Origin of the sequence: uncultured Caulobacter sp., assembly GCF_947036865.1 — a bacterium.
In the GTDB taxonomy this organism is placed as follows: Bacteria; Pseudomonadota; Alphaproteobacteria; order Caulobacterales; family Caulobacteraceae; genus Caulobacter.
This window is the reverse complement of sequence record NZ_CAMQSF010000001.1, coordinates 57,436-113,108: the sequence shown is the minus strand read 5'-3', so window position 1 is coordinate 113,108 and position 55,673 is coordinate 57,436. Positions and strand designations below refer to the sequence as shown.

Sequence of the window (55,673 nt, the reverse complement as noted above, 5' to 3'; positions counted from 1 at the left end):
TGGCGCGGCGCCTTCTGGGGCGGTCGCGGCGGCCTGACCGCGGCCTGGAACTGGAACGACACCCAGGTGACGCGGTCCAAGGCGACCGAGGTCTCGCGCCTGGCCCGGATCAACATCCAGGACGGCCTGCCCGAATACGCCGCCAATCTCAGCTTCGACTATGCGCGCGGCCCGTTCAGCGGCCTGGTCCGCGTGCGCTGGTCGGGCAAGTGGACGGATGCTCAGGCCAACGGGGCCGCCGACCTGATCCAGACCTTCGGCGCCAAGACGCTGGTCGACCTGTCGCTCAGCGCGGCGATCAGCCAGCACATGAAGCTGACCGTGGGGGCGGAGAACCTGTTCGACACCTATCCCGACCAGGCGACGTTCCAGGCCTCGCGCGGCCTGATCTATTCGCGTAACGCGCCGTACGACACCGATGGCGGGCTGTGGTACGCCCGTCTGTCGGCGAAGTTCTAAGAGCAAGACGCGGCGCGGGAGACAGAGCATGACCGACCTCACGCGCCGCGGTCTCTCGGGGCTCTCCGTCGCGGTCGCGGCGGCGACGCCGGCCTTGGCCGCGCCTCGGCCGCCCGCTCGGCCGGCCTTCGGGCCGGTCGCGCCGCTGAACATCACCGAGAACCCCTACGGGCCCGGCCCCATGGGCCTCGCCGCGATCCGGGCGGCGGCCGAGGACAGCCAGCATTATCCGTATGGTCCGGAGGTCTGGCTGATGAAGCGGATCGCCGAGGTCAACGGCGTGGCCCCCGAGCAGGTGGTGATCTGCAACGGCGCGCTGGAGCTGCTGGCGATGGCGGCGCTGTTGACCGCGCGCGACGGGGCCATGCTGCTGCCGGCCCTGACCTACGACACCCACGCCAAGTACGCGGCGCGGCACGGCGGCGTCGCCAAGCGGGCCAGGATGGCCGCCGACCTTCAGATCGATTTCGACGCGCTGACGGCGGGCCTGACTCCCGAGGTCAAGCTCGTCTATGTCTGCAATCCCAACAATCCGACCGGACTGCTGGCCGATCGCCAAGCGCTGCGCGCGTTCTGCATCCGGGCCTCGAAACAGGCGCCGGTGCTGGTCGACGAGGCCTTCATCGACATGTGCCCCGATCCGGAGGGCGAGACGGTCGTCGACCTCGTGCGGGCGGGCCACGACGTCACGGTGGTGGGCACCTTCTCGAAATCGTATGGCCTGGCGGGCCTGCCGACGGGCTATGCGATCGCCACGCCCGCTCGCGCCAAGGCGCTGCGCGAGCTGCTGATCGCCTCGCACGTCGGGGCGGGGCTCACCGCCGCCATCGCCCTCTACCGCGACCGCGCCCATCTGGACGTCGCCAACCGGGCGGTGGCCCAGGGCAGGGCGGTGGTCGAGGCCGCCTGCCATTCGGTGGGCTGGCGCACCTTGCCCTCGGTCGGCTCCTACGTCTTCGCCGAGATCGGGCCGCGCGCGGTCCCGGTGATCGAGGCGCTGGCCAAGGAGGGCGTGATGCTGCGCCAGTTCGGGACCGACCATCCGACCTGGGCCCGCATCGCGGTGCGCGAGGCCCCGGCGCTGGCGGCCTTCGTCAAGGCCCTGCCGGCCGCCGCCCGCGCCTGAGATCAGGTGACAAGCCGGCCGTGGGGCGCTAGTCCCCGCGGCATGAGCTCTCCCACCGCTGTCCAGGCCGCCCGTCGGCGCACCTTCGCCATCATCAGCCACCCCGACGCCGGCAAGACGACCCTGACGGAAAACATCCTGCTGGCCGGCGGCGCGATCCGGGCGGCCGGCGCGGTGCGCGCGCGCGGCGAGAACCGCCGTACGCGGTCGGACTGGATGAAGATCGAGCGCGAGCGCGGCATCTCGGTCAGCGCCTCGGTGATGACCTTCGACCACGACGGCAAGATGTTCAACCTGCTGGACACGCCGGGCCACGAGGACTTCTCGGAAGACACCTATCGCACCCTGACCGCCGCCGACGCGGCGATCATGGTGCTGGACGCCGCCAAGGGCATCGAGCCCCAGACCCTGAAGCTGTTCGAGGTCTGCCGCCTGCGCGACATCCCGATCATCACCTTCATCAACAAGATGGACCGCGAGGCCCAGGACCCGATCGAGCTCCTGGACGAGATCGCCTCGAAGCTGGCCCTCGATCCCGCGCCGCTCTACTGGCCGGCCGGCTCGGGCGGACGGTTCAAGGGCATGCTGGACCTACGCGAGGGCGCGTTCATCCCCTACGCCAAGCGCGTCGGCGGCGCGGCCGACGACGAGGGGCATCCCGAGCCGGTGGCCTTCGAGGGCAACTCGATCAGCCAGTTCCTGGAGGACGCCGAGAAGGCCGAGCTGGAGGAGCAGGCCGAGCTGGTGGGCGGCGGCTATCCGGAATTCGAGCTCCGGTCCTTCCTGGAAGGCCACATGACGCCGGTGTTCTTCGGCTCGGCCCTGCGCCACTTCGGGGTCAAGCAGCTCTTGGCCGGCATCGGCGCCTACGCGCCGGCGCCCAAGACCATGAAGGCGGAGAAGGCCGGCGAGACCGCCAGCGTCGAGCCCGGCGACAAGGAGGTCTCGGGCTTCGTTTTCAAGGTCCAGGCCAATATGGACCCCAACCACCGCGACCGGATCGCCATGCTGCGCCTGACCAGCGGCAAGTTCACGCGCGGCATGAAGCTGAAGGCCCAGAACACCGGCCGGCAGATGAGCGTCAACGCGCCGATCATGTTCTTCGCCTCCGACCGCGAGCTGGCCGAGGAGGCCTATGCCGGCGACGTGATCGGCATTCCCAACCACGGCGTGCTGCGGGTCGGCGACAGCCTCTCGGAGAGCGGCCTGCTGCGCTTCGCGGGCCTGCCGAACTTCGCGCCGGAAATCCTGCGCCGCGTGCGGGTCAAGGATCCGCTGAAGGCCAAGCACCTGAAGAAGGCGCTGGAGGGCCTGGCCGAGGAGGGCGTCACCCAGCTCTTCCGGCCGATGATCGGCAGCGACTTCATCGTCGGGGCCGTGGGCCAGCTGCAGTTCGAGGTCATGGCCGACCGCCTAGCCAACGAGTACCAGCTGGAAGTGATCTGCGAGAACAGCCCCTATGCCGAGGCCCGCTGGCTGGTCGGCGACCGCGCCGATGTCGAGGACTTCGTGAGCAAGCACAAGTCCGCCATGGGCCAAGACATCGACGAGGCCCCGGTCTTCCTGGGCAAGAGCGCCTGGGAGATCGGCTATGTCGCCGAGAAGTATCCGAAGGTGCGGTTCGAGCGGACGAAGGAGCGGGCGTAGGGGGCGTCGGGGAGTAAGTCTGGCGCCGGAGAGCGGACGCTCTGATGGGGCGAGATGGGTGGGTATTGGATATTCAATGCGTCCTTCGAGGCCCGCTGCGCGGGCGCCTCAGGATGAGGAATTCATTGCAACGCATCCCTCATCCTGAGGTGCGCGCTCCTGAGCGCGCCTCGAAGGACGCAGAGCGCCAGACGTCCGCAACGGGGCGAAAGCCGAAATCGCCCCCTTCTCCCCTTGCGGGAGAAGGTGTCAGCGAAGCTGACGGATGAGGGGTTGAAAGGCCCCTCGGCTAGCGCAACGCGACCCCTCACCCGGGCCCCCTCTCCCGCAAGGGGAGAGAGAAACGCCGCCCCTACAGCGTCGCGTAATATCCCAGCTCGGCGTACTGGACGTGCTCCGCGGCGGCCATCGGCTTGGCGTCCATCACCTCTTTGAACGCCACCTTGAACTTGGCCATCTCCTCGGGCGTGCCCACCGAGACGCGGACCGCGTTGGGCCAGATCGGCCAGGTGCGGCCGATCAGGACGTTCTTGGCCTTCATCGCCGCCATCACGCCCCGGCCGTCGCGGCCGGTGTCGATCATGAAGCAGTTGGTCTGCGGGTCGCCGATCACCTTGTAGCCGCTGGCCTTCAGCCAGGCGATCGTGTCGCGGCGAGTGTCGCCGATGATCTTGCGGCGAGCGGGCACGAGGGACGGGTCCTCCAGCGAGGCGCGGGCGGCGGCCGAGCCGGTGATCGGCATGGCGTTCTGGCCGAACGGCGCCAGCTTGGCCAAAAGGTCGGGGCGACCCACGGCGAAGCCGCAGCGGATGCCGGCCATGCCGTAAATCTTCGAGAAGGTCCGCAGCACGATCAGGTCCTTGCCCGCCGCCACCAGGTCCAGGGTGTCGGGCGCCTCGGTCAGGTGGATATAGGCCTCGTCGACCAGCAGGATCGCGCCGGCCGGCTTGTGCTCCAGCGCCCAGACGATGTCCTGTTTGGTGGTCAGGGTGCCGGTCGGGTTGTTCGGATTGCAGATATAGATGACGCCGGCGTTCGGATCCGCCGCCACCATCGCCTTGACGTCGTGGGCGCAGTCGGGCGTCAGGGCGACCTTGACGATCTTGGCCTGGCTGGTCTTGGCCGCGTACATGCCCGCCTCGTAGGACGGATCGGCCGTCACGAAGCTCTTGCTCGGCGAGGTGAAGGCCAGCACGCTGTAGTGCAGCGGCTCGGAGGACCCCGCATAGACGGCGACGTTCTCGGGCTTGAGGCCGTTCTGCGCGGCGAAGGTCCGCGCCAGCAGGTCGGTCTCGCCGTTCAGGTCGTAGCGGCCGCCCAGCGGCGCGATGCGGGCGATCGCCTCGCACGCGGCCTTGCTGGGACCGAGGGGATTTTCGTTGGCGTTGATCAGCACCATGCCGGGCGGCGGGACGTTGGGGCTCTGGCCGTGCAGGGCCATGCCGGACGGCGGCGCCGGGGTCTGGGCGGCCGCGTGGGCCAGCCGGGCCTCGGTCAGGATCGGCCCGGCCGCCGCCAGGAAAGCGGCGCCGCGCAGAAAGGCGCGCCGGCCCGTGGCCGACGAGGCGTTGTTGGTCTCCAGGGTCATCGATCGCTCCTCCCGTCCCGATGACGCCAGCACGAACCCGTCGCGCCGAGCGCGCAAGGGGGCGAGCGCTCGAAAACGCGCGGCGCCCACGCGGCGGGCAGCGCGGCGCTTGTCATCGGCGCGCGGGCGCGAAATGAGTGCGGTTCCCGCCGCTTCGGACTCCCCGCCATGCCCGCTCCGCTCGCCTCGTGGCTCACGACGACAAGAAGGCCGCCCTGGTCGACTGGGCGCGGGCCCATGCGGGCTTTCTGGAGGGCAAGGCCCTGTTCGCGACCGGCACGACCGGCGGCCGGATCCTGGAGGCCCTGCCGCATCTGAACCTGACACGCTTGAAGAGCGGACCGCTGGGCGGCGATCAGCAACTGGGCGCGATGATCGCCGAAGGGCGGCTGGACGTCTTGATCTTCTTCGTCGATCCGCTGTCGCCGCAGCCGCACGACGTGGACGTCAAGGCGCTGATCCGCATGGCGACGCTGGCCGATATCCCGTTGGCCTGCAACCCGGCGACGGCGGACCTGATCGTGGCGGGCGAGGGCGGCTGATCAGCCCGGAAACTTCATCAGGTTCGGCTTCGGCAGCGCGGCCTTGAAGCTGCCGCGCGACTTGCTGGTGTCCAGACCGAACTCGGCCCAGGCCAGCAGGAAGCCGCTGGCGGGATCCGCGGGCGCGGCCGGGACCAGGTCCAGCACCGGACGGGCGGCGACGGCGGCGCGGGCGGCCGCCCAGACCTCGGGCTCGGCGGTGGCATAGTCGCCGTCGGCGGCGACCAACTGGCCGGCGAGGTCGGGATCGACAAAGCGCAGGGTCACCGAAGCGTCGGCGGGCAGGTCGGACAAGCTTTCCAGCGCTTCGGTCAGCGCCGCCAGGCTCATGCGGGCGCCGCTCGCGCGCCGTTCGCCGCCGGCCGCGCCCTTGAGGGCCGCCGCGCCCGTGACCCCGTCCAGGCGCCGCACGAAGGCCCAGCCGCCGTAGCCCGGGTCGGGGCGGCAAAGGCTGGCGATCCACAGGGTGACGGCGGCCATGAACGGGCTCCTGAAGGGTCTTTTGACCGCCTTCTAGACTGCTTCGGTCGCGCGCGGGGAGGGGGCAGGCGAGGCGCCTGGCGAACGAAAAGTAAACGCCTGCCTAAAAGTTAGGGTTAACGTCACTTTAAGGTTGGTGAACGAGGTTCTAAAATTTGCCGACCCGGTCGCCGGCGGCGTGTATTCGCCAAAGCAAGAAGTGTGCCAATTCAATACGGCGTCGACCATTTTGGGTGAGATCCGGCGGACTGTGTAAAAACATCGGAAATATTTATGGTTAACGAGGCGTAAACACCTATTAACCACTTGTTAAAAATCGCTGGCTCCGGTTTTGCTCCTCGTGCGTTGAACCTTTGTCGGGCTGTCCCGGCTTGGGACGTTCCGTAGGCGGAGTGCGCGAGGCCATGTTCGAGTTCGGACGGGATCTGAAGCGGTTGTTCGGCGGCGACGCCGACTTCAAGGGCGCGTGGCGCGAGGGCCTGACCGGGGGCGACACCTCCCTGCTGGAACTGCTGGACGTGCGGCTCCTGGCCAACGAGGCGCGCTCGGCCGACGTGGTCGCCGGCCGGATCGGGGCGCGGGACCGGGGCGCGCGGCTTCTGGAGGCCGCCGTGGTCTGGCGCGAACTCGCGCGGCGCGGCGGCGACGCGACGGCGCTGCGCAAGGGCGCGGCCCAGGCGGAAGCCGCCGCCAAGGCCTTCGAGGCCGACCGCCGCCAAGACGCCCTGGCCGCCGCGCGCTGCGAGCAGGCGATGTTGGCCGTGATGGGCGCTGACCTGTTCGGCGACGAGGGACTGGTCGCCGCGGCCTCGGCGACGCTGGCGCGCACGCCGACCAACCAGCGCACGGCCCTGTGCGGCGCGCTGATGGCCGGTCTCGACGGCCGCCTGGCGCTGGCCGAGAACGATATCGAGAGAGCCCTCTCCGCGATCACGGCGTTCGAGGCGCCGCTTCGCGCTCTGGCCGCCGCCAAGCGCGTCAAGGGCGGCTCGGCTCGCCTGCAACTGGCCGACCAGCGCGCGGCGCGGATCGACCTGATCCTGGCCTGCGCCGAGCGTCTGAAGGATCGGAACCTCGCCGAGCTGGCGGTGTCCGAGGCCAAGACCGCCGCCGCCGTTCTGGATCCCGATTTCGAACCGCTCGCCTGGGCGCGGCTGGAGGGCCTGCGTGGCTCGGCGCTCGTCCTGCTCGGCGAACTGGACGGCGAGCTGTCGCGGATCACCGAGGGCGTCGAGACGCTGTTCGCGGCCGTCGAGGTGCTGACCCCCGATCACAGCCCGATGGACTGGGCGCGCGCCGGCGCGGCGCTGGGCGCGGCCTTGCAGGCCTTGGGCGAGGCCTCGACCAGCGAGCGCGCCTTCGAGCAGGCGGTCTCGGCCTATGATCGCGCCACCCAGGTGCTGAAGGCCCAGCCGGCCTTGGCGCTGCGGGCGGTGGTGGCCAACAACCGCGCGCTCTGCCTGGCGCGCTGCGCCGAGCTGACCGCCGATCTGGCGGTGCTGGACGCCGCCGAGCTGGCCTTCAAGGCCGAGCTGTCGGCCGCCCCCGGCGCGCGCGATCCGGCCAGCTGGGCGGTGGCGCAGATGAATCTGGCCCGCCTCTATGAAGCCCGGGTCGAGATCACCGGTCGCGACGACGGCCGCCTGGCGCGAGCCGGCGCGGCGCTGGCCGCCGCGTTCGACGTGTTCTCGGAGCTTGGCCTGCGCTCGCTGACCGACCTGGCGGCACAGGGCCTGCAACGGCTCAAGCAAGGCCACCCCGCCTGATCCGAAACGGAACACGCTTCCAGAACGGGCGGCGAGGGACCGCCGAAAAAGACAAAGTCAAAGGGATGAACTCGTGATCGCTTCGCTCGCTCTCGCCGCCGCCGTCGTCGCCAGCCCCGCGCCGGGCAAGACGCCTTCGGATCTGCTGACCCCGGTGTCCGAGCCGCGTTTCGCCACGGCCCTGCTGAACTGCTATGTCAAGAACGACGGCCACCTGACCGCCTGCACGGTCCAGGACGAAAGCCCCAACGACCTCGGCGTCGGCCAGGCCGCCCTGTCGATGGCCTCGCAATTCCAGGTCGACCTGCTGGGTCCGGACGGCAAGAGCCGGGCGGGATCGTACATGCAGATCCCGGTGAAGATCCGCATTCGGTAAGGCCAGGCGCGGCGGCCCTGACGACCCGGTCGCCGGCCAACCCCTAACGCCTCGTTAACCATAAATCGCCCATCCTGGGGCCTCGAAACCGAACGGCCGCGCGGCCGATTCTCAACGAGGCTTTGCATGAGTGGCGCCGAGGTTCTGGATGTCGGCCGGGACGCGCTTTGGCTGACGCTGCAGCTGTGCGCGCCGTGCCTGATCGTGGGCCTGGTGGTCGGCGTCGCCATCGGCCTGTTCCAGGCCCTGACCCAGATCCAGGAACAGACCCTGGTCTACGCGCCGAAGATCGTGGCGATCTTCATCTCGCTGATCATCTTCCTGCCGCTGATGGGCGCGCTGATGAGCGCGTTCATGCGCCAGATCGCCGCGCGCATCGCCGGGCTGTAGGCCAGGTCCGTGAACGCGTTCGCCACGGCGTTTCAGGTCTATGTCGCGGCCCTGGTCTTTTCCCGGGTCGGCGCCATGGTCATGACCATGCCGGGCATCGGCGAGCAGTCGGTGCCGCCGCGCATCCGTCTGTCGTTCGCCCTCTTGATGGCCCTGATCCTGGGACCGCTGGTCGCCAATAGCGTGCCGCCGATCCCGACGACCCTGGGCGGCCTCGTCGGGGCGGTGATCCACGAACTGTTGATCGGCCTGATGATCGGGTCGGTGCTGCGGCTGTTCATGAGCGCGCTGACCACGGCCGGCGAAATCATCTCGATGCAGACCACGCTGTCGTTCGCCCAGAGCGTCAATCCCTCGATGCAGGGCTCGAGCACGGCGGTGGCGACCTTCCTGTCGATGCTGGGCCTGACGCTGATCATGGCGACGGGGCTGCATCATCTGTTCATCGGGGCCATCGTCCGCTCCTATACGATCTTCCCGTTCACCCGCGCCGTGCCGATCGACGACGCCGTCACCCTGGCGGTGCGGACGGTGGCGCAGTCGTTCTCGCTGGGCGTCCAGCTGGCCGCGCCGGTGATCGTGTTCTCGCTGGTCTTCAACCTGGCCGTCGGCCTGGTCGGACGGGTCATGCCGGCCTTCCAGATCTTCTTCGTGGCCTCGCCGCTCAGCGTGATCCTGGGCCTGTCGCTGCTGGCCCTGTCGCTGGGCGGCGTGGCCATGGTCTGGACCGACCGCTACCGCGAACTCCTGGACATCTTCAGCTAGGGGGCGCGCGTGGCGGACGATACGGATCCCGAGTCGAAAACAGAAGAACCGTCAGCCAAGAAGCTGTCGGACGCCCGCGCCAAGGGCGACGTCGTCAAGTCGGCGGACATTCCGCAACTGGCGTCGCTGGCCGGCGCGGTGTCGGTGATCCTGATCGCCGGCGGCTGGCTGACCCGCGATCTGATGGCGGCCCTCGTGCCGTTCATCGCCCACGCCGGCACGATCGATCTCTCCAGCGGCGGCGCCATGGTGGTGATGAAGCAGGCCACGATGGCCGCGCTGCCGTCGCTGGTGCTGGTCATGATCGTCGGCTCGTTGATGGGCGTGATCGCCAATATCGGCCAGACCGGCTTCATGCTGACGCCGGACAAGCTGAAGCCTGACTTCTCCAAGCTGAACCCGCTCACCGGTCTTGGCCGCATCTTCGGCCTGGACGGCTTCATCCAGTTCGCCAAGTCGGTCGTGAAGATCGGCGTCACGGCCATCATCGCCTGGTTCGTGCTGAAGCCCCATGTCGGCGAGGTCCGCGATCTGGTGGGCATGGACCCGGCGCTGATGGTCCCCGAGGCCATGAAGCTGGCCAAGGAACTGTTCGTCGCGGTGATCATCTTCCTGGTCGCCACGGCCGCCTTCGACTGGTTCTGGCAGCGCCAGCGCTTCATGAACCGGATGCGGATGACGCTTCAGGAGGTCAAGGAAGAGTTCAAGCAGTCCGACGGCGACCCGCATATCAAGAGCAAGCGCCGGCAGATCCAGATGCAGCGCTCGCGTCAGCGGATGATGCAGCAGGTGCCCAAGGCCACCGTCGTGGTCATGAACCCGACCCACTACGCCGTCGCGCTGAAGTACGAGGCCGGCGAGACGCCCGCGCCGCTGTGCGTGGCCAAGGGCGTCGACGAATTGGCCTTGAAGATCCGCGCCATCGCCGAGGAACATGACGTGCCGGTGCTGGAGGATCCGCCCCTGGCGCGCGCCCTCTACGCCAGCGTCGAGGTCGACGAGGAGATTCCGGTCGAGCACTTCGAGGCCGTCGCCAAGGTCATCAGCTTCATTCTGAACGGCAAGAAGCCGCAATCGAGGCCGCGCGCCCGTCCACTCTGAGCCCCGGATCGTAGAAAACTGACCTAGCGTTTGGGAAAGGCTATTGTTTCCCCGATTGCGGGTGAGTCGCGGGCTCGTCGGAACAAAGGTAACACTACCGCCCATGGCCGATTTCCAGCTCCAGGACAAAGCTCCCCCCGGCGCCGCGCGCCGGCGCTTCGATCCGTGGCTGGCGGCGACGGCGGTGTTCTTCATAGGCGCGGCGGTTCTGTCGGCCGCGCCGGCGCTGAAGGCCGGACCCGCGACCTTGGCCGGCCTGCTGCTGCTGCTGGGCGTGGCCGGCGTGGCGATCCTCGGTCTGGTGGCGATTCGCGGCTCGGCGCTGGGCGGGCAGGACGCCGATCAGGCCGAAGGCTTCATCGAAGCCCTGAGCGAGCCCGCCGCCCTGGCCGCCGCTGACGGCCGGCTGCTGGCGGCCAATCCCGCCTGGCGCGCGGTGATGGGCGAGGCGCGTCGCTTGCCGCGCGGCGTGGCCGGCTCCAGCCTGTTCGCGGCGCTGGTCCAGGCGCGCCAGGGCCAGATGGCCGAAGGCGTGCTGCGGGCGGGCGGCGTCGATCACACCGCCAAGGTCTCTCGCTTGGCCGGCGGTCGACTGCTGATCCGCCTGACTCCGATCGTGGCGACCGAGGCGGCGGCCGAGCCGACCGCCCCCGCGCTCGAGGCCGAACGCGCCCCGCCGCCGCCCAAGTCGCTCGACGCCTTCGCCGGCGCCTCGCCGTTCGGCGCGGCCCTGCTGGACGGCCTGGAGCCCTTCACCTCGCGCGTGCTGGAGACCAATCCGGCCCTGACCACCATGACCGGCGGCAAGGCCGGCGTGGTGTTCGGCGACCTGATCGACGCCGGCTCGCGCGCCGAGGCCGAGACGCGGCTGAACGAGGGGCGAGCCGGCCCCTACGAGGTGCGCCTGGCGCGCGATCCCGGCCGCATCGCCCACCTCTATCTTTACCGCGCCGAGGGCCGGCTCGTCGCCTACATGATCGACGTGTCCGAGCAGAAGCAGATGGAGCTTCAGCTGGCCCAGTCGCAGAAGATGCAGGCGATCGGCCAGCTGGCCGGCGGCGTCGCCCACGACTTCAACAACCTGTTGACCGCCATCCAGCTGCGCCTGGACGAACTGCTGCACCGCCACCCGGTCGGCGATCCGTCCTACGAAGGCCTGAACGAGATCCGCCAGACCGGGGTGCGCGCCGCCGACCTCGTGCGCAAGCTGCTGGCCTTCTCGCGCAAGCAGACCGTCCAGCGCGAGGTGCTGGATCTGGGCGAACTGATCTCGGAGTTCGAGGTCCTGTTGCGCCGCCTGCTGCGCGAGGACGTCAAGCTGATCACCGATTACGGCCGCGACCTGCCGCAGGTGCGGGCCGACAAGAGCCAGCTCGAGACGGCGGTGATGAACCTGGCGGTCAACGCCCGCGACGCGGTGCGGGCGGCCAAGGGCGGCGGCGTCGTGCGCATCCGCACCGCGCGCCTGACCCGCGACGAGGCCGTCCAGCTGGGCTTCCCGGCGGCCGAGGGCGACACCGCCTTCATCGAGGTCAGCGACGACGGCCCCGGCATCCCGCCCGACGTGATGGGCAAGATCTTCGACCCGTTCTTCACCACCAAGCCGGTGGGCGAGGGGACGGGCCTGGGCCTGGCCACGGTCTACGGCATCGTCAAGCAGAGCGACGGCTGGATCCACGTCCATAGCCGTCCGGGGGAGGGCGCGGCGTTCCGGATCTTCCTGCCGGTCTACGAGGCGCCCGCCGGCGTGGTTCTGGCCGCCGAGGTCGCGGCCGAGACGCCCAAGCCGCGCGCCGCCCGCGACCTGTCGGGCGCCGGCCGCATCCTGTTCGTCGAGGACGAGGACGCCGTCCGCAGCGTCGCCGCCCGCCTGCTGCGGGCCCGGGGCTACGAGGTGCTGGAAGCCGCGGACGGCGAGGAGGCGCTGCAGATCGCCGAGGAGAACGCCGGCACGATCGACCTCTTGATTTCCGACGTGATCATGCCCGGCATCGACGGCCCGACCTTGCTGAAGAAGGCTCGCGGCTATCTCGGAACGGCGCCGGTGATGTTCATCTCGGGCTATGCCGAGGCCGAGTTCAGCGACCTGCTGGAAGGCGAGACCGGCGTGACCTTCCTGCCCAAGCCGATCGACATCAAGACCCTGGCCGAGCGGGTCAAGCAACAGCTGCAGGCGGCTTAGAGGCTTCGGCGGCGATGGCCGGCGCCGAGGGACCGGAACCTCGTCCTTCGACAAGCTCAGGATGAGGTTCCTACCCCGACGGTCGCAGTTGTCCTCACCCTGAGCCTGTCGAAGGGCGAGGACAGCCCCCTCACCCCCGCGCCGGCAGGAACTTCGCATTGCGCATCAGCGCCGCGCTGACCAGGGCGACCAGCAGGCCGACCGGGAAGATCTCGGCCATGGTCATCGGCACGCGATAGAGCGGGTTGGCGTAGTTCCGCTTCATCTGGTCCATCTCGGCGACCAGCTTGGCGTAGGCTTCGCCGCTGAGCCCGGCGGCGCGTTTCTGGGCCAGGATGCTGGCCGTGTACTCGTCCATGAAGCGGTAGTGGGTCAGGGCCAGATAGACCTCCCAGATCGCCGCGTAGGCGATGGTCGCCACCACGGCCACGCCCAGGCCGATCAGGAACGCGGGCCAGAACTTGATGACGCCGCCCAGGACCTTGTCGCGATGCTGCTTCACCGCCAGCAGGATCGTCGACAGGCCGATCAGCATGATCAGATAGCCCAGCCAGACGCCGCCGTGCTGATGGCCGCTGGGCTTCAGAAGGATGGTCGCCAGGATTCCCAGGATGATGATCACGCCCGAGATCAGGCCGTAGGTCAGAATGGTCCGTTGAGTCTGCTGCATCTCGTCTCCTCCCGCGCCGCCCCTCGCGACGCGTCCCGAAGCTGCCGCTCCCGACCCGGAAACGGTATCGCCCGAACGGGTGAATTCGACGCTCTCGCCCTTCCGACGGGCGGTCAAGCTCAGGGGATGAGGGCCAGCTCGCGCGCCTTGCCCACCGCCTGGGTGCGGCGGCTGACCTCCAGCTTGCCGTAGAGATTGGCGACGTGGGTCTTGACCGTATTGGGCGACAGGCCGAGGTCGCGGGCGATCTCCTTGTTGGAGCGGCCGGCGGCGAGGCGCTCCAGCACCTTCACCTCCTGGCCGGTCAGGCCCAGCGCGGCCAGGGCGGCCTCGTTGCGCTGGAACACGTCCGGCCGGCCGCGCGCGGCGATCTCCCAGCCGACCCAGACCCCGCCGGCCGCGAAGGCGACGCCGATCAGGCCGACATAGGTCCTCCAGGCGAAGACGCCGATCAACGCCTGCTGCTCCAGCCACTGCAGCGCGAAGGCGCCGACGGCCAGGACGAGCGCCCAGAGGAGGATGGTGCGTGCCATGGGCGAGAGGGCGCCCGATCCGCGCGGGCGCGTCAATATCAAGCCAGCCGGGCCTTGGCCTCGGGCGGCGCGACCTGGTCGAACAGGATCCGCAGGTGCTGGTCCTTGGCGTGGTCGTTGTGCAGCTCCCACGACAGCGAGACGGGCAGGCGCAGCCGGCCGCCGTCGGACAGCCGGGCGATCAGCACGCGCCAGGAAAAGCCCTCGCCCGGATCGCCCAGCGGGTCCTTGAACTCGACCGGCGCCGGGTCGCGGAGGCGGAACAGGCGCTCGGGGTGAGCCTCGAACCAGGCCCGGTCGGCCTCGGCGGTCGGGTCTTGGACGGGGACTAGCTTGGCGGTGACTTTGCGAACCATGTCGCCGTCCTAGCACCGTAAGCTCAACGATCCCATCCAGTTGACCGAGTCGCCGTTCGTCCGTCACATGGCGGCGCTTGCCGTGTCTCAAAGGGTTCCAACGCCATGCGTCGTCTCATTCTCGTCGCCGCCGCGCTGCTCAGCGTCGGTCTGGCCGCCTGCAACAAGCCGCAAGGCTCCGGCGCCATGCCCGACGACATGGATCTTGGAAACAAGGCCGCGAAGGTGACGGTGGTCGAATACGCCTCGGTCGGCTGTCCGGTCTGCGGTCGCTGGCAGAAGGAGGTCTATCCGGCCTTCAAGGCGAAATATATCGACACCGGCAAGGTCCATTACGTCTTCCGCGAGATGCTGGTGGGGCAGGGTCCCGAGATCCAGGTCGCGTCGGCCGGCTTCCTGCTGGCCCGCTGCGCCGGCAAGGACAAGTATTTCGCCGTCACCGACGCCATCTTCGCCGCCCAGCCGGGCGTCTTCGAGACCCCGCGCGAAAGCCTGCTGGACATCGCCAAGTCGCTGGGCATGAGCGAGGACAAGTTCAAGGCCTGCGTCCTGGACGAAGCCCAGCTGAAGGCGCTGAACGCGCGCGTGGAGCGGAACGCCAAGGAGCACGGCGTCGAATTCACCCCGACCTTCGAGATCAACGGCAAGAAGATGGAGCCCGGCTACCAGGCCCTGGATCAGATCGACGCCGCCATCGCCGCGGCGGGGGCCCACTAGGGCCTTCGCCGCTCCATCACCACGATCGGCGAGCCCTTGAAGCTGGCGTGGGTCTTGAGCGTGAACCCGACCTTGGTCGCCAGGGCGATGGAGGGGGCGTTCTCGACATCGATGATGCAGGGCACGATCTCGGGCGCGAGGGCTTCGTCGATCCAGGCGAGGCCCGCGCGAACCGCCTCGGTCCCAAAGCCCTGGCCGTGCGCCCAGGCCGCCAGCACCCAGCCCATTTCAGGCAGGCCGTGAAGGCTGGGCTCGAGGTCGCGACGCAGATCCGCGAACCCGACCTCGCCGACATAGCGTCCCGTGGCGGTCTCCCGCACCGCCCAGTAGCCGAAGCCTAGCACCTCCCAAAGGCCGCGCGCCCGCATCAGACGGGTCCAGCTTTCTTCCTCGGTGAACGGGTCGCGCCCGAAGTAGCGGATCACCACCGGGTCGGCCCACATGGCGCGGCTGTCCTCGAAGTCGGCCAGGGTCGGCGGCGCCAGGGTCAGGCGGGCGGTGGTCAGGGTCGGGGCGGACATCGAGACTCGGCGTTTGCGACGACAGGCCCGCGCAAGCTACACGGGCTCGCGAACCAGGGAAGACCGCGCGCATGACCAGGCCGGAAGACGCCATCGCCGCCCGCCGCAAGCTGACCAACAAGCTGATCGCCGCCAAGGACGCCGCCCGGCTGCGGCCCTTCCTCGATCCGCGCGTGACGGTGATCGCGGGCGACGGCTCGCTGCTGCTGGGCGCCGAGGACGTGCTCGCCGCCTTCGCCGGCCAATTCGCCGAGCCTGGCTTCGTGGCCTATGTCCGCGCGACCGAGGACATCGCTCTGAACGCCGAGGGGACCCGCGCGGCAGAGCGCGGCCGCTGGGTCGGCCAATGGACGGACGCGCCCGAACAGTCCGGGACCTATCTGGCCACCTGGAAGAAGGCCACCGGCCAATGGGTGATCGAGAACGAGGTGTTCGTGACCCTGGCGTGAGCGGGGTTGTTGCATTTGACGCCATAACCCGGAATTACTTTCGCCAAACGCGGCGGCGGCGCTAGGCTTTCGCCCATAGTTCAGCCCTTGGGGGGAAAGCCGTGCTCAATCGTCGTGACATGCTGTTGGCCACCGCCGCCGCGGGATTCGCGGCCGCGGGCGGGCTGCCCTCTTCGGCCCTGGCGCGCGAGGGTGAGGTCGCCAAGCTGAACGCCTTGCTCGACGACATCATGGCCAAGCAGCTGCGCCAGTCGCCGGAGACGGCGACGGGGCTGGGCCTGGACACCGGCGACCTGGGCTGGACCAAGAGCCTGCTCGGCGATCGCTCGTTCGCCGCCATCGAGGCCGGCAAGGTCCAGACCGCGCGGCAACTGGCCGCTCTGCGCGCCATCGACCGTCGCGCGCTCAAGGGCATGGACGCGGCCAATTACGACACGGTCGAGTTCGTGCTCGCGGTGCAGGACGAGGCCAATCGGAAGTTCACCTATGGCGGCGGCGGCTCCGGCGCGCCCTATGTGCTGAGCCAGCTGACCGGCAGCTACCAGTCCATGCCGGACTTCCTGGACACCCAGCACGGCATCGAGACCCGGGCCGACGCGGAAGCCTATCTGTCGCGGATGGAGGGTTTCGCCCGCCTGATGGACCAGGAGACGGCGCTGGCCAAGGCCGACTTCGCCGACGGCGTGATCCCGCCGGACTTCGTCATCGACAAGGCCCTGATCCAGATGCGCGCCTTCGCCGACACGCCGACGGCCGAGGCCCCGCTGGTCGTCTCGATCGCGCGTCGGACCAAGGAAAAGAAGATCGCCGGCGACTGGGTCGGCGAGGCGTCCAGACTCTACGAAGGCTCGGTGCTGCCCGCCCTCAAGCGCCAGATCGCGCTGCTGGAGAGCGCGCGCGCGAAAGCCACGCACGAGGCCGGCGTCTGGCGCCTGAAGGACGGGGCGGACTACTACGCGACGTCGCTGAAGACCTACACCACCTCGACCCTGACCCCGGACGAGATCCACCAGCTGGGCCTGGATCTCGTCAAGTCGCTCTCGGCCGAGGCGGACAAGCTGTTCAAGAGCATCGGCATGAGCAAGGGCACGGTCGGTCAGCGCATGGCCGAGCTCGCCAAGGACATCTATCCGAACACCGACGCGGCCAAGGAACAGCTGATCAAGGACCTGAACCAGAAGGTCGTCTTCATTCAGAAGCAGCTGCCGGCCTATTTCGGCGCCCTGCCCAAGGCTCCGCTGGAGATCCGCCGCGTTCCGAAGGCCATCGAGGCCGGCGCGCCGGCGGGCTATTACAATTCGCCGTCGCTGGATGGAAAGCGGCCCGGCATCTACTGGATCAATCTGCGCGACACCAAGGAACAGCCCAAGTTCTACCTCTCGACCCTGACGGCTCACGAGGGCATTCCGGGGCACCACCTGCAACTGTCGATCTCCAACGAGGCCAAGGGCCTGCCGATGATCCGCAAGGTCATCGGCTTCTCGGGCTACACCGAGGGCTGGGCGCTCTACGCCGAGCAGCTGGCGGTCGAGATGGGCGTCTACAAGACCGACCCGCGCGGCCACCTGGGCATGCTGCACGACGCCCTGTTCCGCGCGGTGCGCCTGGTCGTCGACACCGGCATGCACGCCAAGAAATGGAGCCGGGAGCAGGCCATCAAGTACATGGTCGACACCATCGGCGACGAGGAAAGCGGCGCGATCACCGAGATCGAGCGCTATGTCGTCTGGCCGGGCCAGGCTTGCAGCTACATGATCGGCAAGATCACCTGGCTGCGCGCCCGGGCCAAGGCCAAGAAGGCGCTGGGCAAGGCGTTCGACATCCGGGAATTCCACGACGCGGGTCTGCTGTCGGGCATGACCCCGCTGACCGTGCTGGAGCGGGTGATCGACGACTACATCGTCAGCAAGGGCGGCAAGGTCAGCTGAGGCCGAGGGGCGTTTAGCCCCAGCTTTCCGACGCGCCGGCGCGTCGCGCCAGCGGGGCCACCGCCGCGCTCGGCCGGAAGGCTGGCATCGGCTTGTCGGCCGGCTTGCCGTAGAGCCAGCCCTGGGCGAAATCGACCCCGGCCTGGCGCACGATCTCGGCCACCTCCACCGTCTCGACCATCTCGGCCACGGTGCGGATGTTAAGGTCGCGGCACAGCTCGACCAGGCGGCGCACCATCGCGCCGTCGCGGCCGTTGTCGGCCAGTTCGCGCACATAGCGGCCGTCGATCTTGACGATGTCCAGGCTGAGCTGCTGCAGATAGGCGAAGGACGACGAGCCCGAGCCGAAATCGTCCAGGCAGACCAGCGAGCCCAGGCCGCGCAGGCTCTGGATGTGGCGATTGGCGCGGGGCAGGTCGTCGATCGCGGCGGTCTCGGTGACCTCGAAGATCAGCCGCCCCTTGGCCTCGCCGTGCTTGGCCAGAAGCCGTCCGATATGGTCGATGAAGGTCTCGCTGATGATCGTGCGGCCGGAGATGTTCACGGCCAACTTCAGCTTGCGCTCGTGGTCGTTGGCCAGCTTCTTGATCGTCTGCTCGACGATGGCGTGGTCGAGCTCCTCGATCAGATCGAACTCCTCGGCCATGCGGATCATCGGGAAGGGGCTGCCGCCGTCCTCGAACCGCACCAGCACCTCGTGGTGGTGGGCCACGCCGGTGGCCAGGGCGACCACGGGCTGGAACGCCAGGTTGAAGCGGCGCTGGCTGACCGCCACGCCCAGGGCGCCGGCGCGCGCCAGGGTGCGCTTGACCGACCGGTTCATCGCCTCCGACAAGGTCATCGGCGGCATGTCCTTCAGGCCCTCGCGCAGGAAGTCGTCGAGCGCGTAGCGCAGGGCGCGGAGCGCGCGGGCCGAGCCGCCGGCCGCCTCCAGCGGCACCAGGTGGGCGCTGGCCTCCGTGGCGACCACGCGGGTCAGGCGCTTGACCATGTTTTCCGGGCGGTCGTCGCGCTGGCGCAGCAGCGCGTAGCGGTCCGGCGAGAGCTGGGTGGCGGCCGAGCCGCCGTGCGATTCGGCGCGAACCGCGCTGGCGACCCGCACATCCAGGGCGGCCGCCTCGTTCGGCGACAGCTCGCCGCGCATGGCGCCGAGGCCAGCGAACTCGACCATGGCCAGCTCGAGCTCCAGGCCCGTCACCCGGGCGGCCTCGAACAGGCCCTTGGCGATGTCGTCGAACGATTCGCGCGGGTGCAGGGCTCCGGCCGCCAGCGGCGGTCCGGCGGCCTGAGCGGCGGTGACCGCGCACGAAACCCGGCCGTCGTTCTCCGGCAGGGCGCGCAGGATCACGCGGATGTGGCGATCGTCCTCGCCGGCCAGGCGCAGGACGATCGGGCCGCGCCGCACGCCGTCGTCGGCGCAGTTCAGCATCGCTTCCATCAGCGGCTGATCGTCGACGTGGAGAAGATGGCTCCAGACCTTGCCCGCCAGCTCCGCCTCGTTCACGCCCATGATCCGCTGCGCCGCGCCCAGCGCCAGGCGCACGCGGCCGCTCTGCAGCTCGACCAGAAGGTCGGCGCTAGCGAACGCCAGGCCAAGAAGGCGACGCGGATCTAACGACAAGGCGGTAGTCCCCCATTGAAGGCGCCAGCTTGCACGACGGGACTTAAGGACCAGTTGCGCCGAAAGGCAACGCGCCACCCATTTTCGGTTCTCGCCGGCCCTGCGTCAGAAACGGACGTTTCTATGTGTGAGAACATCTTGCGAACATGGAACAAAGCATGTACCTCTTAACCGTGTTCCACAGGTCGTCGCGACGAGGCGTCGGAAGCGCCGATGAGCCGACTGGAATCATGGAATAGAGGGCGGATCAACATGAGCAGTCAGGCGGCATTGAAACTCGTGGCTAAGGAAGAAGGCGACAAGCAACGCGCGCTCGAGGCGGCTCTCGCCCAGATCGATCGCGCGTTCGGCAAGGGCTCGGTGATGAAGCTGGGCGAAAAGGGCAAGGTCGAGATCGAGTCGGTCTCCACCGGGTCCCTGGGCCTGGATATCGCGCTGGGCATCGGCGGCCTGCCCAAGGGCCGGATCGTCGAGGTCTATGGCCCGGAAAGCTCCGGCAAGACCACGCTGGCCCTGCATGTCGTGGCGGAGGTCCAGAAGGCCGGCGGCACCGCCGCCTTCGTCGACGCCGAGCACGCGCTGGACCCGTCCTACGCTCACAAGCTGGGCGTCAATCTCGACAACCTGCTGGTGGCCCAGCCGGACAACGGCGAACAGGCGCTCGAGATCACCGACACCCTGGTGCGCTCCAACGCCGTCGACATCGTCGTCGTCGACTCGGTGGCGGCCCTGACGCCGAAGGCGGAAATCGAAGGCGAGATGGGCGACAGCCTGCCGGGCCTGCAGGCCCGTCTGATGAGCCAGGCGCTGCGCAAGCTGACGGCCTCGATCAACAAGGCCCACACGATCGTCATCTTCATCAACCAGATTCGTCACAAGATCGGGGTGATGTACGGTAGCCCGGAAACCACCACGGGCGGCAACGCGCTGAAGTTCTACGCCTCGGTGCGTCTCGACATCCGCCGCACCGGTTCGGTGAAGGCGCGCGACGAGATCATCGGCAACAATGTCCGCGTGAAGGTGGTGAAGAACAAGGTGGCCCCGCCGTTCCGCGAGGTCGAGTTCGACATCATGTACGGGGAGGGCATCTCCAAGCTGGGCGAGATCATCGACCTGGGCGTCAAGGCCGGCATCATCGAAAAGGCCGGCTCGTGGTTCTCCTACGGCAGCCAGCGCATCGGTCAGGGCCGCGACAATGTGCGCGAGTTCCTGAAGAACAACCCGGACATCGCCAACGACATCGAGAAGGCCGTCCGCAAGTCGTCGCAGAAGATCGAGGAAGAGCTCCTCGTCGGCGGCCCCGAGGAGGGCGAGGAAGACTAAGCCCTTCCAGCTTTCGCGGCCTTCGCCCGCTTTCGTGGGCGTCTCCGCCTTCAACACGCCCGCGGCGGACCGCCGCGAAGGCCGCGATCAGGCCGCCTGGACCCCATGCCAGGCGGCCGACTCTTTTCGGGCGACGTCGCCGCTCCGAATTTCAAAAGCGCGCCCGGATGTCATTGGGGATGGACGCTTCCGAGGCGGCGACCCACACTGCGCGCGTAACCTCGAAGGCTTGCCCCCATGTCCGTTCTTCTCGCCCTGGCCGCCGCGGCCTCGACCGCCTCGCCTTGCGCCAACGCCGTCACGACGCTGGACATGAACGCGTGCCTGGCCCGCCAGCAGACCGCCGTCGAAGCGGATCTGAACCGCTATTATGGCGCGGCGGTCAAACGCCTGCGGGCCGAGAAGGGCGACGCGCTCACCAAGGCCCTGCCCAGCCTGATCAAGGGGCAACGCGCTTGGCTGGCCTATCGCGACGGCGAATGCGGGGCGGTCGAGGCCTATTGGAACGGCGGCACGATCCGGACCGCCATGGCGCTGAACTGCCGCATCAGCCTGACGCGGCTGCGCGTCTTCTCGATTTGGCGCGACTGGCTGACCTACGCGGACAGCACGCCGCCGATCCTGCCGCGTCCGGACCTTGCCCCGGTGATCGCCGAGACCGCCGGCTGAAGCGGCTCCCTCGGCGCGGGGCGCGGAGTCCGCTCCGCGCGCGCCCTTTCACGCGCCGCCCCGCGCGCCCATCTTCGAGTCGGTTTCCCCTTGGCTGAAAACCGCGCTATGCAGCGCGCGACTCCCGACCGTTCGTCGGGCGCTAGAGACTTGAGACGCTGATGCCTAGCCTGAACGAGATCCGCGGCACCTTCCTCGACTATTTCGGCAAGGCCGATCACGCCGTCGTTCCGTCCGCGCCGCTGGTGCCGCAGAACGATCCGACGCTGCTGTTCGTCAACGCCGGCATGGTGCCGTTCAAGAACGTCTTCACCGGCGCCGAGACCCCGGCCCACCCGCGCGCGGCCAGCTCGCAGAAGTGCGTCCGCGCCGGCGGCAAGCACAACGACCTCGACAATGTCGGCTACACCGCCCGCCACCACACCTTCTTCGAGATGCTGGGCAATTTCTCGTTCGGCGACTACTTCAAGGAGCAGGCGATCCACCACGCCTGGACCCTGCTGACCGGCGAGTTCAAGCTGCCGAAGGAAAAGCTGCTGGTCACGGTCTACCACACCGACGACGAGGCGGCCGACCTGTGGAAGAAGATCGCCGGTCTGTCCGACGACAAGATCATCCGCATCCCGACCAGCGACAACTTCTGGTCCATGGGCGACACCGGCCCGTGCGGTCCGTGCTCGGAAATCTTCTACGACCACGGCCCCTCTATCCCCGGCGGCCCTCCGGGCAGCCCCGACGAGGACGGCGACCGCTTCATCGAGATCTGGAACCTCGTCTTCATGCAGTTCGAGCAGCTGGCCGGCGGCGAGCGCGTCTCGCTGCCCAAGCCCTCGATCGACACCGGCATGGGCCTGGAGCGGATCGCGGCCGTGCTGCAGGGCCAGCACGACAATTACGACATCGACCTGTTCAAGACGCTGATCGCCGCCTCGGTGGAGCTGACGGGCGTCAAGGCCGAGGGCGCCCAGGCCCCGTCGCACCGCGTCATCGCCGACCACCTGCGCTCGTCCTCGTTCCTGCTGGCCGACGGCGTGTCGCCCTCGAACGAAGGTCGCGGCTACGTGCTGCGCCGGATCATGCGCCGCGCCATGCGCCACGCCTATCTGCTGGGCGCGCAGGAGCCGCTGATGCACCGCCTGGCGCCGGTCCTGGTGGCCGAGATGGGCCAGGCCTATCCGGAACTGCGCCGCGCCGAGGCGTCGATCGTCGAGACCCTCCGCCAGGAGGAAGAGCGCTTCCGCACGACCCTCGGCCGCGGCATGGGCCTGCTGGACGAGGCCACCGCCAACCTGTCGGCCGGCGGCGTGCTGGACGGCGAGACCGCCTTCAAGCTCTACGACACCTACGGCTTCCCGCTGGACCTGACCCAGGACGCGGTCCGCGCCAAGGGCCTGACCGTCGACACCGACGGCTTCGACGCGGCCATGCAAAAGCAGCGCGAGATGGCGCGCGCCAACTGGGCCGGCTCGGGCCAGCAGGGCGCGGCGGCCGCCTGGTTCGCGATCAAGGAAAAGAACGGCGCGACCGACTTCGTTGGCTACGAGACCACCGAGACCACCGGCGTGGTCAAGGCGATCGTCGTCGACGGCGCCGAGGTCGAGAGCGCGACCGGCGGGACCACCGTCGAGGTGCTGCTGGACCGCACCAGCTTCTACGCCGAGAGCGGCGGCCAGGCCGGCGACCAGGGCGTGCTCGAGGCCAATGGCCGCGAGAACCGCGTCATCGACACCCAGAAGCAGGCCGGCGACCTGCACGTCCATCGCGTCGAGCTTTCGGGCGAGCTGAAGGTCGGCGACAAGGTCGTGGTCTCGGTCGACGCCGAGCGCCGCCACACGACGCGCTCCAACCACTCGGCCGCCCACCTGGTGCACGCGGCCCTGCACCACGTGCTGGGCCCGCACGTCGCGCAGAAGGGCCAGATGGTCGACGGCGAGCGCATGCGCTTCGACTTCAGCCACGGCGGCCCGCTGACGCCCGAGGAGCTCGACAGGATCGAGGCCGAGGTCAATGCGGTAATCCGCCAGAACGTCCCGGCCGAGACCAAGGAAATGGCCCCGCAGGAGGCCATCGAGGCCGGCGCCGTGGCGCTGTTCGGCGAGAAGTACGGCGACAGCGTCCGGGTGCTGACCCTGGGCAAGTCGCTGACCGACGAGGCCAAGGCCTATTCGGTCGAACTGTGCGGCGGCACCCACGTGGCCCGCACGGGGGACATCGCGCTGTTCAAGATCGTTTCCGAGCAAGGCGTCGCCGCCGGCGTGCGCCGCATCGAGGCCCTGACCGGCGAGGCGGCCCGCCGCTTCCTGCTCGACCAGGCGGGCGTGGCCAAGTCGCTGGCCGACCAGTTCAAGACCCCGGTGGCCGAGGTCGCCGCCCGCGTCGACGCCCTGATCGCGGACCGCAAGCGCCTGGAGAAGGAGCTGGCCGAGGCCAAGAAGCAGCTGGCCCTGGGCGGCGGCGGCGCGGCCTCGGGTCCGGAGGACGTCAACGGCACGGCCCTGATCGCCCGCGTCCTCGACGGCGTCGGCGGCAAGGAGCTGCGCGGCGTGGCCGAGGAGTTCAAGAAGCAGTTGACCAGCGGCGTCGTGGCCCTGGTCGGCACCTCGGACGGCAAGGCCGCCGTGACGGTGGCGGTCACCGCCGACCTGACCGGCAAGTTCAGCGCCGCGGACCTCGCCAAGGCCGCCGTGATCGCCATGGGCGGGCAGGGCGCCGGCGGCAAGGCCGACTTCGCCCAGGGCGGCGCGCCCGACGACAGCAAGGCCGAGGCCGGTCTCGCGGCGGTGAAGGCGGCGCTGGCCGGCTAAGCGGCGCCGCAAACAACTGTCATCGACAGCGCCTAAGGCGGCGACCGGGCGACGCGGCGTCGCCGGAATCGCGAGGCGAGACGATGAAGCGGGTGATGGCCAAGGCGCTGGGACGTGTGGCGCGGCGTTGGACGATGCTGGGCCTTTCGGCCATGGCGACCCTGTCGCTGGGCGTCGCCGCCGACGCCGCGAGCGCGGCGCCCAAGGCCAAGCCGGCGCCCGTCCACGCCCGCAACGTGATCCTGTTCCTCGGCGACGCCGGCGGCATCCCCACGCTGAACGCGGCGGGCGCCTATGCCAATGATCGGCCGCTGTCGCTGTACATCCAGGCGATGCCGCATATCGGCCTGTCCGAGACCTCGTCGCTGAACCGCTGGGTCACGGACTCGGCGGCCGGCATGACGGCGATCGTCACCGGCGCCAAGACGCGCAACGCGATGTTGTCGGTCGTTCCGGGCCAGGGCGACGCGCTCACGCCGGTCAAGACCATCCTGGAATACGCCGAGGAGCGCGGCCTCTCGACCGGCGCGATCACCAACATGCCGATCTGGGACGCGACCCCGGCCGCCACCTTCGCCCACGTCGCCGCCCGCTCGAACAAGGACGAGATCTTCCGCCAGATGCTGGCCCCGCGCTTCGGCGACGGTCCCGACATCCTGATGGGCAAGGGCCTGAAGGACGCCGAGGCGGTGTTCGCCCGCGCCGGGACCCGTCCGGCTGACGCCTTCGCCAAGGCCGGCTACCTGTTCGGCTCCGACCCCGCCGAGATCAAGCCGACCACGCGCCGCGCGGCCATCCTGCGCGACGACGACTACGCGCCGCAGCCGGCGGTCGACGCGGCCATCGCCAGCCTGTCGCGCAATCCCAAGGGCTATTTCCTGATGGTCGAGTGGGACATGCACACCGACGATCCGCTGAAGGGCCTGCGCCACGCGATCGAGATGGACGCCCTGATCCGCCACGTCAGCGGCAAGGTCGGCAAGGACACCCTGATCCTGTTCACCGCGGACCACAGCTTCGCCCTTCGGATGATCGGCGGCGACCGCGCGCGCCCGTTCGCCGACCAGTACGCCGAGGCGGCCAAGGCCAACCCGAAGCCCGAGGCCAACACCCTGCTCAACGTGCTCGACGATCACGAGGGCGAGGAGGTGCTGATCGCCGCCCAGGGGCCGGGCGCCGAGCAGGTGCGCGGCTTCATGCCGAACACGGCGCTGTTCGGGTTGATGATGCGCGCCTACGGCTGGACGCCGAAGCCTTAAACGGGCGGCTGCCGCAGAAGCAAGGCGATGGCGGCCAAGGTGACGGCCGCCGCCGCCGTCGTCACGGCCACCGCGCGCGCGGCGCCTCTGGGCCATACGCCATAGGCGCGGGTCTGGATGAAGACGTTCACCGCGGTCGGGGCGGCGGCGAGCAGGGTCGCGCCGGCGCGGAAGGCGGCGGGCGCCGGGGTCAGGCCAACGCCGATCCACACCAGCAGCGGGAAGACGATCAGCTTGGCCAGCGCCGCCAGCAGGATCGGGGCGAGGGCGGGGGCGGTCTCGCCCTCGGTCTCGCGAAGGCCCAGCGCCGCGCCCAGCGCCACCAGGCCGACCGGACTGCCGGACGCGGCCGCCATGCCCAGCGCGCGGTCCAGCGGTTCCGGCAGGGCGAGATCGAGCAAGCCCATGGCCAGGCCCGCCAGGGCGGCGGCGACCACGGGGTTGCGAAACGCCTGGGATATCGAGCGCCCGACCGATCGGCCCGCGGCCCAGCCCAGCAGGCCGACGCCCGCGGCCGCCATCACCACGAAGTCGGCGGCCACGACGCCCGCGACCAGGCGCGCGGTCTCGGCCCCCAGCACCGCGGCGGTGATCGGCAGGGCCAGGAAGGCGCTGTTGCCGACCCCGGCGGCCATGCCCGCCCCGGCCCGCTCGGCCTTGCTCCAGCCCAGCGGCCGGCCAGCCGCGACCACGGCGGCCATCACCGCCAGACCGATGAGGGCATAGGTTAGCAGGCCCAGCAACAGCGCCGGCTCCGGCCGCCCCAGCCGCGACAGCGAATGGATCAAGAGGGCCGGAAAGCCCACCCAATAGACATAGGCTGACAGCCCTCGCGTCTGGGCCGCGTCCAGCAGCCGCAGGCGGCTCAGCGCCAGGCCCGCGCCGACCAGCAGAAAGAACGGCCATACCCGGCCGAGGACATCGATAACCAGCGCCAACACGAGTGGGAAATCAGCCCTGCCGCTCGTCGCCGGGCAGGCGGATATGCACCAGCTTCCAGGTGAACAGCGCCCGACGCTCGAAGGTGAAGATCGTGATCTTGCCGCTGCCGTCCGGCCGCTTGACGGCGATGCGGACGCGGTTGGGATCCCAGTAGGCGATGGACGGGAAGGGACCCTTGACGGCGTCCTTCAGCTGGCCGGCGGCCGAGGCGTCGCGGGCGGAGGCGGGCGGCGCCTTGCCGGGCGGATAGCCGCGCGTCAGGGCCGAGACGCCGGCGACCGTCAGGTAGCGGTCGACCTTGGGCTCGGGCGGGGCGATCGGCTCGATGGCCTTCTTGAACACGCTGAGCGGGTCGCGCCAGATCGACGGCGGCTCGGGCGCGGCGGCGGGCGCGTCGGTCACGAGCTGAGCGGTCAGGCTGCGGCGCACGGCCGGAAAGTCGACCAGTTCGCCGATCGCCTGGACGTCCTCGTACTGGGCGGCCGCCTTCAGCGCGCGAAAGGCGAACCACGGCGCGGAGGCGAAGGTGGCGGCGAACACGAAGATCGCCAGCACGATCAGGTCCCAGATCCGCTTCTGCAGGGTCATGCCGGCTCCCCGAGTGGTTAACGGCGATAGACCAGCTATCGCCATCCGCCGCAAGGCCGCTCGCGCGCGCCGCGATCCCGCGCGGCCGGCGAGGGGCCAAAAAAACCGTGTTCACGCTGAGCGTGGAGGGGGGCGGATGAAATCCTCGTCCTTCGACAAGCTCAGGCTGAGGATTTCGCACCCGCGAGGCCGACACTCGTCCTCACCCTGAGCCTGTCGAAGGGCGAGGACGGCTCCGAAGAGGCCATCAACATTCAACGCCGAGGCCGCCAAAACAAAAACGCCCCGGACGGATCCGGGGCGTTTCGTGTCACGGGAGCCTTCGAGCTCAGGCCATGGCCTTCTTCAGGTTCTCGTCGATCTTGTCGAGGAAGCCTTCGGTGGTCAGCCAGCCTTGCTTGTCGCCGACCAGCAAGGCCAGATCCTTGGTCATGTAGCCGGCCTCGACGGTGTCGATGCAGACCTTTTCCAGGGTGGCGGCGAAGGTGGCCAGCTCGGCGTTGTCGTCCAGCTTGGCGCGGTGGGCCAGGCCACGCGTCCAGGCGAAGATCGAGGCGATCGAGTTGGTCGAGGTGCTCTCGCCCTTCTGGTGCTGGCGGTAGTGGCGGGTGACGGTGCCGTGGGCGGCCTCGGCTTCCACCGTCTTGCCGTCCGGCGTCATCAGCACCGAGGTCATCAGGCCCAGCGAGCCGAAGCCCTGGGCGACGATGTCCGACTGCACGTCACCGTCGTAGTTCTTGCAGGCCCAGACATAGCCGCCCGACCACTTCAGCGCCGAGGCGACCATGTCGTCGATCAGGCGGTGCTCGTAGTGGATGCCCTTGGCCTTGAAGGCCTCGGCGTATTCGGCGTCGTAGATCTCCTGGAAGATGTCCTTGAAGCGGCCGTCATAGGCCTTGAGGATCGTGTTCTTCGTCGAGAGATAGACCGGATAGCCGCGGTTCAGGCCGTAGGCGAACGAGGCGTGGGCGAAGTCGCGGATCGACTCATCCAGGTTGTACATCGCCATGGCGACGCCCGAGGACGGGGCCTGGAACACTTCGTGCTCGATCGTCTGACCGTCCTCGCCGACGAACTTGATCGACAGCGTGCCCTTGCCCGGGAACAGGAAGTCGGTGGCGCGATACTGGTCGCCGAAGGCGTGGCGGCCGACGATGATCGGCTGGGTCCAGCCCGGCACCAGGCGCGGCACGTTCTGGCAGATGATCGGCTCGCGGAAGATCACGCCGCCCAGGATGTTGCGGATCGTGCCGTTCGGCGACTTCCACATCTTCTTCAGATTGAATTCCTTCACGCGGGCTTCGTCCGGCGTGATGGTGGCGCACTTGACGGCGACGCCGTGCTTCTTGGTCGCGTTGGCCGCGTCGATGGTCACCTGGTCGTCGGTGGCGTCGCGGTTTTCAACCGAGAGGTCGTAGTAGTCGAGTTCCAGATCAAGGTACGGGAAGATCAGCTTGTCCTTGATGAGCTTCCAGATGATCCGGGTCATTTCGTCCCCGTCCATGTCGACGACGGGATTGGCGACTTTGATCTTGGCCATTGCGGGGCTGTTCCTCTGGCGGTGGCGCGCCTGTGGCGATCTGGCGCACAGGGCCAGGAAGCGGCGCGGTCACGGAGGCTATAGACTGTTGCGTCGCGAGGGAAAAGCCGCACGGTTGGACCTCGCCCGTAACTTCGCTTTTCGTACTTGTCTTTCGAGTAGCGGTCCGGGCGCGCGGACCAGGGAGCGGGTTTGGATACGAGTTCTGGAGCGATCGCCGGAGTCAGCGCACCCCTCGCGCGGCGCCTGCTGACGATGGTGGCGATCCTGTCGATCGCCGTGACCGGCGTCGCCACGGCCGCCGCCTTCGTGTTCGTGCGCAAGAGCGCCGCCGACACCCAGACCCGTCATCTGGCCGAATATGTCGGCGAGCGGGTCAAGACCGAGGACCGCCTGTTTTCGGACCTCGTCAAGGTTCACGACGCCGCGAGCGAGGCCCTGACCCGGCGTTTGGCGATGGGCGTGGCGGACGAGCGCGTCCACGCCCAGTTCGAGCGCCTGTTTCCCGAAAAGGGCGACGGCACGCGGCGTTCGGCCCCTGAACTGTTCGACGGGACGCGGATCGGCGACAGCTATGTCTATGGCGTCGGCGCCTATCTGCCGCGGGCCGAAACTCTGAGCTTGCGCGATCAGGCCCTGTTCGTCGCCGCCGCCGACGTCGTGGCCGGAACGGGCGAGGCCGAGATTCGGCACTACGACAACTTCTACTTCTTCACGCCCCAGAGCCGTCTGGTCATGTTCGGCCCGCGACGGCCGGATCGGTTGAAATACTATCGCCAGCTGGCGCCGCCCAACCTGGATATCCAGCACGAGGAGATGACGCAGCTGACCCTGCCGGAGAACAATCCGGACCGGGTCATGCGGTGCACCAAGCTGCGGCGGCTGATCTCCGACCCCAGCGGGCGAGGCCTGAACGCCGCCTGCATGACGCCCTTCTACCACAAGGGCCAGTTCATGGGCGCGTTCGGCACCAGCCTGTCGCTGGACAGCTACCTGCTGCGCGCGGTGGCGGACGCCTTGCCGGGCGGTCGCAACATGATCGTGGCCGACGATGGCGAACTGATCGCCGCTCAGGGCATGGCCCGCAACGGCGTCGTGGATCAGGCCGAACTGCGCGGGTTCGAGAAGGACAACGACCTGAAGCGGCTGGTCGAGCGCGTCCGGGCGGAGAAGCGCCCCGTCGGGGCGGTGCTGTCGCCGCGCGGCGATCGACTGATCGCCTACGGTCGCCTGGTCGAGCCCGGCTGGTGGTTCCTGATGATCTTCCCGGCCGGCGACATCATCTGGTCGTCGCTGAAGACCGCGTCCTGGGTGCTGCTGTTCGGCTTCATCGGCGTGGCCCTGCAGGTGCTGCTGCTCTACCGGATGACCAACCAGATGGTGGCGGCGCCGCTGGAGGCCCTGGCCGAGGCCCAGGCGCAGGGGGATCCGGCCGCGGCGGCGCCGTTCGAGGCGCGCGCCGACGAGATCGGCTCCCTGGCCCGCGCCCTGCGCCGCCAGCGCGAGCGGAACGAGGAACTTCGTCGCTCTCTGGAGGATCGCGTCGCCGAGCGCACCGCCGAACTGGAGCGCGCCAACCAGGCCAAGTCGGTATTCCTGGCGAACATGTCGCACGAGCTGCGGACTCCGTTGAACGGCGTGATCGCCATCGGCGACCGCCTGGCCGAAGAGGAAGATCCGGAGGCGCGCCGCGAACTGGCCGCGCTGGTGACCTCCTCGGGCCGGCTGCTCGAGCAGGTCCTGGGCGACATCCTCGACGTCTCCAAGATCGAGGCGGGCAAGTTCCAGCTGGCCCCGGCGCCGTTCGATCTGACCCAGCTGGTGCGAGGCATGGCCGAACTGCACGCCGCCGCCGCCGAGGCCAAGCGACTGACCCTGCGCTGGTCGGTCAGCCGCGACGCCGAAGGGACCTACGAGGGCGACGCCGGACGGATCAGCCAGATCCTCTCGAACCTGCTCGCCAACGCCGTCAAGTTCACGGCGCGGGGCGAGGTCTCGCTGGAGGTCGACCAAATGGGCGGCGAGCTTCGGTTCGTGGTCCGCGACACGGGCGTCGGCTTCGATCAAGCCGTGCGCGAGCGCCTTTTCAAGCGCTTCGTCCAGGCCGACCAGTCGATCACCCGTCAGTTCGGCGGCACGGGCCTGGGGCTGTCGATCTGCGCGGCCCTGGCCGAGATGATGGGCGGCTCGATCGACGCGGACGCCACGCCGGGCGAGGGCGCGCGCTTCGAGGTGCGCTTGCCTCTGCCGCGCTGCGCCGCGGCGGCCAAGGTCGAGGCCGAGGACGCGCGGGAAATCGCCCTGGACGGGCTGCGCGTGCTGGTGGCCGAGGATCACCCGACCAACCGCAAGGTCGTGGAGATCGTCCTGCGGCCGTTCGGCGTCGACCTCGTCATGGTCGAGGACGGCGCGGCGGCGCTGGAGGCGATGGAGAACGGCCGGTTCGACGCGGTGCTGATGGACATGCAGATGCCGGTGATGGACGGCCTTTCGGCGACGCGCGCGATCCGCGCTCGCGAGGCGGCCTCGGGCGCGCCGCGCGTGCTGGTGATCATGCTGACGGCCAACGCGATGGGCGAGCATGTGGCCGCCGCCGAAGCCGCCGGCGCGGACCTGCACCTGGCCAAGCCGCTGCATCCGGGCGCGCTCCTGGAAGCGCTCGCGCGGGTGCGGCGAACCGATCCCGTGCCTTCGATGGGCTGAGCAGGTTCAGAACTCCTGTAGCACCGCGCGCCCGACGTCGGCGATCAGGGCCTGGCGCGCGGCGATATCGGCGCTGGAGGCGGTCAGGAAGACGACGAAGGCGATCCGGCGGCCGCCCTTCAGTTCGACGAAGGCGACCGCGTGGCTGGTGGGAAAGATCCCCAGGTCCGGGGGCGGCGTCCCGGCCGATTGAATGATCCGCGCGCCCTCGGGCAGGGCGGCCGCCAGATAGCCCGGGTCGTCGCCGAGCAGCCGGCTCGGATCGGGCTTGGCGACCAGCTCGCGATTGATGAAGGCGTCCATCAGGCGGATCATGCCCACGGGCGTGGCCGTATCGCGCGGGTCGCCGCGCCGCGCCCGAGCGGCGCGCGCGCGTTGGTCGGCGGGAACCCTGTTGACGGCCGCGCGCCAGGCGCTTTCGCCTTTCCAGTCCGCGCGGAACGAGGCCAGGCCGCGCGAGTCCGTAGCGATCTGGCGTCGGTAGCGGTCGACGCTGACATTGCGGATCTGCTTGACGTCCAGCCAGCCTGTGACGCCGCCCGGGCCTTCGATCCGGCGGGTCAGAAGGTCCAGCGCCGTGTTGTCCCCGCCGCGCGCCAGGGTCTCCAGCTCGGCGACGCTCCAGGTTCGTCGGGCGGGCCAGGCGTCGGCCACGGCGCTGGGCGGCGGCGACAGGTCGACGTCGCGGACGGTGATGATCTCCGCGGGCGGCAGGCGACCGGCCTCGGTCTCGGCCATGACCGCCGCCAGGATCGGGATGCTGGCGGCCCCGCCCAGCGGGAACGGCGTGTCCCCCTCGAACGCCCAGAGCTGCCGCGTGCCCAGGTCCTGTACGCCGACGCCCAGCCGGGCCGGCGCGGCGCGGGCGGCGAGCGCGGCGATCCGCGTCTGCAGCGCCTTGGGGTCGATGGCCGGCTCCTCCTGCCCGAGCATGGGTTTTTCGCGGCAGGCCGCGAGCAGGGGCAGGGCGAGGAGGGCGGTCAGGACGGCGCGGCGCGACATGCCGGCTAAACGCGGCCGTCGCGGCTTGGCTGCGCTGGCCTCTTGCGTCGGGACCGTCGACGGCGGCAAAGGGGGTGGATGACCGAAGACTTCAAGCCTGTCCCGCCGTGCGTCATCCTCAACGAGCCCCAGTTGGCCGAGAACATCGGCTCGGTCGCGCGGGTGATGGCCAATTTCGGCCTGTCGGAGCTGCGCCTGGTGCGGCCACGCGACGGCTGGCCGCAGGAGCGCGCCTGGGCCAGCGCCTCCGGCGCCCACTGGCCGCTGGACGACGCCAAGGTCTTCGACACGCTGGAGGCGGCGATCGCCGACCTGAAGCTGGTCTACGCCACCACGGCCCGACCGCGCGAGACGCGCCTGCCGGTCTACACCCCGCGTGAAAGCGCCGGGCGCCTCGCCGACGAGGTCGCCCAGGGCCGCAAGGTCGGCCTGCTGTTCGGCGGCGAGCGGGCGGGGCTGGAGACCGACGACATCGCCCTGTGCCAGGCCATCGTGTCGATCCCGATCGACGAGCGCTTCCGCTCGCTGAACCTGGCCCAGGCGGTGTCGATCAACGCCTACGAATGGAAGATGACCCAGGACGACCGGCCCTGGAAACGGTTCGAACTGAACGTCGAGGAGCCCGCCGACCAGGCCGCCATGCTCGGCCTCTACGAGCACCTCGAGGACGAGCTGGAGAAGGCCGGCTTCTATCATCCGCCGGAAAAGAAGCCCTCGATGGTCCGCAATCTGCGGGTCCCGCTGGCCCGCGCGCGGCTGACCGACCAGGAGGTGCGCACCTTCCGCGGCGTGATCACGGCGCTCAGCAAGGGGCGCGGCCGGGTGCTGGCCAAGCTGGCTCAAAAGGCGGCGGGCAAGGCGAAGGACGAGGCTCCTTAAGGACGCGCGGCGGCCGGCGGATTTGACCTTGATCATCCGCGTCCGGACGGCGCGGGCGCAGGCTCCCCGGCATGGTCAAGCCAAGGAGCTTTTCATGACCCCCGACGCGAGAACTTTGGTCGTGGTCGCCGACGGACGCCGCGCCCGGCTGCTGGAGCAGCCCCGGCTGGACGGGCCGCTGCACGACCGACCCGAGTGGCTGCCCGACCTGAAGGAGCATCACGACCACGCGCCGCCCAGCCACATCACCCACGCCGGTGACATCCATGACCGGGCGGAAAAGGCGTTTCTGCGCGACCTGGCCAAGCGGCTCGACCCGCTGGTCGGCCGCAACGCCATCGACCAGGTGATCCTGATCGCGCCGCCGCGCGCCCTGGGCCACCTGCGCGAGGCCCTGTCGCCCGCGGTCGCCCGCAAGGTCGTCGGCTCCGACGCGCACGAGCGGGTCGACGCGACGATCATCACGCTCGAACACGTGGTCCACGTGGCGCGTCTGGCGCGCGCGGCCTAGTTTCGAGCCGGGCGGCGGCGGCTCTTGCGCCGCCGCCGATCCCGCGTTCAACTGCCGCTCAAACAGATGTTGGGGAGGGCGGCATGAACCGTCGGGAACTGCTGGCGCTGGCCGGCGCGTTGGGACTTTCGCCCGCCTTGGCCCGCGCCGCCGAGGGCGACGCCACGGCGGCGCGCGACGCCTATCTCTATGCCCTGCCGCTGATCGAGATGGCCACCAGCCGGGCGCGGCTGCTCAAGGCGCCCGGCGCGGCGGTCAACCGCCTGACCCACACGCGGACGCTGTCGGACCACACCGCCCGCTGGGTCACCACGCCGAACAACGACACCCTCTATTCGGCGGCCTTCCTGGACCTGACCCAGGGACCGCTGACCCTGACCATCCCGGCCCTCGGCGCCCGCTACTACTCGGTGGCGGTCATGGACATGTTCACCAACAACAATGTGGTGTTGGGCGCGCGCACCGTCGGCGGGGAGGGCGGGACCTTCACCCTGGTCGGGCCGGGCCAGGCCTCGACCGGACCCAACCCGACCCGGATCGCCACCCCGCACGCCTGGCTGCTGCTGCGCACCCTCACCGACGGCGGGGCCGATCTGGACGCGGCGCACAAGGCCCAGGACGGCTTCAAGCTGGTCGGTCCCGCCGGCGGACCCGTCGCCGCCTACGCCACCCGCGACGCCAAGCCGGCCGACTATTTCGCCACGGCGCGCGCGCTGCTGGCCAGCGATCCGGCCCCGTCGACCGACACCAGGATCCTGCGCCGCGTCAGCGCCTTCCTGGGCGCCGGGCCCTATAACGACGCCGCCGCCGCCGACGGGGTCGACGAGGCCAAGCTGATCACCGTCTTCGCCAAGGGCCGCCAGACGTTCATCAACGGCTGGGCCTATCCGCGCCCCAATCTCGGCGACTACGGCCAGGACTACATCTACCGCGCCATCGTCGCGTTGCAGGGGTTGGGCGCTCTGCCGGTGGCCGAGGCCATGTACATGAAGGCGGCGGGCGACGATGGGGCGGGGACCTTCACCGGCGACGGCCTCTATCGCCTGACCCTGCCGGCGAAGCTGCCGCTGGACGGGTTCTGGTCGCTGTCGATGTACGAGGCCACGGCCGACGGCCAGTATTTCTTCACCGACAATCCGCTGAGGCGCTACGCGGTCGGCGACCGGACGCCGGGCCTGAAGCGCAACGCCGACGGCGCGCTGGACATCTGGATCGGCCGCGCCGATCCGGGCGGCGAGCGCACCGCCAACTGGCTGCCCGCGCCCAAGGCCGGACCGTTCTCGATGACCCTGCGCGCCTATCTGCCCCGGGCCGAACTGCTGGACGGCCGCTTCCGCTTCCCGGCGATCGTCAAGGTCTGATCGGGGCTCGACCCGCGCCGTCCGGGGCGGCAAAGTCGCGCCGACTCGCCACCCAGGAGACCTCCCGATGAAGACCCGCGCCGCCGTCGCCTTCGATGCCAAGAAGCCGCTGGAGATCGTCGAGGTCGACCTGGAAGGTCCCAAGGCGGGCGAGGTGATGGTCGAGATCAAGGCGACCGGCGTCTGCCACACAGACGCCTATACGCTGGACGGTCTCGACAGCGAAGGCATCTTCCCGTCGATCCTGGGCCACGAGGGCGCGGGCGTGGTGGTCGAGGTCGGGGCGGGCGTGACGTCCGTGGCCGTCGGCGACCACGTGATCCCGCTCTACACGCCCGAATGCCGCCAGTGCAAAAGCTGCCTGTCGGGCAAGACTAACCTCTGCACGGCCATCCGCGCCACCCAGGGCAAGGGGCTGATGCCGGATGGGACGAGCCGTTTCTCGTACAAGGGCCAGGCCATCGCCCACTACATGGGCTGCTCGACCTTCTCGAACTATACGGTGCTGCCCGAGATCGCCGTGGCCAAGATCCGCAAGGACGCGCCGTTCAAGACCGCCTGCTACTGCGGTTGCGGCGTGACCACGGGCGTGGGCGCGGTGACCAACACCGCCAAGGTCGAGCCGGGCGCCAATTGCATCGTCTTCGGTCTGGGCGGCATCGGCCTCAACGTCATCCAGGGCCTGAAGCTGGTCGGCGCCAACATGATCGTTGGCGTTGATCTGAACCCGGCGCGAGAGGAATGGGGCCGCAAGTTCGGCATGACCCACTTCGTCAATCCGAACGACGTGCAGGGCGATCTCGTCGCGCACCTGGTGGCCCTGACCGACGGCGGCGCCGACTACACCTTCGACGCCACCGGCAACACCGGCGTCATGCGCACGGCGCTGGAGGCCTGCCACCGCGGCTGGGGCGAAAGCATCATCATCGGCGTGGCCGAGGCGGGCAAGGAGATCGCCACCCGTCCGTTCCAGCTGGTCACCGGTCGCGTCTGGAAGGGCACCGCCTTCGGCGGCGCGCGCGGCCGCACCGACACGCCCAAGATCGTCGACTGGTATATGGACGGGAAGATCCAGATCGACCCGATGATCACCCACGTCCTGCCGCTGGAAGAGATCAACAAGGCGTTTGACCTGATGCACGCCGGCGAGAGCATCCGGACCGTGGTGACGTTCTAGGACAGAGTTCCTTTCCCCCTTGCGGGGAAAGGTGGCCGCGAAGCGGTCGGATTGGGGGTGTTGGCTCGGCGATGGCGGCGCTGACACCCCCACCCCCAACCCCTCCCCGCAAGGGGGAGGGGAGGAGATTGCGAATGACCCTCGAAACCTTCGCCACCCACCGCGTGCACGGCGGAACCCTTCGCTACTGCCGCCATGACAGCACGAGCACCGGCACGCCGATGAAGTTCACGGTGTGGACGCCGGCCAAATATAGCCAAGATGGCGAGGGCCCGTTCCCGTACCTCGTCTGGCTGTCGGGCCTGACCTGCACCGAGGACAATTTCACGGTGAAGTCGGGCGTCTACGAACACGCCGCCAAGCACGGGATCGCGATCGTCGCGCCGGACACCTCGCCGCGCGGGGAAGGCGTGGCCGACGATCCGGCCTACGACCTGGGGCAGGGGGCGGGCTTCTATGTCGACGCCACCCAGGCCCCGTGGGCGCCGCATTTCAAGATGTATTCCTATGTGACCAAGGACCTGCTGGAGGCCGTCGACGGCGCCTTCCCGCTGGACTCGGCGCGGCGCGGGATCTTCGGCCACTCGATGGGCGGCCACGGCGCGCTGACGATCGCCCTGCGCAACCCGGAGCTCTTCAAGTCGGTCAGCGCCTTCGCGCCGATCGTCTCGCCGCTCAACTGCCCGTGGGGCGACAAGGCGATGAGCGCCTATCTCGGCCCCGACCGCGCCGCCTGGCGGGCCCACGACGCCTGCGCCCTGATCGAGGATGGCGCCGGCGCGGCGTTCGACGACATCCTGATCGACCAGGGCCTGGCCGACAGCTTCCTGGAAACCCAGCTTAAGCCCGAGCTGATCGAAGCGGCCGCCGCCAAGGCCGGCCGCAAGGTCACGGTGCGGCGGCAGGCGGGCTACGACCACAGCTACTTCTTCATCACGACCTTCATCGGCGATCACCTGGCGTTTCACGCCGCCCGGTTGTGAATATTCCGTAATTCATCCTGGGTTCAGGCGGTTCCTCTCACGGTCAAGCTCACCAATCGGAGGGGAAATCCATCATGAAACTCGCATCGCTCGCCGCCGTGATCGCCCTGGGCCTGAGCACCTCGGCCTGCGTCATCATCGACGCCGACGACGTTCATCACGACTACGCCCAGACACGCGGCGTCTCCGACAGCCTGGAGCGCGTGCTGGGCGCGCGGGTGGATGGCGGCGATCTGGTGATCCGCGTCTCGTCCAATGGCTGCACCCGGCAGGAGGACTTCTCGGTCGAGAGCCAGCGTCGCGATGGCCTCACCGCCTTCAGCTTCATCCGCAAGCGTCCCGACAACTGCCGGGCCCTGGTCGCCGAGGGCGTCGAGCTGCGCTATCGGCTGGACGACTTCGGCGTCCAGCGCGGCGGCCAGATCCGCGTGCGCAACCCGCTCGTTCGGCCCTGAGCCTTTCGCGGCGGGCCGGGGCGGGGACGATTGACTCCCCGCCCGCCTTCCCCCATAAACCGCGCCTTCACGCTGCCGGCTCGCCGCGCGGCGCGATGACCTTATGACGGATTGACCCGAAGCCGCCGTTGAAATCGCGCCTCTCTCGAGGGGAGCCGGCCCGGATCGTTAGAAAGAACGACTATGTCGAAGCGCCATAGCGCCAAGTACAAGATCGACCGCCGCATGGGTGAAAACCTGTGGGGCCGTCCGAAGTCCCCGGTCAACTCGCGCTCGTACGGTCCCGGCCAGCACGGCCAGCGCCGCAAGAGCAAGGTTTCGGACTTCGGTCTGCAGCTGCGCGCCAAGCAAAAGCTGAAGGGCTACTACGGTAACCTGACCGAGAAGCAATTCTCGCGCACCTACGAGGAAGCCGCCCGCCGCAAGGGCAACACCTCGGAAAACCTGATCGGCCTGCTGGAATCGCGCCTGGACGCCATCGTCTATCGCGCCAAGTTCGTGCCGACCCCGTTCGCCGCCCGCCAGTTCGTCAACCACGGCCACGTGACCGTGAACGGCAAGCGCGTGAACATCCCGTCGTACCGCTGCAAGGCCGGCGACGTGATCCAGGTCCGCGAAAAGTCGCGCAACATGGCTCTGGTCCTGGAGTCGGTCGCCTCGAACGAGCGCGACTTCTGCGAATACGTCACGGTCGACACCAAGGCCCTGTCGGCCACCTTCGTCCGCGCTCCGGAACTGTCGGAAGTTCCGTATCCGGTGAAGATGGAACCGAACCTGGTCGTCGAATTCTACGCTTCGTAAGCGTCGAACCGAACCGATACGGAAAGGCCCCGGAGCGATCCGGGGCCTTTTTGTTTGGCTGTGTTCACGCCGAGTGTGGCGCGGGTCCGGATGGAAATCCTCGTCCCCCCAGGTCCGGCGGCGCCGGCCCGAGGACATGCTTCGACAGGCTCAGGATGAGGATTTTGCGCCCGCGGGGCCGACGGTCGTCCTCACCCTGAGCCTGTCGAAGGGCGAGGACGGCGCGGGAGCCCGTCAACACCCAACTCTAAACAGCCTGTTGTTCTAGATCCTTAAGGGATGGATCTCCCTTGAAAGCCCGACGCGATGATCCCAGCTTAGTCATGCGGGACCGGGCCCCTCTGGCGAGCGACGCAAGCGCTCGTGATGTCGGACCGCATCGGGTGTTCTCGATGTAACCGGGTCCGGCCGCCTTAAAGCCCCCCTCTCCCCAAGGCGCCGCCGACATCGAGGACACCCGATCCACTTTTTGGATCCGGAGGTCCGAGACCATGCCCCTTCTGATGTGCCCCAACTGCGAGGGTTCGATGCAGGCCGTGCAGCGCGCCGGCGTCGAGTTCGACATGTGCCCGCGCTGCCGCGGCGTCTGGCTGGATCGCGGCGAGCTGGAAAAGCTGATGGCGTTCGAGCGCGAGGAGCTACAGGCGACCTACAGGACGCCCACCCCCTACAGCCGCCCCGATCACCACGCCGACAGCCACCGGCGCTTCGACGACGACGATGACGACGACCGTTATCGCCGGCATGGCCAGTACGGCCACGCCAAGAAGAAGCGCTTCGATCTGTTCGACATCTTCGACTAACCCCGATCAAGACGATGAACCACCTCAAGACCTACATCCTGCTGGCGGGCCTGACGGCCCTGTTCATGGGCGCGGGCTACCTGATCGGCGGCCCGACCGGCATGCTGATCGCCCTGGTGTTCGCCCTGGGCCTGAACGCCTTTTCGTATTGGAACGCCGACAAGATCGTGCTGCGGAGCTATGGGGCTCAGGAGGTCGACGAGAGCCATCCCGAGCCGCTGATCCGCCACTACGTGACCGACGTCGTGGAGATGGCGGCCAAGGCCGGCCTGCCGCGTCCGCGCGTGACCATCATCGACAGCGACCAGCCCAACGCCTTCGCCACGGGTCGCGACCCGGCCCACGCGGCGGTCGCCGCCACGACGGGCCTGCTGCGCCTGCTGACCCGCGACGAGATCCGCGGCGTGATGGCCCACGAGCTGGCCCATGTGAAGAACCGCGACACCCTGACCATGACGGTGACGGCGACCATCGCCGGCGCCATCTCGGCCCTGGCCAATTTCGCGTTCTTCTTCGGCGGCTCGCGGGACGAGAACGATCGGGGCGGCGTCATCGGCGCGATCGCCATCGCCATCCTGGCCCCGATCGCGGCCATGCTGGTGCAGATGGCCATCAGCCGCGCCCGCGAGTACGAGGCCGACCGGATCGGCGCGGCGATCGGCGGCGACCCCGCCGCCCTGGCCCGCGCCCTGGAGAAGATCGAGGCCTATGCGCGGGGCGGCTACGTCAACTACGAGGCCGAGCGCAATCCCGCCACGGCCCACATGTTCATCATCAACCCGCTGAACGGCAAGGGCGCCGACAGCCTGTTCTCGACCCACCCGGCGACCCACAACCGCGTCGAGGCCCTGATGCGCCTGGGCGTGGGGCAGGGGACGGCCGCCAGGCGACCGGCGCGGGTCTCGACCTCTCCGGGCGCGGGCCCCTGGGGCTGACGATCTAGGGCGAGACCGGCAAGATCGGGTTGTATTCCCAGCCCCAGGGCTGGCCGGTGTCGCCCAGCGCCGCCTTGACGATCGGCGGGATGATCCGCTGGCCGACGCCGCTGTTGGTCAGGACGACGACGCAGCGCCTGCCGCGCTCGACGCAGACCATCTGGTTGTCGGTGATGTCGTTGTGGCCGCCCTTGTAGAAGGCATGGCCCCGCGGCCCGTCATAGACCACCACGCCTATCCCCGCGCCCAGGCCGATCCTGGCGTTCCCGGGATTGTCGCGGATCAGGAATGGTGGGAACTGGTGGCGGCTGACGATCGGAAACGCTGGCCTGTCCAGCTCGGCTCGCGCCTTGGCCGACAGGCCCCAGCCCGAGACCAGGGCGGCGGCCAGCTTGCCCAGGTCGGCGATCGTGGTGTCCAGCGAGCCGGCGGCGCGGACATGGGAGCGGTCGTCGTGCGCCACCCACTGGCCATCGGCCCGCTGTCCGTCGGCCAGGTTCACCTTGAAGTCCTCGCGCCAGATCATGCTGGAACGGGTCATGCCCAGGGGCTGGAAAAGCCGCCGATCCATCTCGTCGCCGACCTTGAGGCCCAGACCCTCCTCGATGACGAACTGCAGTAGGTTTATGCCCTCGTTTGAATAGGCGTATCGGCTTCCGGGCTCGAGCTTGAAGCGAAACCTGTTGTCGGCTTCGTAGAAGCGCTGGTCGGCCAGGCCCGAGGTATGGGTCAACAGCCGGCGGGGCGTGATCGTCTTCCAGCGCTCGTCGACGCCCAGGTCGGCGTATCGCGGATAGTCGGGCAGGGGCTTGGGCAGATAGGCCGAGATCGGCGTGTCGAGGTCGATCCGCCCCTCGTCGACCAGCATCAGGACATAGTAGGCGAACGCGGCCTTCGAGATCGAGGCGGCGTACATGATCGTGTCCGTCGTCAGCGGATCGCCCTGGGCGTTGCGGACGCCCTTGGCGACGACATGGACGAGCTTGCCGTTCTCGACCACGGCGACCGCGACCCCCGGGATCTTGCCCGCCAGCCGCAGCCGCTCGATCTCGCCGTCCAGTTTCTGGTAGCTGGGGGCAGCCCAAGCGGGCGCGGCGGCGGCGATGGCGAGGGCCGCGGCGAGGCACACGGAACGAAGACGCACGACGATCTCCCCAACGGCTGGTCATCGCGCCAGCCATGGGTGATCTTCCTCCGAAGTCGGGTGGTTCGTACAGAGGTCGATGAGCGTCAGCGTCTCACGCAGAGGTTTCTTGTTGGCCGGAGCGGCGGCGTCCCTGGCCGGCTGCGCGACCACGCCTGTCGGCCTGACCGCCGCCCCGGCGGATCGCTGGCCATTGCTCGAAACGCTGTTGGCGGCGCGGGCGGGCGCGAGCGGTCTGACGGTGCGCGTCAGGTCCAGGGGCTGCGCGGCGAAGGCTGACTTCGTCTTTCGGGTGGACCGCGCGGCGGGCCACGCGGTGGTCGCCTTCGCCCGGCGGCGGCTGGAGATCTGCAAGGGCGCCGAAAGCGCGGCGGACCTGGTGTTCAGCTACGACGAGCTAGGCCTGACGCGCGCCGATCGGATCGTCATCGCCAATCCGGTCATCCCTTCGGCGTGAACCGTTCGACCATCCAGGGCAGCACCCGCGCGGGGCGCTTGGCGGCGATGTCGATCAGCACCCAGTCGGTGCGGCTCTGGGCGCACATCTCCCCGTCGGGGCCGTCGATACGGGCGTAGCGTTCGAAGCGCGGGCCCTTCAGCTCGCCGACCCAGGTGTAGCCGGTCGCGGTCTCGCCCAGCAGGAGCTCGCGGCGGTAGTCGACCTCGTGCCGACGGCACACCCAGGTCCACGGCGCGCGCTGCTCCGGCGTCGCCCTGGCTTCCCAGTGGGCGATGGCCAGGTCCTGAATCCAGGCCAGATAGACCACGTTGTTCACGTGGCCATTGGCGTCGATGTCCGAGGATTTCGGCGCGAAGCGAACGGAATAGGCGTCGGCCGGAGGCTCGAACAGCCTCACGCCGCGATGAGGCCCTGCTCGACGAAGAGGGTCTTCAGTTCGCCCGACTGGAACATCTCGCGGACGATGTCGCTGCCGCCCAGGAACTCGCCCTTGACGTAGAGCTGCGGAATGGTCGGCCAGTCGGTGAAGGTCTTGATACCCTGGCGCAGGTCGTCGTCCTGCAGGACGTCGACGCCGACGAACTCGACGCCGAGGTGGTCGAGGATCTGCACGACGACCGACGAGAAGCCGCAGCGCGGCTGGTCGGGCACGCCCTTCATGAACACCACGACCGGATGCTCGGCCACGGTCTTGGCGATGAAGTCGAGGGCGGGGGAGGCGGCGACGTCGGTCATGGGGCGGTCCTGAAGTCCAAGGTCTCAGCTAGGCGCCCCCGGCGCGAGGGTCAAGAGCGGCCGGCGGCCTTCTCGCGCTCCTGGGCCGAGAAGCGGGCCATTTCGATCTGGGCGCAGACGCCGTTGGGCAGGTCGCGCTCGACCACGGCGGCGAGCCGCTCGACCTCGGCGCGCGTGTCGGCGGTGATGCGCACCGTGGCCAGGGACGGTTCGGTCAGGGCGTAGCCGAGGCAGATCTCCTCGCCGGTCCAGCCCGGGGTGGCGTGCAGGAATTCGTAGCCGCCGATGTCGGCCAGGGGATCGGTGCGCCGCCGCCAGAGGGAGGGTCTCTGCGCCGCCTCGCCGCCCTCGCGCAGGGCCTGGGGCCAGAAGTCCTCGCCGATCACCGCGAGGTTGGCCTGGGCGGCGCCGCGGATGCGGTTCCGCTCGGCCCAGCCCGACGACAGGTTGAACGGCGAGGAGACGGCGGTCACCAGGCCGTTGGTCAGAAGGCGCGGGTCGATATCGCCGCGGCTGGCGACGCCGAGCCCGCGCGCCACGCGGCGCTGGTAGAGCTCGCCAAACCGGACCTCGAAGTCCAGCGGCAGAGCCGGCTGCAGCGGATCGTTGATCAGAACGAGGTCCAGATAGTCGAGCGACAGCCCGTCCAGGGCCGCGCGCAACTGCACATCGACGGTGAGATCGCTCAGCGTGGCGCCGTCGCCCCGCGCGCGCCACGTGATGAACAGCAGCCGGCGCTCGACCGAGGCGAAGGCCTCGCCGGCGCCGCGCAGAAGCTCGGGGGCGTCGCCCTCGACCTGGAAGCTGTTGATCCCGCTCTCCAGCGCCGTGAAGACCAGGGCGCGCCAGTCGCCGGCCTTCAGGCGCGACGTATCGGCCAGGCGCAGGGTGAGCGCCGAAACCGCCATGCCCGATAGTCCGAAGGGACGGTAGCGCACGCCTTGAACTCCTAGTCCGCCGGCGGCGCGGTTTCGAGCGCCAGGGCATGCAATGTCCCGCCCAGCACGTCGGCCAAGGCCTTGTTGACCAGCTGGTGCTGGCGAACGCGCGGCAGGCCCTTGAAGGCGGGCGAGACGATCCGCGCCTTCCAGTGGTCGTTGTCGCCGGCCAGATCGGTCAACACGATCTCGGAATCGGGGAAGGCGGCGGTCAGACGCGCTTCGAGCTCGGCGTGGGACATGGGCACGGGGACGGCTCCGATCCTTGAAGGGTTTTGTGTCGCCGCGAATCCTTAAGAACAGACGCACGCTGACAGCGTTGGTCAAAAGGGTCCACGGTCTGGCGAGACAGATTTAATTGAATTCGCCCCGGCGCGCACGGCATGTAGGCGCCATGACTCGCCTTTCCGCGCTGATCGCCGCCGCGATCCTCTCCGCCGCCGCCTCGTCCGCCCTCGCTGGGCCCGGGGACAAGGCCCTCGACGACGTCCGCATCCTGTCGGCCGACGACATGCAGGGGCGGTTTCCCGGGACGCCGGGCTCCGAAAAGGCGCGGGCCTATATTCTGTCGCGGTTCGCGGAGATCGGCCTCAAGCCGATCGGCGAGACGTTCGAGCAGCCGTTCACCGTCAAGCGGCGCAACGGCGCGACCATCCCGGCCGTCAATCTGATCGGGCGCATCAAGGGGACCCAAGGCGGCAAGGCGATGGTGGTCTCGGCCCACTACGACCACCTGGGCGTCCAGGGCGGAGAGATCTACAACGGCGCGGACGACAACGCCTCTGGCGTGGCGGGCCTTCTGGCCGTGGCCGAGGCCTTCAAGGCCCATCCGCCGAAGCACGACGTGATCTTCGCGGTGGTCGACGCCGAGGAAGCCGGTCTGCAGGGCGCGCGCGCCTTCGCGGCCGCGCCGCCGGTTCCCCTGGCCAGCATCGCGCTGGACGTAAACTTCGACATGCTGAGCAAGAACGCCAAGAACGAGCTCTACGCCGCCGGAACCGCCCCGTTCCCCTATCTGAAGCCCATCCTGACCAAGGTGGCCGCCAAGGCCAAGGTCACGTTGAAGCTGGGTCACGACACCGACGCCGACGGCAAGCAGAACAACTGGACCAACCAGTCCGACCACTACGCCTTCGGCGAAAAAGGCGTGCCCTGGGTCTATTTCGGCGTCGAGGATCACCCCGAGTACCACAAGCCGACAGACGACTTCGCGACCGTGCCGCAAGCGTTCTTCAAGCGGTCGGTGGCGACGGTGACGCAAGCCAGCTTGGCCTTCGAACGCGACCTCGACGCGATCGCCAAGGCCTCCGGCCGCTGAACGCATCGGGCCGAGCGAGAACGCTTTCCTGGCGCAACTCAGGGTCGCTGACTTAAACCGTATATGTGCGTAAGACTTTCCCGATCTTAGCCAACTGACGGAGCGCCGCGATCACCCCCGCCGTTTTGCGAGACTGGATCGTCAAGACCGCCGCGACGGTGGCGTTCGTCGCGGTGGCGGCGATGGCCGCGGATTATGTCGTCCACATCATCGTCCTGCGCGATCCGCGGGTCTACACGCCGTTGTCCACCCTGGTGATCGCCCTGGTCGTGGCCACGCCGCTGGCGGCTTGGCTGACCTTCCAACGCGCTCGACTGGACCGAATGCGCGATGACCTCACCACCAGCCTCGACGCCCAGCGGCGCGCCGTCGAGGAAGCCCAGGACGCCGTCGCCAAATATCGCGAGGCCGACCGGCTCTACCGCCTGCTGGGGGACAACCTGACCGACCACGTCGCGCTGTGGTCGCCGAAGGGCGAGCGGATCTACAGCTCGCCCAGCATCACGCGGATCACCGGCTATTCGCACGAGGAGTTCATGGCCCTGCCGCCGACCGCCATGGTCAGCGAGGCCGACTTCAAACGCGTGCAGAAGATCATCGCCAGCCTCACGCCAGGCGGCGAGCCGCAGAGCGCCGACTACCAGTGCTTCCGCAAGGACGGAACCTCGATCTGGCTGGAAAGCGCCTATTCGGTGCTCGGCGACGGCTCGGGGATCCTGCTGGCCACCTCGCGCGACATCACCGAACGCAAGCGTCTGGAGCTGGATATCGCCAAGGCCCTGGAGGCGGCGGAAACCGCCTCGGCCGCCAAGTCCGATTTCCTGGCCAACATGACCCACGAGCTGCGCACGCCGCTGACGGCGATCATCGGCTTCGCCGAGGTGCTGCGGCGCTCGCGCGATCTGTCGCCGACCGCCGGTCGTCAGGTCGGCCATATCCTGGACGCCAGCAACACGCTGCTCAGCGTCGTCAACGACGTGCTGGACTTCTCGCGACTGGAGGCCGGCGGGCTGGAGCTGGACCCCGCGCCGTTCGATCCGGCGGCGATGGCCTCGTCCTGCGCGGCCCTGGTCGAGGAACGGGCCACGGCCAAGGGGCTGGTGGTGGCGGTCAAGGCGGCGTCCGACCTGGCGCCGATGAACCTCGACGGACCCCGGCTGTCGCAGGTGTTGCTGAACTTCCTGTCCAACGCGGTGAAGTTCACGGCGCAGGGGTCCATCACCGTCTCGCTGAGCCAGACGGTCGAGGGCGACGCGGCCGTGCTGCGGGCCGAGGTCAAGGACACCGGCATCGGTATCGCGCCGGAGCATCGCGACAACATCTTCGATCGCTTCTCCCAGGCCGACGCGGCGGTGTCGCGCCGGTTCGGCGGCACGGGGCTGGGCCTGGCCATCTCTCGCCGGATCATCGAACGCATGGACGGCAAGATCGGCGTCGACAGCGTCGAGGGGCAGGGCTCGACCTTCTGGTTCGAGGTGCGGGGCCCGCTGGCCGAACTGGCGGCGCCCGAGACCGACGCCCCGCCGCCCCTGAACGCCGACGCCGGCGTCCGGCTGCTGCTGGTCGAGGACAACGCCGTCAATCGCGAGCTGATCCGCACCATGCTCGAGCCGTTCGGCGTCGAGGTCGAGACGGCCAATGACGGCGTCGCCGGCGTCGAGGCGATGCGCCGGGGCGGTTACGACCTCGTCCTGATGGACGTGCAGATGCCCGTGATGGACGGCCTGACCGCCACGCGCGAGATCCGCGCCATGGAGGGCGCGCGGGGCGCGGCCACGCCGATCATCGCCATGACCGCCAACGTTCTGCCCGAGCAGATCGCCAACTGCCTGGCCGCCGGCATGGATGATCACCTCGGCAAGCCGATCAGCCCGACGAAGCTGCTGGAGGCGGTGGCGCGCTGGTCGGGACGGACGCACGCGGTCTGAGCGGCGCGGTCGCTTCGCGTCGATCGCCCCCAGTCTCCAGCTTCAAGAGTCGCATCTTCAATCTTGGCGCGCTAGAGAATGCCGCTTCGACCTCGGCCTCCGTCGGGCTCGAGACCCCTGAGCGCGCGGCCTCGCCTTCGCGTCCGCGAGGCATCATGCTAGAGACCAGCCCAAACACCGCGTGGGGGAGCGTAGGTGCCCAAGAGCATAGACGAGTTTGATTGGTCGTCGACGCCGCTTGGTGCGAGGGATAGTTGGCCGCTCGCGCTCAAGACGACCTACGACATCATGATGGGCACCGAGTTCGCCACCTGCGCGACCTGGGGACCTGAGCAAACACTGATCTACAACGCGGCCTATATTCCGTTCCTGGGCGCCCGGCACCCCGGGGCCTTGGGACGCCCGATCCATGAGGTGTGGGCCGACGTCTGGGCCGATATCGCGCCGCTGCTCGACAAGGCCATGGCTGGCGAGCGGGTCTATATGGAAAACATGCACCTGGTGATGACCAGGAACGGCTTTCCGGAAGACACCTACTGGACCTTCTCCTACAGCCCGGTGAAGGACGGCGACCGCGTCGAAGGCATCCTCGACATCGCCATCGAAACCACCCAACAGGTGCTGGCCGAGCGGGGGCGCGCCTTGCTGATGGCCGAGACCACCCATCGCCTGAAGAACACGCTCGCCCTCGTGCAGGCCATCGCGCAGCAGACCTTGCGGCGCGGCCGCGACAAGGAACTGGTCCAAACCTTCGAGGAGCGCCTGCATGCGCTGGCCGCGGCCCACGACGTTCTGCTGGAGCAGGACTGGAGCGGCGCCGATCTGGGCGGGCTGATCGAAATCGCCCTGTCGCGCGTCGCCGACCGGACGCGCTTCACGGTCGAGGGGGCGCACCTGCGGGTGAAGGCGCCGATCGCCCAGAACGTCTCCCTGATCATTCACGAACTGACCACCAACGCCATCAAGCACGGCGCGTTGAGCCGCCCGGAGGGGCACGTGACGGTGCGCTGGGCGCGCGACGGCGGACGCGTGACCGTGGAATGGCGCGAGCGCGGCGGGCCGCCCGCGACGCCGCCCACGCGCAAGGGGTTCGGGACGCGACTGGTCGGCCTTGGCCTCACCGGCGCTGGCGGCGTTGAGACCGACTACGCGCCCGAGGGGCTCACGGTGCGCCTGTCCGCCGCGGCCGAGGCCCTGCTGGACGCCTAGTTCCCTCTCAGGCCCTCGGCGCGTTCATGTAGCCTGGGAGCCAGGCCTCGTGCGCCGCGCGCAGCGTCTCCAGCGGGATGCTGAACAGATCCCGCGAGGCGAAGGCGTCCCCGCCGGCGACGCCCGCGACGATCGCGTGCACGCCGACTTCTTTCGCCGCCTCCAGCACCGCCTCCGGATCGGGGGTGGCGATCAGGTAGCGGGCCTGGTCCTCACCGCAGAGATAGGGGTGGGCGTGGGCCGCGCTGGTGGCGTTCAGGGTGATCCCGACCTTGCTGGCCAGGGCCACGTCGGCCGCGGCGACCAGCAGGCCGCCATCGGAAAGATCGTGGACCCCGGCCACCAGGCCCGAGGCGATCAGGCCGCGCACGAAATCGCCGTTCTTCTTCTCGACGGCCAGGTCGACCGGGGGCGGGGCGCCGTCCTCGCGACCCAGGATCTCGCGCAGATAGATCGAGGCGCCGAGTTCGCCGTGGGTCTCGCCGATCAGCACCAGCGTGTCGCCCTCGGCGACGTTGCCGAAGCCCGTGCGCAGGTCGTAGTCCTCCAGCAGGCCCACGGCGCCGACCGTGGGGGTCGGCGGAATGGCGACGCCGTTGGTCTCGTTGTAGAGCGAGACGTTCCCCGACACGACCGGGAAGTCCAGCGCGCGGCAGGCCTCGGCCATGCCGTCGGTGGCGCGGACGATCTGGCCCATGGTCTCGGGCTTTTCGGGGCTGCCGAAGTTCAGGTTGTCGGTGATGGCGATCGGCAGGGCGCCGGCGGCCGTCAGGTTGCGCCAGGCCTCGGCGACCGCCTGCTTGCCGCCTTCGTAGGGGTCGGCCTGGACGTAGCGCGGCGTGCAGTCGCTGGTGACGGCGATCGCCTTGCCCGTGCCGTGGATGCGGACGATGCCCGCGTCGCAGCCGGTGGCGCTGTCTTCCAGCGTGTCGGCCATCACGTGGCGGTCGTACTGCTCCCACAGCCAGCGCTTGGAGGCCATGTCGGGGCAGCCGACGATCTTCAGCACCGCGGCGTTCCAGTCGGTCGGACCGGGGACCTGGCCGGGGTCGAGGCGGGCGTCCAGCTTGGGCTGGACCCACGGACGGTCATACAGCGGCGCGTCGTCGAACAGCGGAGCCAGCGGCACGTCGCAGACCGTCTCGCCGTGGTGCTTGAGCACCAGGCGGCCGGTGTCGGTCGTGTAGCCGATGACGGCGGCGTCCAGGCCCCACTTCTCGAAGATGGCGTGGCCTTCCTGCTCCCGGCCGGGCTTCAGGACCGCCAGCATCCGCTCCTGGCTTTCCGACAGCATCATCTCGTAGGCGGTCATGCCTTCTTCGCGCTGCGGGACCATGTCCATGTTCAGCTCGATGCCGACGCCGCCCTTGCCGGCCATCTCGACCGACGACGAGGTCAGGCCCGCCGCGCCCATGTCCTGGATGGCGGCGACCGCGCCGGTGGCCATCAGCTCCAGCGTCGCCTCGATCAGCAGCTTCTCGGCGAAGGGGTCGCCGACCTGGACGGTGGGGCGCTTCTCCTCGGAGTCCTCCGAGAACTCGGCCGAGGACATGGTCGCGCCGTGGATGCCGTCGCGGCCGGTCTTGGAGCCGAAATAGACGACCGCCAGGCCCGGCCCCGGGGCGGCCGAGTAGAAGATGCCGTCGGCCTTGGCCAGGCCCACGCACATGGCGTTGACCAGGATGTTGCCGTTGTAGCCCTTGTGGAAGTTGGTCTCGCCGGCGACCGTGGGCACGCCCACGCAGTTGCCGTAGCCGGCGATGCCGGCGACCACGCCGTCCACCAGGCGCTTGGTCTTCGGATGTTCCGGATCGCCGAAGCGCAGGGCGTTCAGCAGCGCGATCGGTCGCGCGCCCATCGTGAAGACGTCGCGCATGATGCCGCCCACGCCCGTCGCCGCGCCCTGATAGGGCTCGATGTACGAGGGGTGGTTGTGGCTCTCCATCTTGAAGATGATCGCGTCGCCGTCGCCGATATCGATGACGCCGGCGTTTTCGCCCGGACCGCAGATCACGCGCGGACCGCTGATCGGGAACTTCTTCAGCTGGTTCTTCGAGGACTTGTACGAGCAGTGCTCGGACCACATGACCGAGAACACGCCCAATTCCACGAGGTTGGGCTCGCGGCCCAGCCGCTTGAGGACCACATCATACTCGGCGGGTTTCAGGCCGAATTCGGCGGCCAGTTCGGCCATGGGCTTTTGGGGCGTGCTCATGGGCGCGCCTTCTAACGCGGTCGCGGGGATTCCGCCACCGCCGTCGGTCGGTCTCAGGGCTTCCGGCTGGCGCGCGCCTGGGCGGCGGCCTCATCCAGCTTGGCCTTGCCCGTCGCGATCCACTGGTCGATCACCGCGCCGCCCTTGGCGACCGAGCCCGCGCGCAGCGAGACTCCGATCACGACCGCCCCGAACAGAGCCAGCAAGACCACGACCGTGCTGATCAGCGGATGAACCGCCGACTTCTTGCGCCGCCGCGCCCAGACGGGCACGCCGCTGACATAGGTTTCGGGAAACCGAACTTCGGAGTCGGCCATGATGGTTAAACTCTGCGCGTGTCGGAAAGCTCCGCTGGCGCCTTCCTTTTGTTCTTTGGAAACAAAAGGTGGTCGATCTGAAACGCGGGTTCCAATCTTCTCCCCCGAGCGGTGCGGCTTAACCTTGTTTCTCGTCTGGCGCGCGAGAATTTGCCGCTGGCGGGCGGGTTCGCTGGAAACGACTTGCGGGATGTGGTGACGGACGGCGCGGCGACCGCTGAACGCGAAAGCAAAGGCCGGCGGGGTTCCGCCGGCCTTTCTCGTGTCCGTCCGTCCGCGGCGAGAGGCTACTTCTCGACCACCGGCAGGGCGATGAAGCTGGCGTCGGCGCCGGCGTGGAACACCCGCTGCGTGGCCTTCACATAGTCGGACGGCTTGGCGAAGAAGATGTTCGGCACGAAGGTCTGCGGGTTGCGGTCATAGAGCGGGAACCAGCTGGACTGGACCTGCACCATGATCCGGTGGCCCGGCTTGAACACGTGGTTGGTGTTGGGCAGGCCGAAGCGGTAGGTCAGCGGCTTGTTGGGCGTGATCGCCTTGGGCTCGCTGTAGCTCTCGCGGTAGCGGCCCCGGAAAATGTCCATCGACACGGGCAGCTGGTAGCCGCCCATCTCGGGCTGGGCCGGGACCATGTCGGGATAGACGTCGATCAGCTTGACGACCCAGTCGCTGTCGCCGCCGCTGGTCGAGGCCACCAGATTGACGATCGGCTCCCCCGAGATCTGGACCGGCGAAGTGAGCACGTCCGTGGTGTAGGTGAGCACGTCGGGGCGGCCGGAGGGCTCGCGCTGGTCGTCGACCAGCCATTGGGTCCAGGTCAGAGGCGGGGCGTAGCCGATCGGCTGGTTGGGCCGGGTGCGGAAGGGCACCGGCTTGGCCGGATCGGAGACATACTCGTCGAACGCGGGACCGTCGCCCGGCGGCGTAAAGGCCAGCTTGCCGCCGGCCTGAAGATAGAGCGGCTTGGGCTTGGACGCGCAGCTTTCGCAGGCGATCGGCCAGGCCGGCAGTTTGCGCCAGGTGTTGGTTCCGGTTTCGAAGGCGTTGACCGGCGCGATGTTGGCCGCGGGCGCGTCGTCCTTGAGGTACCGGGCCAAGAACGGGGCCAGGATATCGTGGCGGAACTGCTTGGCGGTGTCCGCGTCCCACTTGATCGCCCCCAGCGCCGAGGCCTCTTCGATCTGCTGGCCGTGGAACCACGGGCCCATCGTCAGGAAGACCTTGTCGTTGTTGGTGTCCAGCGGCTTGATCGCTTTGTAGACCGCCAGGGCGCCGTAGATGTCTTCCTGGTCCCAGAGGCCGTGGACCAGCATGACGGGCACCTTCAGGGGCTGCTTGGCCAGGATCTTGTCCATGGCCTGCTGCTGCCAGAACGCGTCATAGGCCGGATGCTCGATGATCCGCCGCCAGAACCCGACCTGCTCGAGCCCGCGCTGCCGCCCGAGTTCCCCGGCGGATCCGGCGCGCAGGTACTGGTCGTAGTCGTCGAAGGTGTTGCTGGGCCACTTGGCGCGATTGTCGCGCGTCGCCTGCTGCTCGTAGACATACGGCATGTTCTGCTGGCGGAAGGCGCCATGGTGGAACCAGTCGTCGCCCATCCAGCCGTCGACCATCGGGTTCATCGGCACCGAGACCTTCAGGGCCGGGTGCGGATTGACCAGGGCCATCAGCGGCAGGAAGCCGTCGTACGAGATGCCGATGATCCCGACCTTGCCGTTGGACTCCGGCACGTTCTTCACCAGCCAGTCGATGGTGTCGTAGGTGTCGGTGGCGTGGTCGACCTTGGTCGGATTGAGCGGCCCCTGCAGGGGCCGGTTCATGACGTACTCGCCCTCTGAACCGTACTTGCCGCGGACGTCCTGGATCACGCGGATATAGCCGGCCTCCACGATGACGTCGGCGGCGTTGTCGTAGCCCTGGAGCACGGCCGCGAGCGTGCCGCTGGCCGCGTGACTGGTCAGTTCGGTGGCGTTGTAGGGCGTGCGGGTCAGCAGGATCCCGGCGTGGCTCGCGCCCTTCGGGACCAGGATCACGGTGTGAAGCTTCACCCCGTCGCGCATCGGAATCATGACGTCGCGGCGCTCGAAGTCGAAGCCTTGGGTCGACTCGACGAGGTTGGCGGGCGTCTCGTTGTACGACGGCGACTTTCCGGCCTTCTGCGCCCAAGCGGCATTGGTCATCAGCAGCGCCGCGATCGCCGCGGCGCCGAGTGTCTTGGCAATGGTCATGTGTTGGTCCCTCTCCCGGCCCGACGTTCGCTCGCCAGGCCGGGATTGGCAACCAAATCGCTAGTTCTCGACCACCGGAAGCTCGATGAAGCTTGCATCCGCCCCGGCGTGGAACACCCGCTGCGTCGCCTTCACGTAGTCGGCCGGCTTGGCGAAGAAGATGTTCGGCACGAAGGTCTGCGGGTTGCGGTCGTAGAGCGGGAACCAGCTGGACTGCACCTGGACCATGATCCGGTGGCCCGGCTGGAAGGTGTAGTTCGCGGTCGGCAGGATGAACTGGTACTTCAGCGGCGTGTTCGGCTTGATCGCCTTGGGATCGCTGAAGCTTTCCCGATAACGGCCCCGGAAGATGTCCATGCCCACGGCCAGCTCATAGCCGCCCAGCTCCGGCTGGCTGGGCACCTCGTCCGGATAGACGTCGATCAGCTTGACCACCCAGTCGCTGTCTGCGCCGCTGGTCGAGGCCACCAGATTGACCTTGGGCACGCCGGCGATCTTCAGCGGCGCCTTCAAGGGCTCGGAGGTGTAGGTCAGGACGTCGGGGCGGCCGTCGACGCCGCGCTGGTCGGTGACCAGCCACTGTGTCCAGCGGCTACGGTCGGCGAATTGCAGCGGGCGAGGGATGTACGGCACGGGCTTGGCCGGATCGGACACGTACTCGTCATAGGCGCCCGCGCCCTTGGCCGCCGCCGGCGCGGTGAACGACAGACCGCCATTGGCCGCCAGATAGAGGTTCTTGCTCTTGCCTTGCGGCCAGCTGGCGTAGCGGTTCCATTTGTTCTGGCCCGGATCATAGATCAGCACCGGCGGGGTGTCGGCCTTGGGACCGTCCTTCAGATACTGGTCGAAGAAGGGCTTGAGCACGTCGCGGCGGAACTGCAGGGCCGTGTCGCCGTCCCACTTGAACGGACCCAGGTTGAAGGCGTCGTAATTGACCTGGCTGTGGCGCCACGGGCCGAGGACCAGATAGTTCTTGTCGTTGGCCGTGTCCTTCGGCTCGACGGCGGCGTAGCTGTGCACCGCGCCCCACATGTCCTCCTGGTCCCACAGGCCCTGGATCCACATGGTCGGCACCTTCAGCGGCTGGGCGGCCATGGTCTTGTCGAGGGCCTGCTCGCTCCAGAACTTGTCATAGGCCGGGTGCTCGCTGACCTTCTTCCACCAGGGCAGGGCGTCGAGACCGTGGTTCTTGGCGTAGTCGCCGGCCGAGCCCTCGTTCAAGAAGTTGCTGTAGTCGTCATAGCCCTGGCGCTGAACGCTCTCGCCGGCGCCGCGCACCATGGTCTGGCCGGTGAAATAGTCGAAGTTCGGCTGGCGGAACGCCCCGTGGTGGAACCAGTCGTCGCCCATCCAGCCGTCGACCATCGGGCTCATCGGCGCGGCGACCTTCAGGGCCGGGTGCGGATTGACCAGCGCCATCACCACCGTGAAGCCCTCGTACGAGCTGCCCAGCATGCCGACCTTGCCGTTGGTCTCGGGCACGTTCTTCACCAGCCAGTCGATGGTGTCGTAGGCGTCAGTGGAGTGGTCGACCTCGGAGCTGTTCAGCGGACCCTTCAGCGGCCGGGTCATCACGTAGTCGCCCTCCGAGCCGTACTTGCCCCGGACGTCCTGGAACACGCGGATATAGCCGCCGTCGGCCACGAAGGGCTCGTCGCCCTGCGGCAGGGCCGCGACCATGCGCGGGCTGTCGGCGCGCGCGGCGCGCTTGGCGGCGTTGTAGGGCGTGCGGGTCAGCATGATGGGCAGGTTCTTGCCGCCCTTGGGGATCACGATGACGGTGTAGAGCTTCACGCCGTCGCGCATCGGGATCATCACGACCCGCTTCTCGTAGTCGTAATTGACCTTGGTCGCGACGTACTTGCCGTTGATGTCCGGCGTCATCGGATCGGTCTGGGCGTGGGCGGCCCCCGCGACAGCGCAGATGGCCGCGGCGGCCAGCAGACCGGCGCGCAAGGTGGAGACGAGACTCATGGTTGGCCCTCCTGGAGAGGCGGGCAGCTTAGGCCTCGGATTTTTCGGGTGCTACAGTGTAACAGCGGGCCTAGACACTTTTGCGCCGTCTAAGATGAGAACGGACAGGCTTGGACCCTTGAGGCTGGCGTAAGGGTGTGATCTATCGAAGTGACCGGAGGTTGTCTTGAGGTCATTCCGCGCTTTCTGTCTATTGCTGACGTTGAGTGGATTGTCCGGCTGCGACCGCGCATCTTCGCCCCTCAGCGTCAAGCAGGCCACCGCGCGAGAGACTTTCGATGGCCAAGTCTTCAGAGCGGATTATCGGCAAGCGTGGTGTAATCAAACGCCCGCTGACTGGCTCGAGCGGGAGCGACCTTCCTCAATAGCCAAGGTCGAGCCCTCGCGTTCTCCTGAAAGCGCTTTGGAGGATGAAGCGACCCGGACAGCGGCGTTGCGCGCTTTAGAGGCGCCGATCTTGGCCTCGACCGGCGGGCGCGTGCGACGTGACGGTGATGTCTTGGTCGCTTCGGGCGCTCGCTTTCGAGACAATTCGGAGGAGGGGGACTCGTCTGTCAGCTACACCTATGTCGGAAGACTTCCAGGAGCTCAATTCGACGTCCTCGCGGCGGCTCATTGGGAGTGGTCGACTTGGACGCTGGTCGATCGTCGCGGTGCCAATATATCGCTGAGCGGCCCGCCCGTGGCCTCGCCGAACGGTCGAGCATTCGCCGCGACGGGCGATGACTACACTGGCGAGGGCTTCATGGGGATCGAGATCGCGGACTATGCGAAGGGCGCCTTCCGAACGGTACAGTTCGAAGCGATGGTCCCATGCAACCCCCGCTGGATCGACAACGACACGTTAGAGGTAAAGGTCTTCCCCGGATGGGGCGCGTTTGAGCTGGATCCAGAGGGAGCAAAGCCTTCCGACTGGAAGATCGCTCGGGTCGTGCGTGACGGCCAAAGCTGGAAACTGCTACCGCCCGCCGCTTGAACCTCAGGCGCTCTGGAATACGCTGCGGAACAGCACCGCGCCGTCTTCCGAGCCGAGATCGGCGTCGAAAGCGCGGTCGGGGTGGGGCATCAGGCCCAGGACGTTGCCCTTGGCGTTGACGATGCCGGCGATGTCGCGGGCCGAGCCGTTGGGATTTTCCTTGTAGCGGAACACCACCTGGCCCTCGCCCTCGAGACGGTCGAGCGTCTCTTCATCGGCGAAGTAGTTGCCTTCGCCGTTGCCGACGGTCATCACCGCCTGGCGTTGCTCGCCATAGCC

Annotated in this window: 52 protein-coding genes and 4 pseudogenes (2 of these 56 only partly in view); 33 read left to right on the top strand and 23 right to left on the bottom strand. The window is 68.6% G+C overall.

Annotation, left to right across the window (positions count from 1 at the left end; genetic code table 11):
* The 3 genes in view from Q0V34_RS00515 to Q0V34_RS00505 are tightly spaced (at most 42 nt apart) and all read left to right on the top strand, a layout consistent with a single transcriptional unit that may run on beyond the window.
* Positions 1 to 459, top strand: partial view of a TonB-dependent receptor gene (locus Q0V34_RS00515; protein ID WP_297506403.1) — the end only. It extends 1,941 nt beyond the left edge of the window; only the last 459 of its 2,400 coding nucleotides appear in the window; its start codon lies off the left edge, out of view; its stop codon occupies positions 457 to 459.
* 28 nt (positions 460 to 487) lie between these two features.
* A complete protein-coding gene (locus tag Q0V34_RS00510; RefSeq protein ID WP_297506401.1) occupies positions 488 to 1,585 on the top strand; it encodes a histidinol-phosphate transaminase in 1,098 nt (365 codons plus the stop codon).
* A gap of 42 nt (positions 1,586 to 1,627) precedes the next feature.
* Entirely contained in the window at positions 1,628 to 3,232 is a 1,605-nt protein-coding gene (locus Q0V34_RS00505; protein ID WP_297506399.1) for a peptide chain release factor 3, read from the top strand.
* A 352-nt stretch (positions 3,233 to 3,584) separates the two neighbouring features.
* Here Q0V34_RS00505 and Q0V34_RS00500 read toward each other — a convergent pair whose 3' ends face one another.
* A complete protein-coding gene (locus tag Q0V34_RS00500; protein ID WP_297506397.1) occupies positions 3,585 to 4,820 on the bottom strand; it encodes a pyridoxal phosphate-dependent aminotransferase in 1,236 nt (411 codons plus the stop codon).
* A 188-nt stretch (positions 4,821 to 5,008) separates the two neighbouring features.
* Between Q0V34_RS00500 and Q0V34_RS00495 the strand changes: the two genes are divergently transcribed.
* Positions 5,009 to 5,362, top strand: coding sequence for a methylglyoxal synthase (locus Q0V34_RS00495; protein ID WP_297506395.1), 354 nt, complete (start codon positions 5,009 to 5,011; stop codon positions 5,360 to 5,362).
* Here the strand turns inward: Q0V34_RS00495 and Q0V34_RS00490 are convergent, their stop codons facing one another.
* A complete protein-coding gene (locus tag Q0V34_RS00490; protein WP_297506393.1) occupies positions 5,363 to 5,842 on the bottom strand; it encodes a ribonuclease H in 480 nt (159 codons plus the stop codon).
* A gap of 392 nt (positions 5,843 to 6,234) precedes the next feature.
* Between Q0V34_RS00490 and Q0V34_RS00485 the strand changes: the two genes are divergently transcribed.
* The 6 genes from Q0V34_RS00485 to cckA all read left to right on the top strand — a co-directional run bounded on the left by Q0V34_RS00485 (position 6,235) and on the right by cckA (position 12,422).
* Entirely contained in the window at positions 6,235 to 7,608 is a 1,374-nt protein-coding gene (locus Q0V34_RS00485; RefSeq protein ID WP_297506970.1) for a hypothetical protein, read from the top strand.
* 73 nt (positions 7,609 to 7,681) lie between these two features.
* A complete protein-coding gene (locus tag Q0V34_RS00480; protein WP_297506391.1) occupies positions 7,682 to 7,984 on the top strand; it encodes a hypothetical protein in 303 nt (100 codons plus the stop codon).
* Between the two features lie 126 nt (positions 7,985 to 8,110).
* Positions 8,111 to 8,374, top strand: a complete 264-nt coding sequence (gene fliQ / locus Q0V34_RS00475) for a flagellar biosynthesis protein FliQ (protein WP_297506389.1) — start codon at positions 8,111 to 8,113, stop codon at positions 8,372 to 8,374.
* Between the two features lie 9 nt (positions 8,375 to 8,383).
* The gene (gene fliR, locus Q0V34_RS00470) at positions 8,384 to 9,139 is read left to right on the top strand and encodes a flagellar biosynthetic protein FliR (RefSeq protein WP_297506387.1); all 756 of its coding nucleotides are present in this window, start codon (positions 8,384 to 8,386) and stop codon (positions 9,137 to 9,139) included.
* Between the two features lie 9 nt (positions 9,140 to 9,148).
* The gene (gene flhB, locus Q0V34_RS00465) at positions 9,149 to 10,240 is read left to right on the top strand and encodes a flagellar biosynthesis protein FlhB (RefSeq protein ID WP_297506385.1); all 1,092 of its coding nucleotides are present in this window, start codon (positions 9,149 to 9,151) and stop codon (positions 10,238 to 10,240) included.
* 103 nt (positions 10,241 to 10,343) lie between these two features.
* Complete coding sequence (cckA, locus tag Q0V34_RS00460) at positions 10,344 to 12,422, top strand: cell cycle histidine kinase CckA (protein ID WP_297506383.1); 2,079 nt, start codon at positions 10,344 to 10,346, stop codon at positions 12,420 to 12,422.
* A 37-nt stretch (positions 12,423 to 12,459) separates the two neighbouring features.
* Here the strand turns inward: cckA and Q0V34_RS00455 are convergent.
* From Q0V34_RS00455 to Q0V34_RS00440, 4 genes and pseudogenes are all read right to left on the bottom strand, one after another.
* Positions 12,460 to 12,581 (bottom strand): annotated as a pseudogene (locus Q0V34_RS00455) (hypothetical protein); the annotation flags it as partial.
* Positions 12,553 to 13,092, bottom strand: coding sequence for a DUF4199 domain-containing protein (locus Q0V34_RS00450; RefSeq protein WP_297506381.1), 540 nt, complete (start codon positions 13,090 to 13,092; stop codon positions 12,553 to 12,555). The gene Q0V34_RS00450 and the pseudogene Q0V34_RS00455, both read right to left, overlap by 29 nt.
* 119 nt (positions 13,093 to 13,211) lie before the next feature.
* Positions 13,212 to 13,625, bottom strand: a complete 414-nt coding sequence (locus Q0V34_RS00445) for a response regulator transcription factor (RefSeq protein ID WP_297506379.1) — start codon at positions 13,623 to 13,625, stop codon at positions 13,212 to 13,214.
* 38 nt (positions 13,626 to 13,663) lie between these two features.
* Positions 13,664 to 13,981, bottom strand: coding sequence for a hypothetical protein (locus Q0V34_RS00440; protein WP_297506377.1), 318 nt, complete (start codon positions 13,979 to 13,981; stop codon positions 13,664 to 13,666).
* 105 nt (positions 13,982 to 14,086) lie between these two features.
* Here Q0V34_RS00440 and Q0V34_RS00435 point away from each other — a divergent pair, with 105 nt between their 5' ends.
* A complete protein-coding gene (locus tag Q0V34_RS00435) occupies positions 14,087 to 14,698 on the top strand; it encodes a thioredoxin domain-containing protein (protein WP_297506376.1) in 612 nt (203 codons plus the stop codon).
* Here Q0V34_RS00435 and Q0V34_RS00430 read toward each other — a convergent pair.
* Complete coding sequence (locus Q0V34_RS00430) at positions 14,695 to 15,219, bottom strand: GNAT family N-acetyltransferase (RefSeq protein ID WP_297506374.1); 525 nt, start codon at positions 15,217 to 15,219, stop codon at positions 14,695 to 14,697. The two genes, Q0V34_RS00435 and Q0V34_RS00430, sit on opposite strands and share 4 nt — an antisense overlap.
* 71 nt (positions 15,220 to 15,290) lie before the next feature.
* Between Q0V34_RS00430 and Q0V34_RS00425 the strand changes: the two genes are divergently transcribed.
* Positions 15,291 to 15,668: a nuclear transport factor 2 family protein gene (locus tag Q0V34_RS00425; RefSeq protein WP_297506371.1), complete on the top strand. Its 378-nt coding sequence runs from the start codon at positions 15,291 to 15,293 to the stop codon at positions 15,666 to 15,668.
* A 101-nt stretch (positions 15,669 to 15,769) separates the two neighbouring features.
* Positions 15,770 to 17,596, top strand: a complete 1,827-nt coding sequence (locus Q0V34_RS00420) for a DUF885 family protein (RefSeq protein ID WP_297506369.1) — start codon at positions 15,770 to 15,772, stop codon at positions 17,594 to 17,596.
* 13 nt (positions 17,597 to 17,609) lie between these two features.
* On the opposite strand, the gene Q0V34_RS00415 is transcribed toward Q0V34_RS00420, so the two are convergent.
* Positions 17,610 to 19,217: an EAL domain-containing protein gene (locus Q0V34_RS00415; protein WP_297506367.1), complete on the bottom strand. Its 1,608-nt coding sequence runs from the start codon at positions 19,215 to 19,217 to the stop codon at positions 17,610 to 17,612.
* 252 nt (positions 19,218 to 19,469) lie between these two features.
* Here Q0V34_RS00415 and recA point away from each other — a divergent pair, with 252 nt between their 5' ends.
* The 4 genes from recA to Q0V34_RS00395 all read left to right on the top strand — a co-directional run bounded on the left by recA (position 19,470) and on the right by Q0V34_RS00395 (position 25,272).
* A complete protein-coding gene (gene recA, locus Q0V34_RS00410) occupies positions 19,470 to 20,540 on the top strand; it encodes a recombinase RecA (protein WP_297506365.1) in 1,071 nt (356 codons plus the stop codon).
* Between the two features lie 237 nt (positions 20,541 to 20,777).
* The gene (locus Q0V34_RS00405) at positions 20,778 to 21,209 is read left to right on the top strand and encodes a lysozyme inhibitor LprI family protein (RefSeq protein ID WP_297506363.1); all 432 of its coding nucleotides are present in this window, start codon (positions 20,778 to 20,780) and stop codon (positions 21,207 to 21,209) included.
* A 161-nt stretch (positions 21,210 to 21,370) separates the two neighbouring features.
* Entirely contained in the window at positions 21,371 to 24,013 is a 2,643-nt protein-coding gene (alaS, locus tag Q0V34_RS00400; protein ID WP_297506361.1) for an alanine--tRNA ligase, read from the top strand.
* 83 nt (positions 24,014 to 24,096) lie between these two features.
* Positions 24,097 to 25,272, top strand: a complete 1,176-nt coding sequence (locus Q0V34_RS00395; protein ID WP_297506358.1) for an alkaline phosphatase — start codon at positions 24,097 to 24,099, stop codon at positions 25,270 to 25,272.
* Here Q0V34_RS00395 and Q0V34_RS00390 read toward each other — a convergent pair.
* From Q0V34_RS00390 to Q0V34_RS00380, 3 genes and pseudogenes are all read right to left on the bottom strand, one after another.
* Positions 25,269 to 26,204 carry an AEC family transporter gene (locus Q0V34_RS00390; protein WP_297506968.1) on the bottom strand — a complete coding sequence of 312 codons (936 nt, stop codon included), beginning with the start codon at positions 26,202 to 26,204 and terminating at the stop codon, positions 25,269 to 25,271. The two genes, Q0V34_RS00395 and Q0V34_RS00390, sit on opposite strands and share 4 nt — an antisense overlap.
* 19 nt (positions 26,205 to 26,223) lie before the next feature.
* On the bottom strand, positions 26,224 to 26,802 hold the full coding sequence (locus Q0V34_RS00385) for a DUF2939 domain-containing protein (protein WP_297506356.1): 579 nt from the start codon (positions 26,800 to 26,802) through the stop codon (positions 26,224 to 26,226).
* Positions 26,803 to 26,941: 139 nt separating this feature from the next.
* Positions 26,942 to 27,039, bottom strand: a pseudogene (locus tag Q0V34_RS00380) (hypothetical protein); the annotation flags it as partial.
* On the opposite strand from Q0V34_RS00380, the pseudogene Q0V34_RS00375 reads away from it, so the two are divergent.
* Positions 26,997 to 27,086: pseudogene (locus tag Q0V34_RS00375) on the top strand (hypothetical protein); the annotation flags it as partial. The pseudogenes Q0V34_RS00380 and Q0V34_RS00375 sit on opposite strands and share 43 nt — an antisense overlap.
* A 44-nt stretch (positions 27,087 to 27,130) precedes the next feature.
* On the opposite strand, the gene Q0V34_RS00370 reads toward Q0V34_RS00375, so the two are convergent.
* On the bottom strand, positions 27,131 to 28,342 hold the full coding sequence (locus Q0V34_RS00370; RefSeq protein WP_297506354.1) for an NADP-dependent isocitrate dehydrogenase: 1,212 nt from the start codon (positions 28,340 to 28,342) through the stop codon (positions 27,131 to 27,133).
* 255 nt (positions 28,343 to 28,597) lie between these two features.
* On the opposite strand from Q0V34_RS00370, the gene Q0V34_RS00365 reads away from it, so the two are divergent.
* The gene (locus Q0V34_RS00365) at positions 28,598 to 31,045 is read left to right on the top strand and encodes an ATP-binding protein (protein WP_297506966.1); all 2,448 of its coding nucleotides are present in this window, start codon (positions 28,598 to 28,600) and stop codon (positions 31,043 to 31,045) included.
* A gap of 6 nt (positions 31,046 to 31,051) precedes the next feature.
* Here Q0V34_RS00365 and Q0V34_RS00360 read toward each other — a convergent pair whose 3' ends face one another.
* The gene (locus tag Q0V34_RS00360; protein ID WP_297506352.1) at positions 31,052 to 32,047 is read right to left on the bottom strand and encodes a serine hydrolase; all 996 of its coding nucleotides are present in this window, start codon (positions 32,045 to 32,047) and stop codon (positions 31,052 to 31,054) included.
* 78 nt (positions 32,048 to 32,125) lie between these two features.
* Here Q0V34_RS00360 and Q0V34_RS00355 point away from each other — a divergent pair, with 78 nt between their 5' ends.
* The 9 genes from Q0V34_RS00355 (at position 32,126) to htpX (ending at position 39,952) form a co-directional block, all read left to right on the top strand.
* Positions 32,126 to 32,926, top strand: a complete 801-nt coding sequence (locus tag Q0V34_RS00355) for an RNA methyltransferase (RefSeq protein WP_297506350.1) — start codon at positions 32,126 to 32,128, stop codon at positions 32,924 to 32,926.
* A 94-nt stretch (positions 32,927 to 33,020) separates the two neighbouring features.
* Positions 33,021 to 33,437 carry a host attachment protein gene (locus Q0V34_RS00350; protein ID WP_297506348.1) on the top strand — a complete coding sequence of 139 codons (417 nt, stop codon included), beginning with the start codon at positions 33,021 to 33,023 and terminating at the stop codon, positions 33,435 to 33,437.
* A gap of 83 nt (positions 33,438 to 33,520) precedes the next feature.
* Complete coding sequence (locus Q0V34_RS00345; protein WP_297506346.1) at positions 33,521 to 34,798, top strand: DUF1254 domain-containing protein; 1,278 nt, start codon at positions 33,521 to 33,523, stop codon at positions 34,796 to 34,798.
* Between the two features lie 67 nt (positions 34,799 to 34,865).
* Positions 34,866 to 35,975, top strand: coding sequence for an S-(hydroxymethyl)glutathione dehydrogenase/class III alcohol dehydrogenase (locus Q0V34_RS00340; RefSeq protein WP_297506344.1), 1,110 nt, complete (start codon positions 34,866 to 34,868; stop codon positions 35,973 to 35,975).
* Positions 35,976 to 36,109: 134 nt separating this feature from the next.
* Positions 36,110 to 36,958 carry an S-formylglutathione hydrolase gene (gene fghA / locus Q0V34_RS00335; protein WP_297506342.1) on the top strand — a complete coding sequence of 283 codons (849 nt, stop codon included), beginning with the start codon at positions 36,110 to 36,112 and terminating at the stop codon, positions 36,956 to 36,958.
* Between the two features lie 74 nt (positions 36,959 to 37,032).
* On the top strand, positions 37,033 to 37,413 hold the full coding sequence (locus Q0V34_RS00330; protein WP_297506340.1) for a hypothetical protein: 381 nt from the start codon (positions 37,033 to 37,035) through the stop codon (positions 37,411 to 37,413).
* A gap of 183 nt (positions 37,414 to 37,596) precedes the next feature.
* Positions 37,597 to 38,214 (top strand): 30S ribosomal protein S4, encoded by a 618-nt coding sequence (rpsD, locus tag Q0V34_RS00325; protein ID WP_297506338.1) that lies wholly within the window; start codon positions 37,597 to 37,599, stop codon positions 38,212 to 38,214.
* A gap of 491 nt (positions 38,215 to 38,705) precedes the next feature.
* Complete coding sequence (locus tag Q0V34_RS00320; protein WP_297506336.1) at positions 38,706 to 39,017, top strand: zf-TFIIB domain-containing protein; 312 nt, start codon at positions 38,706 to 38,708, stop codon at positions 39,015 to 39,017.
* Positions 39,018 to 39,031: 14 nt separating this feature from the next.
* Positions 39,032 to 39,952 (top strand): zinc metalloprotease HtpX, encoded by a 921-nt coding sequence (gene htpX / locus Q0V34_RS00315; protein ID WP_297506334.1) that lies wholly within the window; start codon positions 39,032 to 39,034, stop codon positions 39,950 to 39,952.
* Between the two features lie 4 nt (positions 39,953 to 39,956).
* On the opposite strand, the gene Q0V34_RS00310 is transcribed toward htpX, so the two are convergent.
* Positions 39,957 to 41,096 (bottom strand): serine hydrolase, encoded by a 1,140-nt coding sequence (locus tag Q0V34_RS00310; protein WP_297506332.1) that lies wholly within the window; start codon positions 41,094 to 41,096, stop codon positions 39,957 to 39,959.
* 112 nt (positions 41,097 to 41,208) lie between these two features.
* On the opposite strand from Q0V34_RS00310, the gene Q0V34_RS00305 reads away from it, so the two are divergent.
* Positions 41,209 to 41,553, top strand: a complete 345-nt coding sequence (locus Q0V34_RS00305; protein ID WP_297506330.1) for a hypothetical protein — start codon at positions 41,209 to 41,211, stop codon at positions 41,551 to 41,553.
* Here Q0V34_RS00305 and Q0V34_RS00300 read toward each other — a convergent pair.
* Genes Q0V34_RS00300 through Q0V34_RS00285 form a run of 4 tightly spaced genes read right to left on the bottom strand, consistent with a single transcriptional unit; the run spans position 41,537 to position 43,477 of the window.
* Positions 41,537 to 41,953, bottom strand: coding sequence for a thioesterase family protein (locus Q0V34_RS00300; RefSeq protein ID WP_297506327.1), 417 nt, complete (start codon positions 41,951 to 41,953; stop codon positions 41,537 to 41,539). The two genes, Q0V34_RS00305 and Q0V34_RS00300, sit on opposite strands and share 17 nt — an antisense overlap.
* Complete coding sequence (grxD, locus tag Q0V34_RS00295) at positions 41,950 to 42,291, bottom strand: Grx4 family monothiol glutaredoxin (protein ID WP_297506325.1); 342 nt, start codon at positions 42,289 to 42,291, stop codon at positions 41,950 to 41,952. Before grxD ends, Q0V34_RS00300 begins: the two co-directional genes overlap by 4 nt.
* A 50-nt stretch (positions 42,292 to 42,341) precedes the next feature.
* Positions 42,342 to 43,229 carry a hypothetical protein gene (locus tag Q0V34_RS00290; protein ID WP_297506323.1) on the bottom strand — a complete coding sequence of 296 codons (888 nt, stop codon included), beginning with the start codon at positions 43,227 to 43,229 and terminating at the stop codon, positions 42,342 to 42,344.
* A gap of 11 nt (positions 43,230 to 43,240) precedes the next feature.
* The gene (locus Q0V34_RS00285) at positions 43,241 to 43,477 is read right to left on the bottom strand and encodes a BolA family transcriptional regulator (protein ID WP_297506321.1); all 237 of its coding nucleotides are present in this window, start codon (positions 43,475 to 43,477) and stop codon (positions 43,241 to 43,243) included.
* 146 nt (positions 43,478 to 43,623) lie between these two features.
* Between Q0V34_RS00285 and Q0V34_RS00280 the strand changes: the two genes are divergently transcribed.
* From Q0V34_RS00280 to Q0V34_RS00270, 3 genes are all read left to right on the top strand, one after another.
* On the top strand, positions 43,624 to 44,547 hold the full coding sequence (locus Q0V34_RS00280; protein WP_297506319.1) for a M20/M25/M40 family metallo-hydrolase: 924 nt from the start codon (positions 43,624 to 43,626) through the stop codon (positions 44,545 to 44,547).
* Positions 44,548 to 44,672: 125 nt separating this feature from the next.
* Positions 44,673 to 46,475 carry a PAS domain-containing hybrid sensor histidine kinase/response regulator gene (locus tag Q0V34_RS00275; RefSeq protein ID WP_297506317.1) on the top strand — a complete coding sequence of 601 codons (1,803 nt, stop codon included), beginning with the start codon at positions 44,673 to 44,675 and terminating at the stop codon, positions 46,473 to 46,475.
* 195 nt (positions 46,476 to 46,670) lie between these two features.
* Positions 46,671 to 47,684 carry a sensor histidine kinase gene (locus Q0V34_RS00270; RefSeq protein ID WP_297506315.1) on the top strand — a complete coding sequence of 338 codons (1,014 nt, stop codon included), beginning with the start codon at positions 46,671 to 46,673 and terminating at the stop codon, positions 47,682 to 47,684.
* 7 nt (positions 47,685 to 47,691) lie between these two features.
* Here Q0V34_RS00270 and purL read toward each other — a convergent pair whose 3' ends face one another.
* The 4 genes and pseudogenes from purL to Q0V34_RS00250 all read right to left on the bottom strand — a co-directional run bounded on the left by purL (position 47,692) and on the right by Q0V34_RS00250 (position 54,418).
* Complete coding sequence (gene purL, locus Q0V34_RS00265; protein WP_297506312.1) at positions 47,692 to 49,899, bottom strand: phosphoribosylformylglycinamidine synthase subunit PurL; 2,208 nt, start codon at positions 49,897 to 49,899, stop codon at positions 47,692 to 47,694.
* A 113-nt stretch (positions 49,900 to 50,012) separates the two neighbouring features.
* Positions 50,013 to 50,216, bottom strand: a pseudogene (locus Q0V34_RS00260) (hypothetical protein); the annotation flags it as partial.
* A gap of 287 nt (positions 50,217 to 50,503) precedes the next feature.
* A complete protein-coding gene (locus Q0V34_RS00255) occupies positions 50,504 to 52,444 on the bottom strand; it encodes a CocE/NonD family hydrolase (RefSeq protein ID WP_297506311.1) in 1,941 nt (646 codons plus the stop codon).
* A gap of 60 nt (positions 52,445 to 52,504) precedes the next feature.
* Positions 52,505 to 54,418, bottom strand: a complete 1,914-nt coding sequence (locus Q0V34_RS00250) for a CocE/NonD family hydrolase (protein ID WP_297506309.1) — start codon at positions 54,416 to 54,418, stop codon at positions 52,505 to 52,507.
* A gap of 166 nt (positions 54,419 to 54,584) precedes the next feature.
* On the opposite strand from Q0V34_RS00250, the gene Q0V34_RS00245 reads away from it, so the two are divergent.
* Complete coding sequence (locus tag Q0V34_RS00245; RefSeq protein WP_297506307.1) at positions 54,585 to 55,394, top strand: hypothetical protein; 810 nt, start codon at positions 54,585 to 54,587, stop codon at positions 55,392 to 55,394.
* Between the two features lie 3 nt (positions 55,395 to 55,397).
* Here Q0V34_RS00245 and purQ read toward each other — a convergent pair whose 3' ends face one another.
* A protein-coding gene (gene purQ / locus Q0V34_RS00240) for a phosphoribosylformylglycinamidine synthase subunit PurQ (protein ID WP_297506305.1) crosses the window boundary here: on the bottom strand, positions 55,398 to 55,673 show its end. 387 nt of this gene lie beyond the right edge of the window; the window shows 276 of its 663 coding nt (coding positions 388-663); the start codon falls outside the window, past its right edge — the gene reads right to left on this strand; it ends in the stop codon at positions 55,398 to 55,400.

What these genes read in the sequence shown, in the direction of transcription:
- Q0V34_RS00510 (WP_297506401.1), top strand. Translation starts at nt 488, where the DNA reads ATGACCGACCTCACGCGCCGCGGTCTCTCGGGGCTCTCCGTCGCGGTC.
- Q0V34_RS00505 (WP_297506399.1), top strand. Translation starts at nt 1,628, where the DNA reads ATGAGCTCTCCCACCGCTGTCCAGGCCGCCCGTCGGCGCACCTTCGCC.
- Q0V34_RS00500 (WP_297506397.1), bottom strand. Translation starts at nt 4,820, where the DNA reads ATGACCCTGGAGACCAACAACGCCTCGTCGGCCACGGGCCGGCGCGCC.
- Q0V34_RS00490 (WP_297506393.1), bottom strand. Translation starts at nt 5,842, where the DNA reads ATGGCCGCCGTCACCCTGTGGATCGCCAGCCTTTGCCGCCCCGACCCG.
- fliQ (WP_297506389.1), top strand. Translation starts at nt 8,111, where the DNA reads ATGAGTGGCGCCGAGGTTCTGGATGTCGGCCGGGACGCGCTTTGGCTG.
- cckA (WP_297506383.1), top strand. Translation starts at nt 10,344, where the DNA reads ATGGCCGATTTCCAGCTCCAGGACAAAGCTCCCCCCGGCGCCGCGCGC.
- Q0V34_RS00450 (WP_297506381.1), bottom strand. Translation starts at nt 13,092, where the DNA reads ATGCAGCAGACTCAACGGACCATTCTGACCTACGGCCTGATCTCGGGC.
- Q0V34_RS00445 (WP_297506379.1), bottom strand. Translation starts at nt 13,625, where the DNA reads ATGGCACGCACCATCCTCCTCTGGGCGCTCGTCCTGGCCGTCGGCGCC.
- Q0V34_RS00440 (WP_297506377.1), bottom strand. Translation starts at nt 13,981, where the DNA reads ATGGTTCGCAAAGTCACCGCCAAGCTAGTCCCCGTCCAAGACCCGACC.
- Q0V34_RS00435 (WP_297506376.1), top strand. Translation starts at nt 14,087, where the DNA reads ATGCGTCGTCTCATTCTCGTCGCCGCCGCGCTGCTCAGCGTCGGTCTG.
- Q0V34_RS00430 (WP_297506374.1), bottom strand. Translation starts at nt 15,219, where the DNA reads ATGTCCGCCCCGACCCTGACCACCGCCCGCCTGACCCTGGCGCCGCCG.
- Q0V34_RS00425 (WP_297506371.1), top strand. Translation starts at nt 15,291, where the DNA reads ATGACCAGGCCGGAAGACGCCATCGCCGCCCGCCGCAAGCTGACCAAC.
- recA (WP_297506365.1), top strand. Translation starts at nt 19,470, where the DNA reads ATGAGCAGTCAGGCGGCATTGAAACTCGTGGCTAAGGAAGAAGGCGAC.
- Q0V34_RS00405 (WP_297506363.1), top strand. Translation starts at nt 20,778, where the DNA reads ATGTCCGTTCTTCTCGCCCTGGCCGCCGCGGCCTCGACCGCCTCGCCT.
- alaS (WP_297506361.1), top strand. Translation starts at nt 21,371, where the DNA reads ATGCCTAGCCTGAACGAGATCCGCGGCACCTTCCTCGACTATTTCGGC.
- Q0V34_RS00395 (WP_297506358.1), top strand. Translation starts at nt 24,097, where the DNA reads ATGAAGCGGGTGATGGCCAAGGCGCTGGGACGTGTGGCGCGGCGTTGG.
- Q0V34_RS00385 (WP_297506356.1), bottom strand. Translation starts at nt 26,802, where the DNA reads ATGACCCTGCAGAAGCGGATCTGGGACCTGATCGTGCTGGCGATCTTC.
- Q0V34_RS00370 (WP_297506354.1), bottom strand. Translation starts at nt 28,342, where the DNA reads ATGGCCAAGATCAAAGTCGCCAATCCCGTCGTCGACATGGACGGGGAC.
- Q0V34_RS00365 (WP_297506966.1), top strand. Translation starts at nt 28,598, where the DNA reads ATGGTGGCGATCCTGTCGATCGCCGTGACCGGCGTCGCCACGGCCGCC.
- Q0V34_RS00360 (WP_297506352.1), bottom strand. Translation starts at nt 32,047, where the DNA reads ATGTCGCGCCGCGCCGTCCTGACCGCCCTCCTCGCCCTGCCCCTGCTC.
- Q0V34_RS00355 (WP_297506350.1), top strand. Translation starts at nt 32,126, where the DNA reads ATGACCGAAGACTTCAAGCCTGTCCCGCCGTGCGTCATCCTCAACGAG.
- Q0V34_RS00350 (WP_297506348.1), top strand. Translation starts at nt 33,021, where the DNA reads ATGACCCCCGACGCGAGAACTTTGGTCGTGGTCGCCGACGGACGCCGC.
- Q0V34_RS00345 (WP_297506346.1), top strand. Translation starts at nt 33,521, where the DNA reads ATGAACCGTCGGGAACTGCTGGCGCTGGCCGGCGCGTTGGGACTTTCG.
- Q0V34_RS00340 (WP_297506344.1), top strand. Translation starts at nt 34,866, where the DNA reads ATGAAGACCCGCGCCGCCGTCGCCTTCGATGCCAAGAAGCCGCTGGAG.
- fghA (WP_297506342.1), top strand. Translation starts at nt 36,110, where the DNA reads ATGACCCTCGAAACCTTCGCCACCCACCGCGTGCACGGCGGAACCCTT.
- Q0V34_RS00330 (WP_297506340.1), top strand. Translation starts at nt 37,033, where the DNA reads ATGAAACTCGCATCGCTCGCCGCCGTGATCGCCCTGGGCCTGAGCACC.
- rpsD (WP_297506338.1), top strand. Translation starts at nt 37,597, where the DNA reads ATGTCGAAGCGCCATAGCGCCAAGTACAAGATCGACCGCCGCATGGGT.
- Q0V34_RS00320 (WP_297506336.1), top strand. Translation starts at nt 38,706, where the DNA reads ATGCCCCTTCTGATGTGCCCCAACTGCGAGGGTTCGATGCAGGCCGTG.
- htpX (WP_297506334.1), top strand. Translation starts at nt 39,032, where the DNA reads ATGAACCACCTCAAGACCTACATCCTGCTGGCGGGCCTGACGGCCCTG.
- grxD (WP_297506325.1), bottom strand. Translation starts at nt 42,291, where the DNA reads ATGACCGACGTCGCCGCCTCCCCCGCCCTCGACTTCATCGCCAAGACC.
- Q0V34_RS00280 (WP_297506319.1), top strand. Translation starts at nt 43,624, where the DNA reads ATGACTCGCCTTTCCGCGCTGATCGCCGCCGCGATCCTCTCCGCCGCC.
- purL (WP_297506312.1), bottom strand. Translation starts at nt 49,899, where the DNA reads ATGAGCACGCCCCAAAAGCCCATGGCCGAACTGGCCGCCGAATTCGGC.
- Q0V34_RS00255 (WP_297506311.1), bottom strand. Translation starts at nt 52,444, where the DNA reads ATGACCATTGCCAAGACACTCGGCGCCGCGGCGATCGCGGCGCTGCTG.
- Q0V34_RS00250 (WP_297506309.1), bottom strand. Translation starts at nt 54,418, where the DNA reads ATGAGTCTCGTCTCCACCTTGCGCGCCGGTCTGCTGGCCGCCGCGGCC.